This window comes from Nonomuraea sp. NPDC001636, assembly GCF_040298265.1.
Classification (GTDB): Bacteria; Actinomycetota; Actinomycetes; order Streptosporangiales; family Streptosporangiaceae; genus Nonomuraea.
The window spans coordinates 1-55715 of the sequence record NZ_JBEOZT010000011.1; the positions used below are offsets into that span (position 1 = coordinate 1).

A 55715-nucleotide genomic window follows, 5' to 3' on the forward strand; every position below is an offset into this window, starting at 1 on the left:
AGCTCGCCAACCGGCTCGTCGGCATCCTGCATGGATGCCTCAAAACCGGCACCCTCTACGACGAGACGACCGCCTGGTCGCATCACGCAGAATCGGTTGCAGCTTGACATCTAAGCTCCTGGGATGTCTTTCGGGCAGGCTCGCGCCGCCGCCCGGCTCGGACGGCGTACGCGGGGAGAGAGGGATCAGGCCACCGTGCGGAAACGGCGGCGGTAGGTGCCGGGGCCGGTGCCCAGACGGCGGCGGAAGGCCCGGTGCAGGGTCTCCACCGAGCCGAGCCCGCTGTCGGCGGCCACCCGGGGCAGCGGCAGGTCGGTGGTCTCCAGCAGCCGGCGCGCCACCTCCACGCGCGCCGACTCGACGTACGCGGCCGGGGTGAAGCCGGTCTGCTGCCGGAACACCCGGGTGAACTGACGCTGACTCAGCCCCATCCGCGCCGCCAGCTCGACCGTGGTCAGCTCCTCGGCGAGGTGCTCGGCGATCCACAGGCGCAGGTCGTCGATGTCGCGGCGGCCCGAGGCGGCCCGGGTCAGCGGGACGCTGAACTGGCTCTGGCCGCCCTGACGCTTGAGGTAGACGACCAGTTCGCGGGCCACCGCGAGGGCCGTCTCCTCGCCGTGGTCCTCGGCCACCAGCGCGAGGGTCAGGTCGAGGCAGGCGCTGATGCCCGCGCCCGTCCAGATCCGGCCGCTGGATCGCAGGAAGATCGGGTCGGGGTCGACGGTGACCCGGGGGTGGTCGGCGGCCAGTTGCCCGGCGGTGGACCAGTGGGTGGTGGCGGTCAGGCCGTCCAGGAGGCCGGCCTCGGCCAGGATGTGCGCGCCGACGCACACCGAGGCCACCCGGCGGGCGCCTGGCGCGGTCCGCCGTACCCAGGCGACCACCTCGGCGTCCGTCAGGGCGCGGGGCCCGGCGGGCGTGACGGTCACCGCGCCGGGCACCACCAGGGTGTCCACCTGGTCGCCGACCTGGTCGAACGTCAGGTCGGCGACCAGCCGCACCCCGGCGGACGTGGTGACCTGACCACCCTGGGGCCCGGCCAGCCGCACGTCGTACAGAGCGCGACCGGCGACCCGGTTGGCCAGGGCGAACACCTCGGCCGGGCCGGTGACGTCGAGCAGGTCGACGTCCGGGAAGAGCGCGATGACGACGCGGTGAGCAGCGGGCATGACCCGATTCTCACCGAACTGGCGGAATGTCTGCAACGACAGTTATCTGGCACATCTGGCCATCGAGCAGGCGACGGAACCGGTCAGCCGGCGTGCAGCCCGGCCGGTTCGCCGAGCCGCAGGGCCAGCAGCGCGACGTCGTCGGTGAAGCGGTCGCCCCGGTGGACGAGCAGCAGCTCGCACATCTCCTCCAGGGGCAGGTGGCGCAGCCGGGAGGCGGTGCGGATCAGGCTCTCCATGCCCCGGTCGAGGCCGTGCGCGGGGTCCTCGACCAGCCCGTCGGTGTAGAGCAGCAGCGTGGACCCGGCCGGGATGACCTGCTCGTGGTCGGGCCGGGGCAGGTCGGGGGTGACACCCAGGGGGTGGCCGCCCTCGGCCCGCAGGTAGCGGGCGGGGCCGTCGACGGGGAGCAGCAGCGGGGGCAGGTGCCCGGCGGTGGCCCACCTCAGCCGCCAGTCGGTGCCGCCGTACTCCTCCAGGCGGGCCAGCAGCACCGTCGCCATCGGGCCGCCGTGCAGGGCGTGCAGGATCTCGTCGAGGCGGCGCAGGATGCGGGACGGCGGCTCGCAGTGCTCGTAGGCGAGCACCCGCAGCATGTTGCTGATCTGGCTCATGACGGTGGCCGAGCGCAGGTCGTGGCCCATCACGTCGCCGACCATCAGGCAGGGCACGCCGTCGGGCAGGACGATCGCGTCGTACCAGTCGCCGCCGATGCGCGGGACGGTGCTGGAGGGCAGGTAGCGGGCGCAGGCCCACAGGCCGTTCAGGTCGGGCAGCGACGGGAGCAGGCTGCGCTGGAACTCCTCGGTGTTGCGGCGGATGCGCTCGTAGAGGCGGGCGTTCTCGATGGCGACGCCGGCCGCGCTGGCCAGCGCCGCGACGATCCGCTCGTCGTCGCCGGTGAACGGCAGGCCCGACCGTTTGTCGGCGAAGTACAGGTTGCCGTACACGGTGCCGCGGACCAGGATCGGCGTGCCCAGCAGGGTGTGCATCACCGGATGGCCGTCAGGGTATTCGCGGAAGCTGGGGTGGGCGAGCACGTCGTCCACGCGCAGCGGCCTCGGCCGGGCCATCAGCTCCTGGAGCAGGCCGTGGCTGGTCGGCAGGCGGCCGATGGTCTCGTACACGTCTTCGGAGACGCCGTAGGTGAACAGGTCGGCGAACTCGCCCTCGTCGTTGAGCACGCCGAGGGCGCCGTACCGGGCGTCCACCAGGTCGGCCGAGACCTCCACGATGGTGCGGAGCGCGGCGTTCAGCTCCAGCTCGGAACTGATCGCGAGGACCGCCTCCAGCAGGCGCGCCATCCGGCCGTGCAGATCCTCGATCTGCGTCAGGCTCGCCTGCAGCCGCAGGAGCTTCTCGGCGCCGAACGGCCCCAGGTCCCCGCCGTACGCGCCGCCCTCCGGCCGCTGTCCGCCCACCCCACCCCCCGAGATGCCCTTGCCCAGGTCATGCCCTCGGTCACCGGCATGACACCTGGTCACGGGCCCTGCGGGGGGCGGCTCAGAGCACCTTGGAGGAGGCAGCCGCCCAGGTGTTGCAGGAGGCCGGGTCGCCGGTGGCGAAGCCGCGCCTGATCCAGGACCGCACGGCGGCGGTCGTGCCGTACGAGCTGTACTTGCCCTCCTTGCTCCCTACGGGGAGGGTGAGGAAATAGTCCCAGTCCTTCTTCGACCTGCCCTCCAGGGGCCAGACGCTCTTGACGAAGGCGCCGCCCAGGCACTCGGTCTGGAGGTTCCTGCGCCGGTCCTGCTCACGCCCCTCCGCCTTGGTGGGGTACGGGATCACGTCGTAGGCGTCGGAGATCCCGACGAGGCTCTGCACGTGGAACGCGTACATTCCGGCGGTCGTGTGGAACAGCCACAGGTCGCTCGGGTCGTCGGTCCAGTCCTTGCCGATCTGGAAGACCAGCGTGCGGGTCTTCTCGCAGTACCACGTCTGCGACTCGTCGTCGTCCACGGCCAGGCCGCAGTACTTCTTGGGGATGCGGTTCATGTGCCGCACCTTCACCGGCTCGTACGGCAGCCCGGCCGCGGTCAGGTGCTGCTGCCAGGTGGTCTCCAGGCAGGCGACGACCGCGTCCACGTAGGCGCGGGCCTGCTTGAGGTTGTGGCGCTTGACCTGCGGCTCGGCGCAGGTGGTCGTGGGCAGCGGGCCCGCCTCGTAGAGGGGGTTGGCGATCAGCTTGGGGTGCTTGACCGGGTAGGCCGCGCTCTCGGCGGCGGCCGTGCCGGCCAGGGAGGCCGTGAGCACGCCCGCCATCGTCAAGATCATGAGCGGTTTCACGAAGGGTGACAATAAGGGCAGAACCCGGCCTCCACAAGCCGGTCAGCCGCTCACGGTGGTGACGTTCGGTTGCGGGGCGCTGCGGATCTCGGCGTCGGTGAAACGTTCCGTGACCCAGCCTCCCCGGGAGAACAGGGCGGTCTGGTCGGCGTGGTGGGGCGAGTTCGGGTTGGCGGACAGGGAGTAGGTCAGGACGGTGCGGGTGCGCGGCCCGTCCGGGGTGAGCTCGACGGCCATCATGAAGCTGGAGCCGGTGTTCACGTCCGGGTAGCGCCCGTCCTTGCCGAGCGGGCCGGAGTTGCGGACGCGGTCGAAGCAGCCCTCCCCCTCGGTGCAGCCGGGGATCGGGACCGACCCGTAGTGCTGGGCCTGGCCGGTGGTCAGGGTCAGGGGCAGGCGGTTGTCGCGGAAGAACAGCACGGCGTCGGCCAGGGCGCGTCGCACGCCGAGGTCGTCCCGCCTGAGGCCGCGCGGCGTGGTGAGCGGCTCAGCGGGGTCGAACGGCACCCGCCACCAGCTCTGCGGCGGCTCCCCTGGCTTGACGGGGGCCTGGAGCCCGTCGAAGAACCGCCGCCACAGCACGGCCCCCTCGCCGTCCAGGGTGGCGCGCCCGTCCCAGCGGGTCAGGGTCCGGCAGGCGTCCCGTACGTCGACCCGCTCCCCCGAGGAGGCCCGCAGCTCGCGGTGCTCCCGGCACAACGCCTTCAGGTCCGCACGCATGAGCTCGAAGCCGTGATTGCGCTTGCTCCGCGCGGTGGCCTGCAGCGTCTCCAGCGTGAAGCCGGGCGCGCCGAGCCCGTCGGTGCCCTTGAGCCGCCGGTCGATCATGTCCAGGCCGACCCGGGGCCGCAGCTCCACGTCGGTCCGTACGGCGCCCCAGACCTGGTCGTAACCGGTCAGCGGCGCGGCCGGGTTCGTCATCCACGGGCTGTTGTTGGCATTGGCGACGTAGTCGGCGCGGGTCAGGCCGGGCTGGTTGCCGGGGCCGAAGATGCCCGGCACGACCGCGTCGGCGTCCCTGCCCCACAGGCACGCCGACGTCGAGCCGTCCAGGACGAACGCGTCGATCGACGGGTCGGGCGACGGCTTGGCGCACCGGCGGGCCTGGGCGTCGGTGACGTGCGGCACGACGGAGGCGTCGGCGAAGGACGCCGTCCCGCCGACGTCCGTGGCCAGCGTGTAGACGAACGGCAGGCCCTGGTGGGCGTCCTGGGCGGCGCGCAGTCCGCGCAGGTCGCCGGCCTTGGCCATCGCCAGCCACTCGTCGGCCGCCCGCAGGTTGGCGGCGTTGACGTCGGCCAGCGCGTACGCGTACTCCTCGCCGCGCCCGGCGGCCAGCACCGGGCCGTAGCGGGAGGTGAACAGGGTGCGCGAGACGAGGGTGCCGTCCTGGAGCGGCACCACGATCTCCTGGCGGCCCATCGGCTCGGGCCGGCCGTCGACCAGGTAGGTGGTGGGGTCGCCCTGCGCCAGTTCGAGCCGGTAGAGGGTGAACCGCTGGGCGTGGGAGACGGTGTGGGTCCAGGCGAGGGTCCTGTTGTGGCCGATCTGCACGACGGGGGTGCCGTACAGGCTGCCGCCGGCGACGTCCAGCACGCCGGGGATGGTGAGCTGCACCTGGTAGAAGCGGCGGACGCCGTTCCACGGGAAGTGCGGGTCGGCCAGCAGCATGCCGTGGCCGTCGCGGGTGGCCTCGCGGCCCAGCGCCCAGCCGTTGCTGCCGGGGGCGCGGCGCGGGCCGTCGTCCCCGTCGCCGCCGCCGACGATGGCCTCCTTGAGCGCCGAGCTGCCCGACATGCGGCCGAGGTCGAGGAGGTTGGCCCAGACGTCCTCGGCGGTGATCGGGCCGACCCACGACTTGCCGCGGCAGGTGGGGTCGGGCAGGTTGGCCACGCCGGTGTCGTCGAGGTAGCGGTTGTAGCCGGCCACGTACCCGTCGACCAGCTGGCGCAGCTCGGCGCTCGGCCCGATGGGGGCGGGCCGGGCCAGCAGCCGCCGGACGACGCCGGAGTCGGCGACGCTGCGGTGGTAGAGGTCGCTGGTGAGGTTGGCGACGGGGCGCACCGGATCGTCGGAGCGGGCCTGCGGGCCGAAGTGGCGGGACCGTTCGCCGCGCAGCGTCACCACCCACGAGGCCAGCACGCACAGGTTGTCCTGGGCGAAGGCGTACCCGTAGCCGAAGCCGAGGCCGCCGTGGTCCTTGGCGGACACGTGCGGGATGCCGTACTCGGTGCGCCGGATCTCGGCCGAGTAGCGGCCGTCGGCGGCCACGGCCGGAGGGGCCGTGAGCAGGCCGGCGACCAGCGCGAGCACGATCGCCGCGCAGGGCTTTCGCAGCTTCATGTGGCTCCTATTCGAAACGCGCGTCGTCGGGCGAGGTCATGCGCCGCAGCAGCGGCAGGACGGTCGAGATCACCAGCAGGGAGGCGACCAGCCCGCCGCCGACGCCGGCGAAGTAGGCGGGCCCCGGCATCGCCAGGGAGGTCCCCTTCATGGCGAGGGCGTCGATGAACGGCGCCGCCACCCCGAACCCGGCCCCGGCCGCCACGACGGCCGCCAGGACGAGCGGCAACGCCGACTCCAGCAGCACGACCGCGCCCAGGGTGCGGCCGGGCGTGCCGGCCAGCCGCAGCAGCGTGAACGGCTGCCGGCGTTCCACCAGCCCGCCGCCGACCGCCACCAGCAGGCTGCAGCCGCCGGCGAGCAGGGTCAGCGCGACCATGGCCAGCGCGATGTTCTCGGCCTGCGTGTAGAGCGCCGCCCGGACCTGGGCGACCTCGTCGAACGTCATCGGCGGGCCGGTGCTCTGCCCGGCCAGCAGGGTGCGGATCTCCTCCAGGGTCGCCGGGTCGGCCATGGAGACCAGCACGGAGGACAGGTTGAGCCCGTCGGCGGAGACCGGCTCGCTGTCCGGCCCGGCGAGGGGGATCAGCCTGTCGATGGTGAGCGGGTTGTCGGCCTCCACCACCCGGTCGAACCGTCCGGCGACCGCCCGCGCGCCCGCCGGGCACTGCCCGAGCGCCGGGAAGCGGGCCAGGTCGGCGCACTCGACGACCGCCCGGGGCGGCGGCGGCCGCTCGGGGTCGATCACCCGGTTCTCCTCCTCCTTCGCGGCGTGGATCGGCAGCACGCCGACGCCGGGGTAGGCGCGCAGCCGGGCCACCAGCTCGGCCCCGGCCCGCGGCGTCAGCCCGCCGCCGCCGAGGTCGCCGAGCGGGGCGCGCAGCACGCCGGACAGCGTGCCGCCGGCCACCGCCCGCTGGCCGTCCACCACGGCGGGCACGATCCCGGCGATCGCCGTCCCGATGAACACCGCGAGGACGAGCCCGCTCACCGACCTGAAGGCGGCCTTCGGGTCGGCGGCCAGCCGCCGGGCGGCCAGCAGCGTCGCCGCTCCGCCGGTCAGCCGCGCGGCCAGGCGGGCGGCCAGCATCGTCAGCCAGGGGCCGGCCAGGATCAGCCCGATCATGATCAGCGTCAGGCCCGCCGAGGCCGGCCCGGCGTTCGGTTTGCGGTCGTCGGTCTGGAACATCGGCACCGCGAACAGCGCCAGCCCGGCCAGCAGCGGGATCGCCCGCCAGGCGCGCGGCGGCCGTGGGGCGCCCTTCCTGAGCGCGCCCAGCGGCGAGATCCGGACCCGGCGCAGCGCCCACAGCGCGCTCACCCCGGCCAGCAGCGGGACGCCGGCGAGCACGGCCGCGTACTGCCAGGCGGCCGGGGTCACCGTGTCGGGGAAGAACCGGGAGCCGGTGACGCGGACGGTGGCGACGGCCGGGCGTACCAGGAGGAAGAGCACGATCCCGGCGAGCGTGCCGGTCAGCGCGCCGAGCGCGGAGTCCACCGCGGCGAACAGGTTGACCTGCCGGGACGTGCCGCCCACCAGCCGGATCGCGGCGAAGCGGGCCTCGCGGCGGGCGGCGGCCAGCCGGGTGGCGGTGTTGACCAGCACCAGCAGCGGCAGCAGCAGCCCGACGGCCGCGATCGCGAACCCGAAGTGGTAGATGTCGGCGTCGCCGTCGAGGGCGGGCTCGTCGGCCGTCGTGTCGACCTGCCGGGTGCCGAGCAGGGCGGCGACCTGCTCGGGCGTGCGGCCGATCACGATGGTCAGGTCGTCGGGGCCGGTGAGCGCGGCGCGGCCGATCGTCCCGGCCCTCGTGCCGGGGAACCGGTCGGCGAGCTGGGCGCGCGGCGCCGAGTCCAGCAGTTCGGCCAGCGCCGGGGAGACGTAGTACTGGCCGGGCGCGGGCATGCGGGACAGCCCGGGGACGACGGGAGCCCGGCCGCCGAGCGCGGCGGCGTCGAGCCGCCTGATCGGGCGGCCGGCGTAGTAGTCCTCGTGGTAGTTCCACAGGGCGCCGGTGGCGGTGGCGTCGAGGGCCCAGCCGCTGGGCGCGGTGCCGCGGGTGCACTCCCAGCAGGTGCGCCCGCCGGCCGTCTGGAAGGCGTTGAACAGGGAGAGCGTGGCCAGCAGCACCGCCACGCCGACCGCCACGCCGGCGACGATCAGCGCGAGCCGGGCGGCCGCCTCCCTGCCTCCGGCCAGCGACAGCCGCAGGCCGAGGGCGATCACCGTGCGACCTGACCGGCGAAGGGGTCGGTGAGCCGGCCGTCGCGGACGATGACCTCCCGGTCGGCGCAGGAGGCGACGCGGGCGTCGTGGGTGACCACGAGCACCGTCGTGCCCTCCTCGCGCGCCAGGCCGACCAGCAGTTCCATGACGTGCTCGCCGGTCAGCGAGTCGAGCGAGCCGGTCGGCTCGTCGGCGAACAGCACCCGCGGCCCGATCACCAGCGCCCTGGCGATCGCCACCCGCTGCGCCTGCCCGCCGGACAGCTCGCCGATGCGCCGCCCGCCCAACTCGGCCAGCTCCAGCCGCTCCAGCCAGCCCGCCGCCCGCCGGTACGCCTCCTTGCGCCCGGTACGCGCCAGCAGCAGCGGCAGGGCGACGTTGTCGGCCGCGGTGAGCTCCGGCACGAGCTGCCCGAACTGGAACACGAAGCCGAACGCGGTGCGCCGCAGCCGGGTGCGCCGGTCGTCGCTCATGGTGTCCAGGCGGCTGCCGTCGAACCACACCTCGCCGGTGTCGGGGGTGAAGATCCCGGCCAGGCAGTGCAGCAGCGTCGACTTGCCCGAGCCGCTGGGGCCCATGACCGCCACGATCTCCCCGGCCGCCACCTCCAGGCTCGCCTCCCGCAGCGCCGGGGTGCGGCCGAAGGAGCGGCTGACCCCGCGGGCCTCCAGGATCACGACGACCCCCGCACCAGCTCGGCCAGCGCGTCCAGCCGCGCCTGGGTGACGTCGATCCAGCGCAGGTCGGCTTCCAGGTGGAACATGCCGTGGTCGGCCAGCAGCGCGTCGGCCAGCGAGTCCCCCCGCTTGATCTGCGCGAACTCGCGCATGCGCCGCAGGTGGGTGGCGCGCTGGAGGTCGAGGTAGGCCGCCGCGTCGCGGCCCAGCATCAGCGCCAGCACGACCTTGGTGAACAGCACGGTCTGCAGGTACGGCTCGGCCGCGACCGGTTCGCTCAGCCACGCCTCGACCTCACGCGCGCCGATGGGGGTGATCGCGTAGCGCTTGCGCTCGGGGCCGTCGCCGGGCTCGCTCTCCCCGGCGGTGACCTTGCCGTCCCTGGCCAGCCGGCCGAGGGTGGAGTACACCTGGCCGAAGGGCAGCGACTTGCCGCGGCCGAAGTAGGTGTCGTAGTCGCGCTTCAGGTCGTAGCCGTGGCTCGGCTCCCGCTCAAGGAGGCCGAGCAGCGCAAGAGGAACGCTCATGCCCCCGCACTATATACCGAGGGTATATACGGGGGGCATAACCGCGTGAACTCCGCCGGTCGTCCCTCAGGAGGTGGCGCTGGGTGACGGCGTCGGCTGGTGGTCGCCGTGCCGCGGGCCGCCCGTTCCGCCGTCCCTGTCGCCGTGGGGGTGCCGGCCGCGGCCGTCGCGGGCGGTCACGTCGTGGACGGTGACGGCGGTGGCCGTGCCGCCGGTGACCTTGGCGCTGACCATGACCTTCCGGCCGGCCTTGATCGCGTCGATGCCCTGGTCGCGGTTGACCCGGGTGTCGGCGTTGACGGCGTACTCCTTGGTGTAGCCGTCCGCGCTCTTGACCGTGAGGGAGTTCTGGCCGACGGCGGTGACGTCGCCGTACTGGGTGGCCACCGTCACGTACGCGCCCTGCCCGTCGGGGACGACGAACTCGCCGTGGACGGGCGGGCCGCCGAACCCGCGTCCCCACCCGCGTCCCTTGTCGGACGGCGAGCCCGACGGGGCGACCGACGGGCTCGCGGCGGACGGGGGCGTTCCGGTGGGCGACGGCGCCGGCGAGAGCGCCGAGGCGGCGGCCACGCCGGCGCCGGTGGCCAGGACGACCGCGGTGGTCGCGGCGAGCAGTACGGAGCGGGGGAATCGGCGCCTGGGCGGTTCGTTCTCCAGGGTCTCCGCCTTGCCGAATCCGTCAGGCCCAGAGGTCATGATCTTTCCTCTCTATGGGATACAACACCACAACCCTGCCCGAAACTACCTAAAACGGTCGTAAACGCCCATCGACCTGCGGCCCGCGCCCCCGCACGCGGGCCGCAGCCGCCGCTAGGAGGCGGAGACGCGCACCAGCGCGCGGTCCCCGTCACGCAGGACGGCGATCCGGGTGCCGGTGTCCGGCACCTTCACGCCGAGCTGCGGCAGGTCGGGGTGCCAGTAGACGCCCCGGTGGTCGTCGAACACCGGCACGCCCGGACGCGCCGGGAACACGGCGGGCACGCCCGCCGAGTGCAGCCGCAGCCGGTCCGTGCGCGCGTTGCCGAACGGCGCGTCGAACACCTGCAGCCGCGCCCCGGCCGCCGCCCCACTGGCCCAGCGCAGCGGCTCGGGCCGGGCGTCGACGGGCAGGATCATGCCCTCGCCGGGGTGGTCGCGGGTGGTGTTGTCGCCGTACCAGGCGTCCCAGAGCCAGATGAGCACGCCCTGCTGGTACGGGTAGTGCTCGACCCGCTGGCTGCCGGTCCACCCGAAGTTGTACGGCCCGGTCCGCAGATAGGCGTTGTACCCGGTGTGACGCCGGTTCTCGGCCAGGTAGGCCCGGGAGAAGCGCTGCACGCCCACCTCGCCGCTGCGGGCGAAGCCCACCGCCGTCCACTCGCCCTCGCCCTGCTCGACGTCGTCGGCGAACACGCCGGGCACCTGGACGTCGTCCAGCCGGAAGCCGGACTCGGAGGTGTTGGAGTCGGTCGAGTAGCGGAAGCGGAACCAGATCCTGCCGCCCGCGTACGGGCTCAGGTCGTAGGCGATCTCCCGCCAGTCCGAGCTTCCGGTGAGCGGCTGCGCGACCGGCGTCCAGGCCGCGCCGTCGCGGGAGACCTCGGCGTACAGGAAGTCGTAGCCCTGCTCGATCGCGTAGGCCGCGTGCGCCTTGAGCGTCGGCTCCGTGGCCCGGGAGAGGTCGATCTGCCGGGTGAGCGTCTGTTCGAGGTTGTCGCCCTTGCCGCTCCACCACTGCCACTCCCCCTGGTACGGCCTGCCCAGCGGAGTGCTGATCTCGCGCGCCGGCAGGTCCACCACGAGCGCCTGCGGGTCGCGGGTGTTGTAGGAGCCGACGCCGAGGGTGTGCGTGGAGGGGGTGGCCGCGCGGGCCCGGTCGTAGGCCAGCCAGCCGAGCTGGAGCTTGCTCCAGGCGTCCAGGTCGCCGGCGTACTCGCCGAGCGGGCCGGTCCGCGAGCTCAGGTAGGAGCCGGACGACATCAGCGACCAGAAGTTGACCGAGTTGTCGCCGCCGCCCGCGTACAGGTCGGGCAGGCCGAGGTCGTGGCCGAACTCGTGGGCGGTCAGGCCGACGCCGCTGTTCTCGCCGACCGTCAGGTAGTCGCCGACCCAGATGCCGGTGTCGCCGATCTGGGTGCCGCCGTTGCGGTTGCCCTCGGGGCCCGCCTGGCCGCGCTCGGGCCAGTAGGCGAAGTAGCGGTGGGCCCAGACGGCGTCCGCGCCCTGCGCGCCGCCGCCCCAGGTCTCGTCCACGCCGGCGTGCACGACCTGGTAGTGGTCCAGGTAGCCGTCGGGCTCGTCGAAGTCGCCGTCGTTGTCGTGGTCGTAGCGGTCCCAGACGTCGTACTCGGCCAGCTCGGCGCGGATCTGCTCCACCGTCATGCCCTTGGCCTTCTCGGCCTCGTACCAGGCGTTGGCCGAGTCGCGCACCAGGTCCCAGTTGTTCCAGCAGATGCCGCCTTCCTCGGGGGCGCACCGGTCGCTGCCGTAGCGGGCCTCGTTGTACGGCACGCGCACCCAGTCGCTGACGTAGCCGTCGAGGTCGTAGCGGCCGGAGGACTGGAGGCGGTAGTAGTCGCGCAGGGAGTTGCCGCCGGTCGCGAAGTAGGACTTCGCGTAGGAGGCGCGGTCGAAGTCCGGGCGCCAGAGGGTGTGGTTGTCGTCGGTGCCGCGCGGGTCGGGGATGGCGTTGTGGCGGGGGCCCGGCCGGCCGCCGTACTTGATCTGGCCGTCGATCTTCGTCTCGTTGTCCACCTTGTCGCCGAACTCGGCCAGGACGACGAAGACCTGGTCCTTGCGCTCCTGGGCGAGCTCGACGTAGCGGTGGCCGACCTTGGCGGAGCGGCCGGGCCGCGCCTTGGCCGCCGCCGCGTCCGGGGATAAGACGCCTTCGACGGCCTGCCTGCGCAGTGCCGCCTGCTCGCGTTGCTGCGGGCTGAGCGGGGAGATCTCCCTGCTCACCTTTTTCACGGGCGGCGCCGCGGTCTCCGCCGCCGCGGCGGAGACGGAAGGGACGCCGAGCGCGGCGATCGCCAGGAGGGCGGCCGCCGCGGAGAGAGTGATTCGCATGGCATGTAACATGTCACACTTCAAGTCTTTCGTCTCCACCTCCGGCCGATCTTCCGGGACGCGGACCCCGTCACTCGACGATCAGGTTGACCGGGATGTTGCCGCGGGTGGCGTTGGAGTAGGGGCAGACCTGGTGGGTGGCCTCGACCAGCTCGCGGGCGACGTCGGGGGCCAGGTCGTCGGGCAGCTCGACGCGGAGCGTGGCGTCCAGCTGGAACCCGCCCGCGCCGTTGGGCGACAGGCCGATCTCCGCCGTGACGGAGGCGTCGGAGACGTCGATCCGCCTCTGCCCGGCCACCAGCCGCATGGCCGAGGCGAAGCAGGCGGCGTAGCCGGCGGCGAAGAGCTGCTCGGGGTTGGCGCCCTCGCCATCGCCGCCCAGCTCCTTCTGCAGGGCCAGCTTGACGTCCAGTTTGCCGTCGGAGGAGACCGCGCGCCCGTCGCGGCCCGCCGAGGTGGCGATGGCGGTGTACATGCTCATGACCGGTTGCCCTTCGTTTCGCCTTACTAGACAGACCTGTCTGTCTGGTTTGTTGAGCCTGAGACTAGACAGGTCTGTCTGGTAGCGTCAAGGGGTGAGCGCAGAGACGGCGAAGGACCCCCGCCCGAGCCCGGCCCGCACCCGGGTCCTGGAGACGGCGGCGCGGCTGTTCTACGCCGAGGGCGTGCACTCGGTGGGGATCGACCGGATCATCGCGGCGGCGGGCGTCGCGAAGGCGACCTTCTACCACCACTTCCCGAGCAAGGACGAGCTGGTCCGGGCGTACATCGCCGAGCAGGGCGCGGCGCAGCGGGCCATGGTCGGCACGCTGCGCGCCGACTCGCCCCGCGAGACGCTGGCGGCCGTCTTCGCGTTCATGTGCGAGTTCGGGTCCGGCTCCGGTTACCGCGGCTGCCCGTTCGTCAACACGGCGGCCGAGTACCCGGATCCGGCGCATCCCGTACGGCAGGCCATCGCCGAGCACCGGCGCTGGCACCGCGACCTGTACCGCGACCTGCTGGCCGCCGACGGCCACGCCGACGCCGAACGCACCGCCGACATCCTCCTCCTGGTCAGGGACGGCCTGGTGGTGGGCTTCGACCTGGACGACCCGGCCACCGTCCGCGCCACCGTCCAGGAAACCCTGACCCGCGTCCTCACCCGCTGACCCGCCCCTTCACCCCCTCGGCACGGTGACCGCGGGCCCTCGCCCCCCTCCGCCGCCCTCACCTTCCGCGCCCTTCACACCCATCCGACGCCAGGCGCCCTTCACCCCCGCGCCTTCACCTGCTGCGCCGTCACACCTTGCAACCCCCTGCGCCCTCACACTCCGCGCCCCCACACACAGCGCCGCCACACCCTGCGCCCCCACATACAGCGCCGCCACACCCTGCGCCCCCACATACAGCGCCGCCCACCCCCTCCGTCCCTCACACCCTCCGCCCCTTCGAGGCCGATGGCGCCTGGGCTGGGTGATGAGGGTGGGGGAGGTGTGGGAGGTTTTGTGCTTTGTGGGTAGTTTGTCTGATATTAGTGGGCAGCGCCGTTGCTCCCCTACCACCGCATACGAGGCAGTCATGTCATTGTCCCGAAATATCAGGAGAAGCTTGGCTGCGGCGGTGGCCGCGATCCTCGCTCTGCTCATCGCCTCCCCCGCGCCCCCGGCGTCCGCCGACACCCCCACCCCGCCGAACATCATCTTCTTCCTGGTGGACGACCTGTCCGCCGACCTGCTGCCCTACATGGACACGGTCCGCGGCCTGGCCGAGGGCGGCACCACGTTCACCGACTACTACGTGTCCGACTCGCTCTGCTGCCCCTCCCGCGCCTCGATGTTCACCGGCCAGTTCCCCCACAACACCGGCGTACGGACCAACCAGGGCTACGACCGCGGCGGCTACGAGGCGTTCGCCCGGCACGAGGGCCGCACCTACGCCGTCCCGCTCCACCAGGCCGGCTACCGCACGGGCTACCTGGGCAAATACATCAACGAGTACCCCGCCCGCCCCGGCTACCAGGTGCCGGACGGCTGGGACGAGTGGCACGTCTCCGCGGGCGGCGGCTACAACGAGTTCAGGTACCAGCTCACCCGCTACGTCAGGGAGGAGTCGGGCGACCGGCGACCGATCGCCCCCTCCAGAGGCGACTACCTGGTCGACGAGCTGGCCCGGCGGGCGACCGGCTTCATCGAGCGCTCCCGCGAGCACGCTCCCGGCCGGCCGTTCTTCCTCCAGGTCGCGCCCTTCTCCCCGCACAACCGGGTGGACGTCCGGCCCGGCGACACCGAGCCGCGTTTCCCGCCCGCGCCGCGCGACCGTCCGAAGGACCGCTTCCCGGACGGCGAGTTCCCGCACGGCGACTGCGGCGGCCCCGACTGCGCCGGCATCGACGTGACCACCCTGCCCTCCTACGACGAGGACACCGCCGACAAGCCCTCCTGGGTGCGCCGGGCCCCGATCGAGCCGAAGCGCGCCGAGGAGCTGCGCGAGGACTTCCGTGACCGGATCCGCATGGTCCAGTCGGTCGACGACATGGTGGGACGGGTGCTGTCCACGCTCACCGAGCCGGAGCGCCGCAACACCTACGTCGTGTTCGCCAGCGACAACGGCTTCCACCTCGGCCAGCACCGCCTGCTCCGCGGCAAGTCCACCGCCTACGACCACGACGTACGGGTCCCGCTGCTGGTCAGGCGGCCGGTCACCGGAGAGCGCAACCGGGTGGTGACCGGTGCCATCGCGCAGAACGTGGACCTGTTCGCGACCTTCCTCGACATGGCCGGCGTCGCCCCGGCGATCCGCGACAGCCGGGACGGCCGCAGCCTGCTCCCCCTCGTCCAGGGCCGGCAGGTCACGGACTGGCGGCAGGCGGCGCTGGTCGAGCACGTCAGGCCCAACCCGTGGACGCCCGGCAGGCCCGACCCCGACGCCGACCGGCTGAGGCACGGCAACGCGCAGCCGCCCACCTACAACGCCATACGGACCGCGGGAGAGCTGTACGTCGAGTACGAGAACGACCCGAAGCCCGAGTACTACAACACCGTCACCGACCCCCGCCAGGAGTCCAACGACCCCGGCAACGCCCGGACGGCGTCCCTGGCCGGGGTGCTGCGCGAGCTGACGACGTGCGGAAAACCCGGCGCGCCCGACTGCTGGACGGCCGCGCACCTGCGCTGAGCCGTACGGCAGAAGTTGACCTCCTTCGGTCCGGCGGTTGACGCCCCGGCGGCCGGTCCCCCCGTACATTGGGGCAGTCGGGAGCCCGAACCGAAGGAGAGCGATGCGGTTCACGTCCACCCTTGCCGGATTACTGATCTTCACAGGCACGTTCACAGGCCCGGGGGTGGCGCAGGCGGCCACCGAGACGGCCACTGAGACGGCCACTGAGACGGTCACCGAGACGACGGGGTGCGCGGCCGTGCTGCCCCGGCCCGACGGTCACGGCATCACCTGCGTCGAGGTACGTCGTCGCCCCCAGAGCGACGGCTCGGAGCTGCGGGACGTCACGATGACCTCGACGGCGATCTTCCAGGCGTCCGGCGGCACGCCGGTCATCGACCCGCTGTCGCGCCCGATCACCGTCCGCGTCTACCTGCCGAAGGACTACGACCCCTCGCGGGCCACCCCCTACCATGCGCTCTACCTGCTCAACGGCGGCGGCGACAACTACGACGCGTGGACCACCAAGGCCGGCCTCGTCTCCCTCGTCCATGACGCGGGCTCCTTCGACGGCATCGTGGTGATGCCGACCGGCGGGATGACCGGCTGGTACGCGGACTGGGCCGGCCGTACGGACGGATATTTCGCACCGAAGTGGGAGACGTACCACATCGAGCAGCTCATCCCGTGGATCGACAGCAACTTCAACACCGTCGCCGACCGGTCGGGACGCGGCCTGGCGGGCCTGTCCATGGGCGGCTACGGCACCCTGCGGTACGCGGCCGCGCACCCCGGCGTCTTCTCGGTGATCGGCGCGTTCTCGCCCGGCATCGACCTGCGGGCCAGGCCCGCCCAGCGCACGATCTCCGACTCCATGTGGCAGTCGGGCGCGGCGATCGAGCTGACCGACCTGGGCGAGTTCCGCGTCAACAAGTACGACAACGGCAGCCCGCTGCCCGTCCTCGACCAGGAGGTGCAGCGCCGCTACCGCCTGGACACCCTGTTCGGCCCGCACACCACCACGGTCTTCCACGGCCGCACGGTCGACGACTGGCCCGCCGCCAACCCCGCCGACCTGGTCACTCAGGGCAGGTACGCCCCCTATGACGGACGGCTGGCCCTGTACGCCGGCGGCTGCGCGAGCCTCCCGAGCGCCCCGGACGGCACCGAGCCCGCCCCCGCCGCGTGCGGCTACGACACCAGGGCGAGCGACGACGCCCCGGGCGTCAGCGAGCCGATCCTCGGCGCGTACGCGAGCGAGTTCGACGCCACGCTGACCGGCCTCGGCGTCGGCCACCGCTACTGCTACAGCAGGGGCGGCCACGACTGGAACGCCTGGTCGGCCTACCTGGTCGACTTCCTCCGGTACGCCTACGGCACCGCCCCCGCCCACTGCCCCGCACCCTGACGCCTCAGCCCGCTTCCAAGTCGGCCACAAGTACCGGCCGGTAGTCCTGGACCGGTGACGAACCATCTTCCGACCCGCGTCCTGACCGCCCTGGGCGTCGCCGTCCTCACGCTGACCGCGCTGAGCACGGCGGCCGCCGCCGACACCGCCGCCGATCCGGCGAGCTGGAGGTGGGGCGCCCTGCACTCCACCGACGGCCTGGCGACCGCCCGGGGCAAGGTCGTGGCCGGCCAGTCGGGGCTGGCCGTGACCGGCACCCTCGACGACGACCGCGGCAAGGGCTGCTCGTGGCTCCTGATCAGGTACCAGAGCGCGAGCAACGGCCGCTGGCGCACGCACGGCGTCTACAACTGCCTGCCGGGCACCGGCTCCTTCCGCAAGAACGTCGGCGGCGCGCTGCAGATCCGGGCGCAGGTGTGCCGCGGCAACGGCGCGCGGCCCGTCGGCCGGTGCTCGCGGTGGCGGACGATCTACACTCAGGGCGGCTGACGCCCGTCCCGCCGTCCCCGGGCGTCAATCGGCGCGCTTCTTGCCGGCGATGATGTAGAGCACCAGCTCGCCGCAGGCGCGGCAGACCGTCCTGTCCCCGTCGGCGCCCAGGTGGGCGGGCACGGCCCGCGCGCCGCAGAACGCGCACGGCCGCTCCACCGGCTCCCGCTCGCACCGCACCGCCCCGGCCGTCGCCAGCAGCGCGCATCCCAGGCAGATCGAGACCGACTTGCCGACGACGAGATCGGCGGGGTCGGGCACCGAGCCGCAGAAGCCGCACTGGAACACCGCCGTCACGCCGATCCAGTCGCTCGGGCGCGCGTGCTCGCCGGACAGCACCATCCGCAGGACGCGCAGGCAGCGGCCGGCGACCTCGCCCGTGACGCCCGCCCGTTCGAGTTCGGCCCGGAGCTCCGCCCGCGCGCCGGGGTCCTCGGGCGGGAGCGCCTTCAGCAGACCGAGCAGCGCCTCGTCGAGCGCGCGCAGGGCGTCCGCGGCGGAGGCGACGAGATCGCTCATGCCGCGCCGCCGGTGAGCGGCGGGCCCGGAATGCCACGCGCTTCCTCGTACGCCCACTCGGCGCGGCCGGGCCATTTGCACTCGCGGCTTATGCGTAATATCGCGATCCGCATCCGCCGCGCGTTATCACCGGAATCGCTTCCCGGCGATGACCGTTCTAGAATTCCGCAGCGCCCCCCGAAGGGCATGAATTCATGCGCCCGGAAATCGGCGGCGAACTCGGGCCGGCCGGCGCGCAGCGGCGCCGTGGCGCCGGGCACGGGCTTCATCTGCTCAGCCCCTGCCACCACCCGCCAAGAACCCGCAGCTCACGGCCGCGTTCCGGCGCTCGGCGGGCACGCCGGCAGACGCCCCGGGGTGTCGAGTATTCGCATCCTTAAGCAAGGTCACGCATTCCCTCATTTCCGGCGAAGGCGCGGGCGCCCCTTTCGCGGCCATCATCGCCCCGGCCCAATAAAGCGTCAACGGGCGACGGGCCTACATTTTCCCTATATTGCGGCGTGGCGCCGTCTTGCGCGCCCCGGGTTGTCCCGGCACGCTGGCAGACGTGGCGGATAACCGTACTGGAAAGGGCCGCGCGCGAGCGGCGCGCAGATGGTCGGCCGCGCCGCGCAGCCAAATGTTCAGCCTTCCGGAAATCCTCGCCAAGCTCGCCGACCCCGACCGCGAGGCGCCCGGCGATCCGGAGCTGCGTGACCTGTTCGAGCGCGACCAGGACGACCGGCGCGACGGCGTGCCCGGCGACGGCGGCGAGCGCGGCCTGGCCCGGCGGGCGCGCTGCATGGAGAAGTTCGCGGCCGGAGAGGTGCGCTCGCCGGGCGACTACTACCACCTGGCCGCGGTGATGCGGCACGGCGGGCTGGCCGAGCACTACCACCTGGCCTTCGAGCTGGCGCGGCGGGCGGCCGACGCCGGTTTCCGGCCCGCCCGCAGGCTGGCGGCCTCGGCCCTCGACCGGTGGCTGCTGCAGATGGGCCTGCCCCAGCGGTACGGCACCCAGTACGTCGACATCGGCGGCCGCTGGTCCCTCTACCGCGTCGACCCCGTCACCACGGACGCCGAACGCACGGTCTGGGACGTCCCGCCCCTGGCCGAGGCGCTGGCCCGGGCCGAGGAGATGAACCAGGCCGACGGCCTGGGCTGACGCCCGCGCCGGAACACCGAACGGCTGACCGCGGCGTCTCCCGTCGGAAACCGGACACGACCTTTGCCGCGGGTTTTCCCGCAATTCCCAGGTCGCGGCGGGCCGGCGGGCGAACCTGACCATGACATGTTCCCGTCCCGGTCGAAACAGGCAGGTTCCCATGGTCAGACGGGCTCTCGGGGCGCCGGTCCCGCTCGCTCTCTCGCTGGTCGCCGTTCTCGCGGTCGCGCCGCCGGCCCAGGCGGTGACGCTGGAGGAGAAGCTGGCCGCGCTCTCGGAGTTGACGCAACCCACGGCGTCCAGCGCCTCGGCCTGGCGGGACGCCTGGGCCGACCAGGGGTCGTGGTCCGACTTCGACTTCGACTGGTCGAGCGACGGCTGCACGAGCAGCCCCGACCAGCCGCTCGGCTTCGACTTCTCGATCCCGTGCCGGCGACACGACTTCGGCTACCGGAACTACCAGGCCGTCGGCGACTTCCCGGCGAACAAGGAGCACATCGACAAGGCGTTCTTCTTCGACCTCAAGCAGGTGTGCACCCAGTACTCGATCTTCCGTCAGCCGAGCTGCAACGCGCTGGCCAAGCTGTACTACCAGGCGGTCCGCCACTACGGCACCCCTCGCGGCACCGGCGGGGAGATCGTGCGCGTACCGGACAGGGACTCTCTAAGGCAGCAGAGCCCCGCTGAGTCCGCAGACGGCGGTGACAAGATGTTCGCCCAGAGCCCGCCAGGATTCTTCGACTGAACCGGCGGCGGCGTGGCCGGCCGCCAGGTCGGCCTCCAGCTCGGCGCTCATGTGCACGACGAGCAGCCGGATCATCGCCGCCTGCCGCTCGGACAGCTCGTGCTCCCGGTCGCGCATCGACGGCGGGCGCAGCAGCTCCAGCCGGCGGAACGCGGGCGTGCTCAGCGTCGCCCGCGCCGCGTACTCGCGCAGGGACGGCTCCACGACGGCCTGGGCCAGGAACCGCCCGTACCAGGACGGGGTGCCCAGCTCGATGTGGTGCTCGATGCTCGGCGCGATCGCGCACGTGATCCAGTCGCGCAGCGACACCTCGCCCGACGCCTCCAGCGCGGCCACCATCGGCAGGCGGTGCCGGTCGATGGCGGCCGCGTGACGGGACAGGATCGCGTGGATCAGCTCGTCACGGGTGCTGAAGTGGTATTGGACGGCGGACTTGTTCCGCTGGCCGGCGGCCTCGCGGATCATCCTGATCGACACGTGCGCGAAGCCGTGCTCGGCGTAGAGCCGCTCCGCGGTCTGCATGATCCTGTCCTTGGCCCGGATCGAGCGGGGAGACGGCGCGGCGACCGCCGTACTGACGTCCATGACCGGTCCTCGATCTCGTTTCCACCACCGTCCCCGAACGCTATCCCATGCCGCCGGCCAGGGTCAGCGCGTCACCAGGTGACCCACACGTCCTGGAGGCCGCCGGACAGGCCGCCCGTGCGCAGCCGCAGCTCGGCGGGGTCGTCGCGGAGCCGCAGGCCGGGCAGCCGCTGCGCCAGCAGGCCCAGCACGACCTGCAGCTCCACCCTGGCCAGCGGCTGGCCGAGGCAGTAGTGGCGGCCGGCGCCGAAGGTGAGGTGCTGGCTGCTGTTCTCCCGGCGCGGGTCGAACCGGTCGGGGTCGGCGAACTTGGCCGGGTCGCGGTTGGCCGCCGGGATGTTGGGGATCAGCGTGCTGCCGGCGGGCACGGTGATGTCGCTCAGCTCGACGTCCTCGGTGATGAAGCGGGGCACGCCGCCGATGGCCGACAGCGTGCTGTCCAGCCGCAGGACCTCCTCCACGGTGCCCGGGATCAGGTCGGGGTCGTCGATCACGGCCTCGTAGCGCCGCCGGTCGGACAGCAGCATCGCCGTCATGATGGCGATCATGTTGGACGTGGTCTCGTGGCCGGCCAGCAGCAGCCCGCGCACGGTGGCGATGAGCTCGTCCTGGCTGAGCCTGCCGTCCTCGGCGTCGGTGATCTGGGTCAGCTCGCTGAGCAGGTCGTCGCCGGGGTCGGCGCGGTTGCGGTCGATCAGGTCCGACACGTACGCGTTGAACTCCCGGTAGGCCGTGTCGACCTCCTCCTGCGTGTTGCGCGTCAGGGTCAGCATCGTGCGCGACCAGTGGGCGAACTTGTCCTGGTCCGAGCTCGGCGCGCCGACCAGCGCGCAGATGACCCGTACCGGCAGGGGCAGGGCCAGGCCGGACGACAGGTTGCCCGGAGAGCCCTTGGCCAGCATGGAGTCGAGGAGGTCCTCGGCCATGGCCTGGACCCGGGGGCGCCAGACCTCCATCTTCCGGGCCGTGAACCAGCGGCTCAGCAGGCGTCGCCAGCGCATGTGGCCCTCGCCCTCGCCGATGTCGCCGGCGTCCTTGCGCCGGTTGAACAGGCCGCCGTCCTCGGTGGTGGACAGCCGGGCGGCGCCCTCGCGGGCGAGGTTGCGGCTGAAGCGCGGGTCGGCCAGGACGGCGCGGGCGTCGTCGTACCGGGTCACCAGGGCCGCGACGTCGCCGCTGGGCAGGCGTACGTGGGCCACGGGGCATTTCTCCCGCAGGTCGGCGAGTTGTGGGGGCGGTTCCAGCGCCGTGGGGCGGTCGAAGGGGAAATCGGGGATCGCGTCAGCGGTCATGCGTCCTCCAGCTTGAAAGCCCGACACTTCGGAATATAAGGCGATCGACTTATTTGAGGCAATCGTCTTGACTGGATGGATTACTTCGGGTGCGGGAAATCTACCGAGGCGTTGCCTCCCGTTGAGGAACCACGCGGGCGCCGAGCTGGTACGCATCGGATTACCGCGATACGTCGATGGCTCACTATGCTCGCGTCCATGGCGGAGGCTCCACTGATGACCGATTCCGAACTGTCCGACGCGTTGCGGGCGCTGGCGAACCCGACCCGGCTGCAACTGCTGACGTGGTTGCGGGAGCCGGAGCGCCACTTCTCGCTGGAGGGGGCGATCGCCGACCCGGTGGAGGTCGGGGTGTGCGTGACGCACATCCAGGCCAGAGTGGGGCTGGCGCAGTCGACGGTGTCGGCGTACCTGAGCGAGCTGCAGCGCGCGGGGCTGGTGCGCGCCACCCGCGTGGGCAAGTGGACGCACTACAAGCGCGACGAGCAGCGCATCGCCCAGCTCGTCGCCACCCTCGGCCGCACGCTGTAGAAGGCAGCACCCTCCCGCAAAGGAGGCCGGCCGGTTTCCATATATCGACATTTTGCGATATGTCTATTCTTCTGAGGATCGACACACGATGAGGGGACGTCCCATGGGCAGCATCGACGGCCTGGATCTCGGCACGTTCGGGATCTACACGTTCGACTTCGAGCACGTCCCGGCCGCGCGGATGCGCGAGTCGATCCAGGAGCTGGAGGAGCAGGGGTGGCGGGCGTTCTGGATGCCCGAGCTGCTCGGCCGCGAGGCGCTCACGCACGCCGGCTTCCTGCTGTCCAGCACGCGGCGGATGCATATCGTGAACGGCATCGCCCAGATCTGGGCCCGCGAGGCCAGGTGGACGTACGGCGCCGCCCTGCTGCTGGCCGACGCCTACCCCGACCGGCACGTCCTCGGCCTGGGCTTCGGTGGCGACCCCCGCCCCGGCACGACCCCGCTGACCGCCATGCGGACCTACCTTGACGAACTGGACGAGCTGCAGACCGTCAACCCGGCTCCGAAGTCAGGCGTGCGCCGCCTGCTGGCCGCGTACGGGCCCAAGATGCTCGAACTGGCCCGCGACCGCGCCGCGGGCGCTCAGACCTACCACGTCAACGTCGCGCACACCGCCGAGTCGCGGCAGCTCCTCGGCCCGGACGCGTTCCTGGCCGTCGAGCATCCGGTGCTGTTCGAGACCGACCCCGCCAGGGCCCGCGCCGCCGCCCGCGAGCACCTGCGCCCCTACCTGAGCACGCCGTACAACGTGGCCAAGTTCCGGCGGCTCGGGTACGCGGAGGACGAGATCACCGGCGGCGGCAGCGACCGCCTGGTGGACGACTTCGTCTTCTGGGGCGATCTGGACACCGTCGTCGGCAAGCTGCGCGCCCACGTGGACGCAGGCGCGGACCACGTCGCCGTGCAGGTGATCGGGATCGAGCCGGGCCGGACGGCGATGTCCCACTGGCGCGAGCTGGCCGCCGCCCTCTCCCCCGGCCGCGCCTGACCGCCACTCCCAAGATATGCAAACGATCGGTCGTTAATATAGTTTGGCGGCATGACCTCCGAGTCCGGCCGGTGCGCCGCATGCTGACCTCACGCTGGATCCCCGGCCCCGAGAGCGACCGGCCGGGGCCGCTGGTCGCCGCCCTGACGGACTTCCGCCTGCGGCGGCTGCTCGACCTGCCCGGCATCGCCCGGCACGGCCGGTCCCTCAGCCGCCACTGGCCCGGCCTGCCGGGCGCGGTGGGCATGTGGCTCTGGGCGGATCTCACCGGCCGCCGGGTCGGCTCGCTGTCGGTGTGGCGGAGCGAGGAGGATCTGCGGGGGTTCGTCCGGTTGCCGGAACACGTCGCGATCATGCGTGCCTACCGCGACCGGGGCACCCTGCGCTCCCGTACGTGGCCCGTGGACGCCCTCGACCGCGGCGCCCTGCTGCGGTCGCTGCGCTGACCCGCCGGTCGGTCCGGCCGACCGGCCGCTCATGGCGGACCCTTCCGCGGGCGCGCTAGGGTCGGGCGGGAACGGCAGCCGGAAGGCGGGGACGGATGGCGTGGGCAGCCCGGGCGGTCGCCGTCGTCATGGCCGTGGTCTCGCCGGTGCTGGTGCTCGCCGCGGTCCTGATGTACGCGGCGCTGCCGCCGGAGTGGCGGCTGCCGCAGATCTTCACGCCGCTCGCGGCGGCGGGGGTCACGTTCCCGGCGTTCAGCGCGTTCCTCATCATGCACCGGCCGCGGCTCAGGCTGGCGTGGCTGATGTGCGCGGGCGGTCTCGGCGGCGCGGTCAACACCTTCTGCCAGTCGGCGATGCTGGCCGCCGCCGCGGGCGGGGACCTCGCGCTGGCCGGGTGGCTGCGGTTCCCCGCACATGTCGGCTGGGCGGTGTCCGGGCTGCTGCTGGAGATGTTGCTGCCGCTGTACTCGCCCGACAGCAGGCTGCCGTCGCGGCGCTGGCGTCTGGTGGTGCTGCTCGGCGCGGTGTCGACCGCGGTGGAGCTGACGCACATGTTCCTGCGTCCCGACCCGCCGGCCGCGGGTTATCCGCTGCCCGCGGTCATCCCCAACCCGTTACAGGTCCCGGAGCTGGCGCCGATCTGGCCGGTGGTCACGGTGGTGGCCTGGACCGGGATCCTCTCGACGCTGCCGCTGGCGGCGTGGTCGATGCTGCTGCGCTTCCGCCGGGCGGGCCCGATGGTCCGGCGGCAGATCGGCTGGCCGTTGTTCTCCTTCGCCGGGTACATCGTGTTCATGCTCGTGGCCATCGTCGTGCCGGGGCTGGAGTGGCTGTCGATCGCGTGGGCGACGGTCATCCCCGTGTCGATGGTGATCTCGGTGACCCGCTACCGGCTCTACGGCATCGACACCGTCGTCAGCCGGACGTTCGTCGCCGCCGGGCTGCTGGCCGTGGTCGGCGGGGTCTACTTCGGGGTGGCCACGCTGTCGAGCCTGCTGGTGTCGGGGTACCACCAGGTCGCCGGGCTCGCCTCCGCGCTGCTCACGGGCGCGTTCTTCCAGCCGTTGCGGCGGGCGCTGCAACGCGCGGTCGACCGCCTGCTCTACGGGCCGGTGGGCGATCCGCGCGTCCTGGCCGAGCGGCTGGCCCAGGAGGTGCGCCGGGGCGATCCGGCGCAGGCGCTGGCGGCGGTGATCGGCGTGCTGCGCGAGGGCCTGGCGGTACGCGGCGTCGCCGTCGAGGTGACCAGCGGCGAGCCCGGCCACCCGGTCAGCGTGGCGAGCACGGACCGCGGTGAGGTCGGCGACTCCCCGCGCGAGGTGCCCCTGATCTGGCACGGCGAATGGGTGGGCCGGCTCCTGGTCGGCCCACCCGCCGCGCGCCGCTTCCCCGCCGCGCACGACGAGCGGGTGCTGGACACGCTGGTCCCGTACGCGGCCGACGTGGCCCACGCGGTCCGTCTGGCCGCCGACCTGCAACGTTCTCGCGAGCGCATGCTGGCCGCGCGCGAGGAGGAGCGCCGCCGGCTGCGCCGGGACCTGCACGACGGCCTCGGCCAGACGCTCAGCGGGCTGGCGATGACCGTCAACATGGCCCGCCTCAGCCTGAAGAGCTCGCCGGAGGCGGCCGACGGGCTGCTGCGCGAGCTGCGTACCGGCATGGACGCCGTCACGGGCGACCTGCGGCAGCTGGTCTACGGCCTGCGCCCGCCCGCCCTGGACGACCTGGGCCTGGCCGCCGCCGTGCGGGCGCTGGCCGCGCCGGACGGCCCGGCCGCGGAGGTGATCGCCGAAGGCGACCTGACCGGCCTGCCCGCCGCCGTCGAGGTGGCCGTCTACCGGATCGCGCAGGAGGCGCTGACGAACGTGCGGCGGCACGCGCGGGCCACCCGCGTCCGGGTCGAGCTGCGCCGCGAGCCCGGCGCGCTGCGCCTGCTGGTCGCCGACGACGGCCGGGGCCTGCCGCCCGAGCACCGTTCCGGCATCGGCCTGACCTCGATGCGCGAGCGCACGGCCGAACTGGGCGGAATCTGCCTGGTCAGCGGCGCGCCGGGGACGGGCACCACGGTGGAGGTCATGCTCCCCGTCCAGCCCTGACCGTGCGCCTTACCGGCCGGACACCCTCCCGTCACGTAGAGTGCTGGACGATCACTTTCGGTAACTCCCATGGAGGTGTCCATGAAGCTCATGGGCCGTATCACCTGCGCCGTGGCCGGTGGCGCGCTGCTGACCGTCGCGCTCACCACTCCGGCCGCGGCCGACTCGCTGGCCGCCGGCGGGCCCGTCGGCGCGCTGCTCCAGCCGGTGCTGGACGTGTTCAACATGGTCAACGACACGTCCACCCTCGGCGCCCTGCTGCCCGGCGGCATCATCTCCGCCCGCTGACGCTCGCCCTCCCCCCGGGGCGACCGCGCACTGCCCTGCGGGCCCGGCCGGGGCGTACCGTGGTTCGCGGCGGTCACGGCGGTCACGGCGGTCGTGTTCCACGGGCCGCTGCGGGTCGGCGAGACCGTACGCAGGCAGAGCACGGTGGAGTCGGTCACCGAGAAGTCCGGGCGGTCGGGACGCCTGGTCGTGGTGGTCGTGCGCACCCGGCTGACCGGCCAGGACGGCAGCCCCGGGCTGGAAGAACGACAGGACCTGATCTACCGGGAGGCCGTGGCCCCCACCGGCCCGGCGGCGGCGGCCGAGGAGGCCGTGGCGGCGCGGGCCGCCGGTTCCCCGCTCCGCAGGGCGGGCGCCTGGGAGTGGCACTTCGACACCGACCCGACCCTGCTCATGCGTTTCTCGGCGGCCACCGCCAACGCCCACCGCATCCACTACGACTGGCCGTACGCCACCCGCGTGGAGGGCTATCCCGGCCTGGTGGTGCACGGGCCGCTGATGACGCTCGCCCTGGCCGAGACGCTGCGGCTGGAGGGGCGTCCCGAGCGGGTGACGCGCATCGCACACCGCAACAACCGGCCCCTGTTCTGCGGGCAGCGGGCCCGGCTGCTCGGCCGCCGGACCGCGGACGGTTTCGCCCTCGACCTGACCGGCCCGGCGGGCGCGACGACCGTCCCGCACACCACCCTGACCGCGACGGCCCGATAGGCGCCGCTCGGGGCTACGCCGTGACGGCCTGTCAGGCGCCGCCCCCAGGCCTCCGGGCACCGGCCCGCGCAGGGCCCGTCAGAGGGTGATGACGTGTTCGGCGAGCTCGCGGGCGGCGGCGGCCGGGTTCGTGCCGGGGCGGGTCGCGCCGACGGCGAGGGTGCCGTCGATGAGGATGAGGAGCTGGTCGGCGGCGTGGTCGGGGTGCGGGTGGCCGAGCGCGGTCAGCTCGCGCGCCAGCAGCTCGTGCACCTGCCGGCGGTAGTCGCGGGTGATCTCGTGCGCGGGATGGCCGGGGTCGGTCAGGCCGAGGTCGGCGGCCAGGTAGCGGCAGCCGTGGAAGCCGGGCATGGCGACGATCTCGCCGATGCGGTCGAAGACGGCCAGCAGGCGCTCGCGCGGATCGTGGCCGGCGGCGTCCATCGTGCGGCGGTAGTCGGCGGCGTCGGCGTCGGCGGCCGACCTGAGCACCTCGACGATCAGGCCGTCCTTGCCGCCGAAGTGCTCGTACAACGAGCGCCGGGCCACGTTGGCCGCCTTGAGCAGGGCATCGACGCCGACGTTGACGCCCTGGCTGTAGATCAGCTGGTCAGCGGCCGTCAGCAGGCGCTCCCGGGGGCCCGGTCCCGTACGAACAGTCATGGATTCAGGTTGCCATGGGTTGACGAGTAGATCAACCGGTCGATATACATAGATAGACCGATCGATCTACCCGCTTCCTTCTGGAGGAACCGTGTCCTTCCCGTCCACCGCCGACGTCATGGAGCGCTTCAACCGCGCCTTCGTCGAGCGTGACCGCCACCTGCTCGACGACCTGGTCGCCGAGGACTGCGTGATGGAGTCCGTGCAGCCGGCCCCCACCGGCGAACGCGTCACCGGCCGCCAGGCGTGCCTGGACTGGTGGGGCGCGCTCGTGGACGACCTGACCAGCGCGTTCGAGCCGCAGGAGGTCATCGTCGCCGGCGACCGCGCCACCATCCACTGGCACTACCGCTACGGCACCGGCCCCTCCGACTGGGTCAGCGGCGTCAACCTCATGCGCGTCCGCGACGGGCGGATCGTCGAGGCGCTCGGCTTCAGCAAGACCGCCGGCGAAGTTCCCCTGGCGACCGCCTGATGAACGTCATGCGCAGCTACCACGTCGACAGCGGGGCCGGCATCGAGGGCCTGTCGATCAAGGAACACCCCGTCCCCGCTCCCGGTCCCGGGCAGGTGGTGGTCGCGGTACGGGCCACCTCCCTCAGCTTCCGCGAGCTGATGATCCTGCGCGGCGACTACGTGCTCCCCGTCAAGCCGGACGTGGTGCCGGTCTCCGACGGCGCCGGCGAGGTCGTCGCGACCGGCCCAGGCGTCGAGTCGGTCGGCGTCGGCGACCGGGTCACCGCCACCCTGTTCCCGAGCTGGCAGGACGGCCCGTTCGCGCTGCGGCACCTGCCGCAGCTCGGCGGCTCGCTGGACGGCATGCTCACCGAGTACGCGCTGCTCGACGAGCACGCGCTCGTGCCGATCCCGGCCCACCTGTCCTACGAGGAGGCAGCGACGCTGCCCTGCGCCGCGGTCACCGCCTGGAACGCCCTGACCGGCGACGGCACCGGCCCGCTGCCCGGCCGGACCGTCGTCACCCAGGGCACCGGCGGGGTGTCGCTGTTCGCGCTGCAGTTCGCCAAGGCGCTGGGCGCCCGGGTGATCGCCACGACCAGCAGCCCGGCCAAGGCCGAACGCCTGTACGCGCTGGGCGCCGACGAGGTCGTCGACTACCGGGCCACCCCCGACTGGCCGGTCAGGGTGCGCGAGCTGACCGGGGGCGAGGGCGCGGAACACGTCATCGACGTCGCCGGCGACCTCGGGCGGTCGCTGGCGGCCACCGCGATCGGGGGCCAGGTGGCCAGTGTCGGGTTCGTCCTCGGCGACCCGCCGCCCCTCGACGCGCGGGCGGTCTTCAATGCCGGAGCCACGCTGCGGGGCATCGCCGTCGGCAGCCGCGCGCAGTTCCTGGCCATGAACCGGCTCATCGAGGACCACCGGCTGCGTCCGGTCATCGACCGCGTCTTCCCCTTCGACCAGGCGCCCGACGCCTACCGCCACTACGCGTCGGGCGGCTCCTTCGGCAAGGTCGTGATCACCGTGTGAGCCGGTCGGCCCAGGGCGCCGGCCGGACGCGGCGGGCGAGGCGTGCCCACGGAACACCTCGCCGAGCCGGCCCTCCTAGCAGGGGGTCTCGTAGAACTCCGGGTACGAGCCGCGGGTGCCCACCCACGTCACGTCGCCCACGCAGTTCTCGTACTTGACGCCGACCAGCGTGGTCCGGGTGGAGTCGCTGTAGTAGTACGTCTCGCAGTGGTAGTCGATCTGGCAGGCGCGGGCCTGGGCGGGCGAGCCGACGACGGTGAGCGTGCCGATGGCGAGCAGGACGGCGAGCGATGCGCGACGAATCATGGAGATCCTCTCTGACGCGAGGAAGCGCTACTGCCCCTGATGATCGATCGCCGGAGCGAACAGTTCAATACGGTTCATCACAGTTCAATGCCCCCGATGCCGGGTACCCCGTCGCGAAGGCGAAATGATCGCCCCCGTCACCGACATAGGATCTTTTCATCTGGTAGACGGCCGATTGTCGAAAGGCTTCCATGACCCACCCCCTCAGCCGCCGGTCCGCCCTGCTGGGGGCCGCGGCCGTGGCCGGAATCGCTCTGTGGGAGAAGCCGGCCGAGGCGACCGGCGCCGCCGCGTTCGACGCGGCCCGGGAGCGATGGGTGAGCCTGCTGGCCGGCGCCACGTACGACCCGGCGTACCTGGACAAGACGCAGGCCGTCGAGGGTTCGGCCAACGCGGTGCTGCGCAAGATGGACCCCGCTCCCGGCCGGCCGAGCCTGTGGCCCGACCTGCCGCTCGACGACCCCCGTACGGGCAACTTCAACCGCGCCTACAACCGCATGCGCACGCTGGCGCTCGGCTGGGCCACGCCGGGCACCGACATGCACCGGGACCAGCGGGTCGCCGAGACCGCGGCCAGGGCCCTGGACTTCCTGTACGAGCACGCCTACCACGAGGGCCTCGACCGCCGCGGCAGCAACTGGTACTGGTGGGAGATCGGCGTCCCGCGCGCGCTGACCGACACCTGTGCCCTGCTCTACGACGGCCTGCCCAAGGACGACCTGCGCCGCTGGCTGCGCCCGCTGCGCCACTGGTGCCCCGACCCCGAACGCCGCGTCAGCCACCCCGGCGTGGTCGAGACCGGCGCCAACCGGGCGAGCAAGGCCATGGCGGTGGCGATGCGCGGGCTGCTCACCCACGACGCCCGCCTGCTCAAGCGGGCCAGGAAGGCCGTCTCCGACCTGCTGCGCCGCACCGGCGGGCCGGGCGACGGCTTCTACCGCGACGGCTCCTTCATCCAGCACGGCGTGTTCCCCTACAACGGCAGCTACGGCGTGGACTACCTGGAGAGCGTGGCCAAGCTGATCGCCATGCTCGCCAGGTCACCGTGGGAGATCCGCGACATCGGGAACGTCTACGACATCGTCGACCGCTCGTTCACGCCGTTCATCTTCGACGGGCTGATGATGGACTGCGTGCGCGGCCGGCAGATCTCGGTGCAGGGCCACCGCGACCACCACTCCGGGCAGAAGGCGGTCGAGGCCATCCTGACGCTGCTGGAGGCGGCGCCCGAGCGCCACGCCCGGCGCTGGCGGCCGATGGTGAAGGGCTGGCTCACCCGCAACCAGGCCGTCCCGTACGCCGCGGTCGCCCCGCTGGCGAGCGTCGCGCGGGCGCAGGCGCTGCTGGCGGACGCGTCCGTGCCGGTCGGCCCCCGCACCACCGGCACGTACGTCTTCGCCGACATGGACCGGGTCGTGCACCGGCGTCCCACCTGGGCGTACGCGATCGCGATGAGCTCGGAGCGGATCGGCGCGGCCGAGGGCATGAACCAGGAGAACCTGCACGGCTGGTACACCGGCGACGGCATGACGTACCTCTACACCGCCGACCTGACCCACTGGAACGACGACCTGTGGCCGACGATCGACCCGTACCGGCTGCCGGGCACCACGGTCGACACCCGCGGGCGCGCCGACCTCCCGCACGGCGCGCGCCGCCTGCCGCCCACCCCGTGGGCGGGCGGCGCGGCGCTCGACGGCGAGTACGGCGTGGCGGCGATGAGGCTGATCGCCGACGGCTCCTCGCTGCGGGCCAGGAAGGCGTGGTTCCTGCTCGACGACGGCGTGATCGCCCTCGGGGCCGGCATCACCGCCTCCGACGGCCGCCGCGTCGAGACCGTCGTGGAGAACCGCAACACCCACGGCGCCCATCCCCCGCTGACCCGCGGCGACGGCTGGATCCACCTGTCCGGCGTGGCCGGGTACGCGCTGCTCGACGGCGCCGAGGCGAAGGTGATCCGCGAGCGGCGCACCGGCCGCTGGCGCGACATCGACACCGGCGCCACCACCGGCGGCGACGGAACCCCCGTCACCAGGCACTACACGACGATCCTGGTGGACCACGGCGTCGATCCGCGCCGGGCCCGCTACGCCTACGCCGTGCTGCCCGACGCCACCCCCGAGCAGACCGCGGCCTACCGCGGGCGGGTCGAGATCCTGGCCAACTCCCGCACCGTGCAGGCCGTCAGCCGGGACGACCTGATCGCCGCCGTGTTCTGGCGCGCGGGGGCCGTCGAGACCCCGCACGGGCCGCTGGCCGCCGACGGGCCGTGCGCCGTGCTGCTGCGCCACGACCGCCACCGGGTCCGGCTGGCCGTCTCGGACCCGTCCAGGACCGCCGACGAGGTGCGGATCAAGCTGCCGTGGCCGGTCCGGTCGGTCAAGGAGGGCGACCGGGGGGTGCGCCGGTCCAAGCGGGCGGTCAAGGTCGAGGTCGGCGGCAGCCGCGGGCACACCCGTCAGGCGGTCCTGCGCGTCTGAGCCGGGGCGCCGCCGTTCACGAGACGCCGGTGGGGGTGTGCGGCAGGAGCTGCGCCATCGGGACGCCGGGGTCGGCCAGCCGGCGCGGATCGGCGGTGTGCCCGGCGGCGACCAGGGCCCGGAGGTGGCCGGCGGCGTCCTGGCCGTCCATCTGGCCGTCCATGGTCAGGGCGGCCACCGGGACGCCGCGGTCGAGCCAGAAGGCGGTGAACCCGGGCTCCCCCGGCTCGCCCCTGGTGACGACGCGGTCGGAGGTGGTGGGCAGGCCGACGTATTCGAGCGTGGACCCGTACTGCGTGGAGAAGAAGTACGGGACGTGGTCGATGACGACCGGCTCGCCCACCAGCGTGGCCGCGGCGGCGGTCCCGTGGACGACGGCGTTGTCCCAATGCTCGATCCGGACCGGTTTGAGGTAGCGCGGGTGCCGGTGGCGGGCGACGTCGCCGGCGGCCAGCGCGGCCGGGTGCGAGGTGCGCAGGTGGCCGTCGGTGACGATGCCGCCGTCCACGCGCAGCCCCGCCGCCTCGGCCAGCTCGGTGCGCGGGACGGCGCCCACGGCGACCACGACGAGGTCGGCCGGGACGCGCCGCCCGGCGACCGTGCGCACCGCCTCGACCGAGCGCGTCCCGAGCACGGCCTCGACGCCGTCGCCGGTGAGCAGCTCCACGCCGTGGTCGAGGTGCCGGCGGGCGACGGCGCCGCCGATCCGGTCGCCCAGCACGTGGTAGAGCGGCGTGGGCAGCGGGTCCACGACGGTCGTGCGCACGCCGAGCGCGCGGGCGGCCGCGGCGACCTCGCAGCCGAGCCAGCCGGCGCCGACCACGACGACGGCGGAGGCCGCGCGCAGGGCCGCGCCGAGACGTTCGCTGTCCTCGCGGTCGCGCAGGTGGTGGACGCCGTCGAGGTCGGCGCCCGGCACCCGCAGGCGGCGCGGGCGGGCGCCGGTGGCGATCAGCACCTGCCCGAACGGCAGCTCCACGTTGCGCCCCAGCTTCACCCGCCGGCCGTCGAGGTCGAGCAGGGTGGCGGGGGCGCCCAGGGCGAGGGCGACGTCCTGGGCGGCGTAGAACCGCGGGTCCAGGACGTCGAGCTCGGCGGCCTCGGTGGTGCCCAGCAGGTAGCCCTTGGACAGCGCGGGGCGCTGGTAGGGCAGGTGGTGCTCGTCGCCGACGAGCGTGAGCGGCCCGTCGTAGCCGTGGTCGAGCCGCAGGGCCCGCGCGGCCTGGGCGCCGGCGAGGCTGGCGCCGATGATGACGATGCCGGGATCGGCGGGCATGGGGACGCTCCTTGTGAACGGGACCGGGGTGGCACGAGGGCATCTGGAGGTTGACGCGGGGTGTCAGACCACCTGGAGGTTGGCCATCATGGCCATGTCCTCGTGCTCGGCGTTGTGGCAGTGGAAGAGGTAGCGGCCGCGGTAGCCGTCGAACCGGGTGATGATCTCCACCGACTCGCCCGGACGCAGGGAGACGGTGTCCTTCAGCCCCGCGTCATGGGGCAACGGCGGCCGGCCGCTGCGCGCGAGCACCCGGAAGCCGACCAGGTGCAGGTGGACCGGGTGGTGGACGTCGGCGACCATCCGCCACACCTCGACGTCGCCGAGGCCCACGGTGACGTCGGAGCGGGCGGGGTCGAACGGCAGCCCGCCGATCAGCCAGCCGCGGCCGTCGTGCATCCGGCCGGCGCGGAAGGACAGCTCGCGCACCCGTACGGCGTCCGCCCGCCGCCACTCCGGCAGGTCGGTGGACAACACGCGCGGGACCCGGCTGTCGTCGGCCGCGGCGCGCGCGACCCGGAAGGCCATCACGTCCCGGGTACGGCCTGAGCCGAGCCGGTTGACGATCCGGACGCGCCCGCCGACCGGGACGCGGGCGAAGTCCACGATCACGTCGTAGCGCTCGGCCGGCGCGATCGGCAGGACCTGGTGGGTGACGGGGGACGCGAGCAGACCCTGGTCCGCGCCGATCTGCACGAGGTCGAGCCGCCGCCCGTCGTCGAGCACGGCTTCGAGCTCGTAGTGGCGGGCGTTGGAGGCGTTCAGCAGGCGCAGCCGGTAGCGGGCCGCGTCCACCTCGTGGACGGGCCAGGGGGCGCCGTTGACCAGGATCACGTCGCCGAGCACCCCGGCCAGGTACGGTTCGAGCACGCCCGGCCGCTCCCGCAGGGTGGGGTCGAGGGCGGGGTAGGCGAGCTCGCCCTCGGCGGTGAACGCCCGGTCGGCGATCATGAGCGGCAGCTCGCGCGGCCCGGCGGGCAGGCCGAGCGCCTGCTCGGCGTCGTCGCGGACGATCTGCATCCCGGCCAGGCCGCGCCAGATCGCGGGGGCGGTGAAGTCCATCCGGTGGTCGTGGTACCACAGCAGCGTCGGCCGCTGGTCAAGCGGGAAGGTGTAGTCCCTGGTCCGCCTGCTCAGCACGGCCCGGGGGTCGCGCATGTTCCCCATGCCGGAGCCGTGCGCCATGTGCATGGTGGGCTCCGTCCAGCCCTCGGGCAGCACGAGGTCGGTCGGGTAGCCGTCGGAGGCGGCCGGGGTGCGTCCCCCGTGCAGGTGGACGACGGTCGGCACGGGCAGGTCGTTGCGGTGCGTCACGGTGATCGGCCGGCCCCGGCGCGCCTCGATGGTCGGCCCGGGGAAGGTGCCCCCGTACGTCCAGGCCCGGGTCCGCACGCCGGGCAGGATCTCCAGGGTCGTCTCGCGCTGGACGATCTCGTAACGGTCGGCGCCGCCCGAGGTGCCCGACGGCGCCAGCACGGCGGGGATCGGCAGCGGCACCTGGAACGGCGGCGGCAGCGGCAGCTCGCTGCGCAGCTCGGCGCCGGTGATCGAGGGCCGCCGGGCCATCGCGGCCGAGGCGCCGAGCCCGGTGGCCGCCATCAGCCCGAGCGCGCCGCCGATGCCGAGCGCCTGCCGCCTGGTCACGCCGCGCGCCGGCCGGTCGAGCTCAGGCATCGCGGGCCGCCCGACGCGGGAAGGGGCGGCGCCAGACGTCGATGAACTGCACCGTGAGCGCGGCGACGGTCGCCACCCCCAGCGGGATGTGCAGCCACAGCGCGCCGTCGAGCCCGGCGAAGTACTGCGCCGTCTCGGCCGCCACCACCGCCGCCGTGGCCAGGAACGGCCCGCTGCGGCGCAGGCGCGCCCACACCACGATCGTCACGATCAGCTGCAGGTAGCCGATGGAGGTGACCACGTCGGCGCCGAGGGAGTGCCAGCGCAGGCTGTCGTAGTCGCCGGTCAGGTAGACGCCGGCGAACACCGGCTGCCCGGCGATCGCCACCATGTGGGCGCTGACCGTCGCCCGCAACGTCCAGCCCACGGGTGCCGTGCGGCGCGCGGCATCGGCTCGCGGTCCGTCGACCACGCTGAGCATCGAGGGTCCTCCTCATGTCCGTCCTGATGGAACGCCTCCGACGCTATGGCTCCTGAGTTATCTTGTCCAAGATCTATATTGCTATGGTGTTATGCGTTGGGAGGCATGATGGATCTGAACGCACTCCGCCAGTTCCTGGTGGTGGCCCGGCTCGAACACCTCAGCGCCGCCGCCGAGGAGCTGCGCGTCGCGCAGCCGTCCCTGAGCCGGACGATCGCCCGCCTGGAGAGCGAGCTGGGCACGCCGCTGTTCGACCGCGGCGGCCGGCTCCGCCTGAACGGCGCCGGCGCGCTGTTCCGCGGCTTCGTCGAACGGGCGCTCGGCGAGCTCGACGCCGGACGGCGAGCCGTCGCCGAGGCCGCCGAGGGGTTCGGCACCGTACGCCTGGCCTCGGAGACCTTCCTGACCCTCACCGGGCCGCTCGCGGCCTACAAGCGCGCCCACCCCGCCGCCGAGATCGAGCTCCACTGGGCCCCCGCCGACGACATGACCCGCCGCCTGCGCGCCCAGGAGTTCGACCTGTGCGTCGCCTCCCAGCCGATCCACGCCGACGGGCTGGAGGCGGCCGAACTGCTGGACGAGCCGGTCGGGCTGGCCACCGCGCTCGACCACCCGCTGGCCGGCCGTACGTCGGTGACCATCGACGACCTGGCCGACCAGCCCTTCGTCACCGCCCGCAAGGGACACTGGCAACGCCGGCTGCTCGACCGGCTCTTCGCCGCCAGGGGCCGCACGCCGCGGATCGTCTGCGAGGGCGACGAGCCCAGCGCCATCGCCGACCTGATCAGCACGGGGCTCGGCATCGGGCTCGTCCCGTCCCTCGCCCGCCGCTCCACCACCCGCGCCCCGCTGGCCTGGGTGGACGTCGACGACCCCGACTGCCGCCGCACGCTCACCCTGTTCTGGGGCGCCGACAGCCACCTGTCCACCGCCGCCCGCCTGATGCGCACCACCATCACCAGCTGGGACTGGCTGGCCGGCGAACCCCAGGAGAAACGCTGAGCGGTCGTGGTCTACGGCGGGGGTGCGCCGATCCAGCGGCGGTAGGCGTCCATGTCGACGTTGGCGCCGCAGACGATGGTGACCACGTGCCGGCCGGCGAAGCGGTCGCGGTCTTCGAGGATCGCCGCGACGCCCAGCGCGGCCGACGGCTCCACGACCAGGCCGGCGTGGTCGAGGAGCAGCCGCATGCCGGCCACGATCGACTCCTCCCGCACCAGGACGGCGTCGTCGGCGACCACGAGGAGGTCGTCCAGGACGGCCGGGATCGGACGCCGCCCCGCGACGCCGTCGGCGATGGTGCGGGTCGGGCCGGTGGTGACGACGCGCCGCCGCCGCCACGAGCGGGTCATCGCGGGCGCGCCCAGCGGCTGGACGCAGATCACCTCGACGCCGGGCGCGAGCTCCTTCAGGACGTGCCCCACCCCGGTGGCCAGCGCCCCGCCGCCGAGAGCGATCAGCACGGCGTCGTACGGCGACACGGCCCCGGCCCCAGCCCTGGCCACAGCCCCGGCCAGTTCCAGGCCGATGGTCGCCGCGCCCTCGCAGGTCTCGACGTCGAGGCTGTCCTCGACCAGCCGGATGCCGTGGTGCCCGGCCATGGCCGCCGCCCGCTCGCGGGCCAGGTCGAAGTCGCCGTCCACGAGCTCCAGCCCGGCGTCCAGGGCGCGGATGCGGTCGAGCTTGGCGGCGGGGGCGGAGCGCGGGGCCACGACGGTGACGTCGAGCCCCCGGCGGCGGCCGGACCAGGCGAGGGCCTGGCCGAGGTTGCCCGCGCTGGCGCACACCACGGCCCGCGCGCCGCCGTCGGCGAGCAGGCTCGCGACCAGCTCCGTGCCGCGGGCCTTGAAGCTGCGCACCGGGTTCGCCGTCTCCAGCTTGACGCTCACCGCGCACCCGAGGTGGGGCTCCAGCCCCGGGCAGGGGAACAGCGGCGTGTCGAGGAACATAGGGTCGATCATCGGGCGTGCCGCCCGGATCCGAGCAGTGTCGAGCCGCGTCTCCCGCACGGCACAGGAGCGTAGCAACAGCCGGGCCATGAGAACCCGGACACGCGGCGCGACCGTCCGTACACTTTCTGTCGCTGGTCTGCGTGGCCTTACGGCCCGGTCAAGAGAGGGCGGGGTGGGGAGCGATGAGCGAGGTCCACGGCGGCGGGCCGCCGCCGGGCGCCGCGGAGGCCACCGGGCCGGAGTCGGTGACCTGTCACGAGGACCTGGTGAGGCTGCTGGCCGAGCAGTTCGCCCGGGCCGACGTGTCGCTGCGGGAGTTGCAGGCGCGGGCCGACAGGTCGGGCGGCGCCCGGTTGCCGCGCAGCACGTGCGCGGACATGCTGGCCGGTCGGCGCTTTCCCAAGAAGGCGGTCATGGTGGCGTTCCTGCGGGGGTGCCGCGTGCCCGAGCAGCAGCTGCCCGCGTGGGAGCGGGCCTGGGACCGGGTGCGGATCAGCCGGCTGCCCGCCGGTTCCTGGGACGATCGCGGCCCGGCGGCGTCCGACGACCCACAGGGGTCCGGCGGCATGCACGCGTCTGGCAGGCCGCGGGCGGCCTGCGGCCCGCAGGCGGCTGGCGGCGGGCCGCGGCGGGCTGTCCTGCTCGCCGGGATCGCCGTGCCGGTGGCCGCCGCGCTGGCCCTGGCCGTCGTCGTCGCCCTGCGGCTGACGGGACGGCCCGAGCCGCGACCCGAAGGCGCGTCCGGCCAGACCGTGGACTCCGGCCAGACCGTGGACTCCGGCCAGATCGTCACCGACGACGGTCGCGCGTTCCCCCGCGGCGGGTCGAGCCGGTTCACCGTGAGCGTCAGCCCGGCCAACACCGGCGTACGGCTGATCCGCCGGCTCGACGCCGGCGTCGGCCTGCAGGACGCGACCATCACCCTGGACGGCGTGCCCGCGGCGCGGTGGCGGCCGTTGCTGGAGGACGCCGTCCACAAGTGGCGGAACCAGATCGTCGATCTCCCGCCGGGGCTGACGGCGGGCCGGCGGGCGCTCACGGTCGTCAACACGTGCGTGTCCGACTCGGGGTTCAACGAGTTCCTCTACACCGTGGAGCACCGGATCAACGGCGTCTGGTCGGTCGCCGACCGGGTCGACGTGGGCCCCGACCACCCCGCCAGCGAGGCGGCGCACGACTACCGCGTCGTGCGCGGCGACTGGGCCCACCACCAGACCTTCGCCTACCCACCACGAAGGGAGGACTGGGACGTTCGCTAACATAGCGAAGTACTTCATAATGAAGTACGTAAACAAAAGGATTACCCCCATGGCCTCCATCCGGCACGAAGTCGTCATCGACGCCGCCCCCGACCACATCTGGGATGTCCTGCGTGACGTCGGAGCCGTGCACGAACGGCTGCTCCCGGGCCGTGTCGAGGACACCAGGCTGGACGGCGACCAGCGGTTCCTGACGTTCCCCGACGGGCACGTGATCCGCGAGCTGATCGTGGCGATCGACGACGACGCCCGCCGCCTGGCCTACGCGGTCGTCGAGGGCGCGCGGCCGCCGCTGGCCCACCATCACGCCTCCTTCGAGGTCCGTCCGGAGGGTGAGGAGGCCGGTCGGCTGATCTGGATCACCGACGTGCTGCCCGACGCGCGAGCCGCCGAGGTCGGCCAGCGGATGCGGTACGGCGCGGCCGAGATGAAACAGGCAATCGAAGCCACGTCCCCCCACTGACCCACCACCGACCCACCGCTGCCCCGCACGGGGCCGGGCACGGCGCCCGGCACAGAACCCCCCGGCGTGGGGCCCGGCGAAGGGCCCGGCACAAGGCACTGTGGCGGGGTCACTAGGATGACCGGCGCCGGATGCCCCCGTCCCTCCAGCCCGGCTCTCCCGTACCACCCCGAGAGGCGCACACCACGATGGCGGACCGCGACGCCACCCCGCTCGACGACCCGGTAGGCGCGTCACTGCGCGGCCGTCACGCGCACCTCGCCCGGCGGCTCGGCGCGGCGGCCACGTACCAGGCGGAGGTGGCGACCTTCTCCTCGGTCCCGGCCGAGCCGGACGAGCGGGCGTGGGCCGACCTGGCCCGGCTGCTCGGGCCGCGCGAGCTGGCCGACCTGTTCAGCTCCCCGGCGACCCCGCCGCCCGACTGGGAACCGGTGTTCGCCCTCGACGGCCGCCAGCTGGTCTGGGACGGCGGCGACCGCGTCCCCACCGCGCCCGGCGACGTCACCGAACTGGGCGCGGACGACGTCCCGCACATGCTCGACCTCGTCGCCAGGACGCGACCGGGGCCGTTCTGGGCGCGTACCCGCGAGATGGGCGCCTACCTCGGCGTCTTCGACGGCGGGAAGCTGGTGGCGATGGCGGGCGAGCGGCTGCGGCCGCCGGGCTGGACCGAGATCAGCGCCGTGTGCACCGCGCCCGAGGCGCGCGGCCGGGGGCACGCGGGCCGCCTGGTCGGCGCACTCGTCTCGCGGATCACGGCCCGCGGCGAGCGTCCGTTCCTGCACGTGGCCGAGGCGAACACCGGCGCGATCGCCCTCTACGAGCGGCTCGGCTTCCGAACCCGCACAACCGTGACCTTCCGCGGCTTCCGCACCCCCTGACGACCCCGGTGACGTCCCCGAGTCCCGCACCCCCTGACGGCCCCCGTGACGCCCCCGGGTCCCGCACCCCGTGACCGCCCCAGGTCCCGCACCCCGTGACGGCCCCGGTGACGCCTCCGTCTCCCGCACGCCCGTGACGGCTTCGGGGCGGGCACGAAGCTTCCGGCCCCCGGCGCGGCCCGCGACGGCCCGGGGTGGCCCGGGGTGGCCCGGGGTGGCCCCCAGGGTGGCCCGGGGTCGGGGCGGCTCGGGGCGGACCGGGCGGCCCTGGGTGGGTGCTCCGGGCCTGGTGGAAAACGCGTTGCCCGGACGCTCGGCGAAACGTATGGTTTTGCGCTCGTGGTCACAGTCGTGGAACGGGTCCTGCCGGCCCGGTTGGGGACAGGGTTCCGATGGTTGCTGGCGTCGAGCTGGCTGACGAATCTCGGTGACGGGATCGCGGCCGCCGCCGGCCCGCTGCTGATCGCGACGCTCACCCGCGACCCGCTGATGATCTCGCTGTCCGCCCTGGTGAGCTGGGCGCCGCCGCTGGCGTTCAGCCTGTACGCCGGCGTCCTGTCCGACCGGTACGACCGCCGCAGGATCGTGCTGGTCGCGAACGCCGTGCGCGCCGTGGTGCTGGCGGCGCTCGTCGTGCTCATGGCGACCGGCACCGTGACCGTGGCGACGGCGCTGGCGGCGCTCACACTCCGGTCCATCGCCGAGGTGTTCGCCGACAACGCGACGTCCACGCTGACGCCGATGATGGTCTCCAGGGACGACCTGATCGTCGCCAACGCGCGCCTCGGCACCGGGTTCATCACGCTCAACCAGCTGGCCGGGCCGCCGATCGGCGCGGCGCTGTTCGGACTGGGCCTCACCTGGCCGTTCGCGAGCCAGCTGCTCCTGGTGCTGGCGGGGATGGTTCTGGTCTCCCGGATCGCGCTGCCGCCGCGGGCCCGGCCGGACGGCGCGCCGCGTCCGAACACCGTGCGCGAGCTCGTCGCCGGGTTCAGCTGGACCGTGCGGCACCCGGCGGTCCGCACGCTGGCGCTCACCATCCTGATCTTCAACTTCACCTTCGGCGCGGCCTGGTCGGTGCTCGTCCTCTACACCCAGGAACAGCTCGGCCTCGGCGCGATGGGGTTCGGCCTGATGACCACCATCGGCGGGATCGGCGGCCTGATCGGCACCGGCCTGTACGGGACGCTCACCCGCAGGGTCAGCCTCGGCGCGCTGATGCGGATCGGGCTCATCATCGAGACGTTCACCCACCTGGGCCTGGCCCTGACGCATTCGCCGTGGGTCGCCGGAGCCATCTTCCTGGTCTTCGGCGCGCACGCCTTCATCTGGGGCACCACCTCGGGCACCGTCCGTCAGCGCGCGGTCCCGCAGGAGCTGCAGGGACGGGTGGGCAGCGTCAACACCGTCTGCGTCTACGCCGGCCTGGTGGTCGGCTCGCTGATCGGCGGCGTGCTGGCCACCCGGTTCGGCGTCGCGGCGCCCTTCTGGTTCGCCTTCGCCGGTTCGGCGGTGTTCGTGGTGCTGCTGTGGCGGCAGCTCATGCTCATCGCCCACGACGACTGAGCAGCGAACGCCGCTCACTTGAGCGGGTCGTGCCCCCAGTTCATCAGCGAGTGGCGCCACCGGGTCTCCCGGACGTCACCGGACGGGCGTTGCGCCAGGTGCCGGTGGATGTAGCCGATCACCTTGGTCATGTGCTCGTAGTCGTGGCCGGTCCAGGAGGACCTGCCCTTGCGCAGGAGCCGGACGATCTCGCGGCCGGAGGCGTGGCCGGTCGACTCGCCGCCGCCGTCCTGCTTCTGGCCGACCTCCTTCGACTCCTCGGTGTCCAGCCAGCGTTCCAGCTCGTGCGCGGTCATGTTGACGGCCTGGCCGAACTCGGCCGCCACGTCCCGGTCGTCGCTCACTCGGCGTCCTTGCCCTTGCCCTTGCGCAGGGCGGACGGCTTGTGCACGGCCTCGCGCCCGCTCTTGTCGCTGCGCACGACGTACTGCGGGTCGTCGGGCGAGGCCGCCACGGTACGGCCGGCCTCCTTCGTCCTCTTGGTGATCTTCTTCTCCACCTTGCCGCGGGCCGTGGACCCGTGGCTCTTCCAGGAGACCTCGTCACCCACGGACGGATCGTCCTTGCGCTTGCCGGTCATAGGATCCGCGCTACCCCACCGCCCTCCCGCACTCGGCCGGGCGGGCAAACCTTCCTTTACCGGCGCCGTCCCGGGGCCGGGGCCGGCGTCCTCGGGGCGGGGCGGCTGCTGCTCACGCGTGGCCGAATCGTAAAGTGAGCAGGATCGCACCAGTGATGTAGGGAGCCCTTGTTGCACGAGAAACTGTCGTCGACCTACGACAACGTCCTGCGCCGGAACCCCGGCGAGGTCGAGTTCCACCAGGCCGTGCGCGAGGTGCTCGAAAGCATCGGCCCAGTTCTCGGCAAGCATCCCGAGTACGCCGAATCGAAGATCATAGAGCGGATCTGCGAGCCCGAGCGGCAGATCATCTTCCGCGTGCCGTGGCTGGACGACCGGGGCGAGGTGCAGATCAACCGCGGCTTCCGGGTGGAGTTCAACAGCGCGCTCGGGCCGTACAAGGGCGGCCTGCGCTTCCACCCGTCGGTCTACCTGGGCATCGTGAAGTTCCTCGGGTTCGAGCAGATCTTCAAGAACGGCCTGACCGGCCTGCCCATCGGCGGCGGCAAGGGCGGCTCGGACTTCGATCCCAAGGGCCGCTCCGACCGCGAGGTGATGAGCTTCTGCCAGAGCTTCATGACCGAGCTCTACCGGCACATCGGCGAGTACACCGACGTCCCGGCCGGTGACATCGGCGTCGGCGGGCGTGAGATCGGCTACCTGTTCGGCCAGTACAAGCGCATCACCAACCGCTACGAATCCGGCGTGATCACCGGCAAGGGCCTGGTCTACGGCGGCGCCCAGGTACGCACCGAGGCCACCGGCTACGGCTGCACGTTCTTCGTGGAGGAGATGCTCAAGGCCCGCGGCACGTCGTTCGACGGCAAGCGGGTCGTCGTGTCGGGCTCCGGCAACGTGGCCGTCTACACGATCGAGAAGATCGAGCAGCTCGGCGGCGTCGTGGTGGCCTGCTCCGACTCCTCCGGCTACGTGCTCGACGAGAAGGGCATCGACCTCGACCTGCTCAAGCAGGTCAAGCAGGTCGAGCGGGGCCGCCTGGAGACGTACGCCGAGCGCCGGGGCGAGCAGGCCGTCTTCGTCCCGGACCGCAGCGTGTGGGAGGTGCCCTGCGAGGTGGCGATGCCGTCCGCCACGCAGAACGAGATCACCGGCCGGGACGCCGCGTTCCTGGTGGACAACGGCCTGGTCGCGGTCGGCGAGGGGGCCAACATGCCGACCACGCCGGAGGGCATCAAGGTGTTCCTGGAGGCGGGCGTCGCGTTCGGGCCGGGCAAGGCGGCCAACGCGGGCGGGGTGGCCACCAGCGCGCTGGAGATGCAGCAGAACGCCAGCCGCGACTCCTGGACGTTCGAGTTCTCCGAGCTCCGCCTCCAGGAGATCATGCAGGACATCCACGGCCGCTGCCTGCAGACCGCCGACGAGTACGGCATGCCGGGCAACTACGTGGCCGGCGCCAACATCGACGGCTTCCGCCGGGTCGCCGACGCCATGCTCGCGCTGGGCCTCATCTGACCACGCCGGCACCCCGGCCTGCCCCCTCCGGCGCGGCATGCGCGAGAGGTCAGGCCGGGGTACTGGGAGGCAGCTGGTGGTCGGCCCAGACGTAGGTCTCGGGCAGCAGGTCGGTGACGGGGACCGTACGGAGGTGGTCGCCGTCGCCCACGATGACCTGGAGGGCCGGGAAGTAGTCCAGCAGGACCTGACGGCAACGGCCGCACGGCGGGACGACCCCGCGCTCCCGGTCCCCCACCGCGACGATCGTGTCCAGCTCGTACGCGCCCTGGGCGGCCGCCGCGCCGATGATGACCAGCTCGGCGCAGGGCCCGCCGGTGAAGTGGTAGGCGTTCACCGCCGTGACGATCCGCCCGTCGCGGGCGCGCGCGGCGGCCGCCATGGTGTGGTTGTCACCCCGGCAGCGGGTGCGGGCGACCTCCGCGGCGGCCTGGACGAGTTCGCTGTCGACGTGCCGGCTCATTGCCCCTCCTCGTGGTCTGGCGCGTCAGGCGCGGGTCTGCTCGCGCAGGAACCCGACGATCAGCTCGGTGACCTCGGCCGGCCGTTCCATGCTCGCCAGGTGGGCCGCCCAGGGCAGCTCGACGTTGCGGACGGCGGGCAGGTCGGCCTCGGTGTGCCGGAAGTCGGCGACGTCGTGAGCGCCCGACACGGCCAGGCACGGCATCGTCACGGCCGCCGGGTCCACCTGGACCTTGACCGGGCCGACGACGCCCTCGGCGAGCTGGAGCTCGTAGGCGCGCAGCTGCATCTCGTGCACGGCCCGCCCGGCCTTCTCGTCGGCGTCGGGGCCCAGCCAGCGGTCGACCATCAGCTGCGCGGCGCCCGCCAGGTCGCCCGCCTCGACCAGCGCGTCCTCGCGCTCGCCGACCGCGCGCAGCTCGGCGCTCGGCTCCCGCCAGGGCAGGGCGGCCGAGAGCAGGACCAGCGCCTCCACCTGCTCGGGGCTGCTCGCGGCGACCTCCAGCGCCACCTTCCCGCCGTAGGAGCAGCCGACCAGGAAGAACCGGTCGATGCCCAGGCTGTCGAGCAGGCTCAGCACGTCGCCGGAGTTGCTGTACGGCTCGGTGGGCAGCGGGCTCTGCCCGAAGCCGCGCAGGTCGCACCGGACCACCCGGAACCCGGCGGCGATCAGGGCCTCCCACTGGGGGTCCCACATGCGCCGGTCGCAGACCCCCGCGTGCAGGAGGAGCAGTGCCGGTCCGTCGCCTGCCACGTCATGAGAAATCGTCATCGCGCAGACGTTACCAGTCATTCACTGACCGGTTTGTCCCACGCGAGACGGCGCCGGGGCTTTTCCGGCGACCCTGGCCATCCAGGCCGTCACGCCCAGCACCACGGCCGCCAGCGCCCCCAGCACCACCGCGTTCAGCAGGTGGCCGGCCCCGGGCAGCCCGCCCACGTAGACGCCGACCATCGGCAGCAGCACGACCAGCGCGCGGCGCCCGACCGGCGACCGCAGCGCCACCCCCGCGGCCACCACGGCCAGCGCCCACACGGGCGGATAGGCCCACCGGGACGAGATCGCCGCCCCGGCGACCGCGCCGCCGAAGAGCACGGCCATCCACCACAGCAGCCGCCGGCCGCCCAGCGGACCGGGCCCGGGAGACGGCGCGAGGAGCAGCATCGCCCCGCACAGGACCAGCGGCAGCGCCGACATCGCCATCCCGCCGACGTCGACCGGCACGCCCCCGATCAGCAGCACCCCGTCGCCGACCACGGTGTAGGTGACCGACGCGGACACGCTGCCCCACACGTGCTCCCCGAGGATCACCAGCGCGTACGCCCACGCGCAGGCCGCCGCCGCACCGGCCCGCCCGCGCCAGGCCAGCAGCACCACGACCGCGTACGGCAGGGCGAAGGTGAGGATGCGCAGGAACTGCCGGAGCTCGTCGTCCGCGAAGGGCGGCTGCCAGGCCGCCGCTCCGAACGTGACGGCTCGCGCGAGCGCGCCGAGCAGCAGCGCGACGGGCACGAGGAGGGCGGCGACGTCGACCGCCGCCCGCCACTGGGCGCCCGCCCCGCGCCGCACCCGGATCGTCAGGCCGCCCCGCACCAGGTCGAAGGTGTCGCGCACGCCGGGCCGTGCCTGGCCGGGCCGCGCGCCCGCCAGCAGCACCGCGACCATCTCCTCCTCGTGCAGGGCGCGGTGCTCGGCCGGGTACCACCGGGCGAGCAGCCGCCGGCAACGCCGTTCCAGGGACGTCACGACGACCTCCCCGGCCCGCCGAACGCCACGGACGGCCCGCCGAACGCCCCCGGCAGGCCGCGCAGCCGGGCCGTGGCCGTGTCGGCGTTGCGCCGCAACTGCTCCGCCTCGGCCGCGAGCCGGAGCTCGCCGTCGGACGTCAGCCGGTAGTAGCGCCGCGCCCGCCCGTCGACGACCTCCTCCCCCTCGGCCGCCACCAGCCCTTCGGCCTGGAGCCGGTCGAGGGCGGCGTAGAGGGTGCCGGCCCGCAGCCGCACCCGCTCGCCGGAGATCCGCACGACGTCGGTGATGATGCCGTAGCCGTGCTGCGGCCCGGCCGCGAGCGCGGTCAGGATGAGGAACGTCGGTTCCTGCATCGCTCTGGAAGTCATACCGACGATATATACCGATGATCGGAGCATGCCGCAACTCCAGGGCGCGGGGAGCCGCGCGGCCGCCCGCGCCCCGGAGCACTACGGCAGGGCCACCGCGCGGTCCAGGGCGGGCGGGGTCAGCGGGCCCTGTCGCAGGTAGGCCCGCATGGCCTCGTAGTCGCGGCTGCCGCGGACCGCGTCGGTGTACCCGGCGAAGGCGGTGTAGCCGTCGGCGCCGAGCAGCGTGTACGCCAGCGCCGCGAGCCGGTAGGTCCGGCCGGTGTCGAGCGGCCGGCCGTTGACGACCACGTCGGCGGGGTTGATCCGGTCGCCCACGGGCCGGTTCGGGGAGTAGGAGAAGCGCACGTTCTTCGACACGGCCAGCGGGGCGAACTTCACGGTGCCGTCGGCCTGCGTCTGCCACTGCTGCTCCAGGGCCTGCTCAAGCTGCGAGCCCTTGACCGACACGGTGACCACCGGGTTGGCGTAACCCCAGGCGGCCCACGACTCGCCCATGAGCACCTTGCCGTCGGCGTCGGCGGCGTTGGCGCCCTTGGCGAACCTCAGGTCGCCGCGCAGCGAGTTCGAGCCCTTGGTGGGCGCCACGGCCACCATGGCCAGGTCGGCCTTGCCGCCCTCGGTCTGCTGGGAGTCGAAGTACTCCACGTCGGCCACGGTGTTGCCGAGCGTGCTCTGCCCGGTCGCGTCGCGGGTCCTGGTGAGGTCGCCGGTGATGGTCCCGTACGGCTTGGCGTAGGTCTCCTTCTGCAGGGCGTTCCAGTGGTCGACCAGCTTCACCATGGCGGGGTCGGGGGCGATGTCGCGGGTCACCGGGTGGTTGGCCGCGGTGGTCGCGGTCCTGATGACGTCGCGGGTGCGGCGGTCGAGCCTGAGGTTGATCTCGCTGATGAGGCGGCCGTGGTTGGCGGCCTCGACGACCGGGCGGGGGTTGCCCGCGGGGTCGGGGATCGAGCAGTTGAAGAACCAGTGCCAGTGGCCCGTGACGATGGCGTCGATGTCGGGCGAGGCGTTCTTGGCGAAGTCCCAGATGGGCCCGGCCTTCTGGTCGCCGCAGCCGCTGTAGTCCTCGCCGGCCTTGCCGCCCTCGTGCACGTTGGCGACGATGGCCTTGACGCCGCGGCGCCTGAGGATCTCGGCGTACTTGTTGGCCGTCTCCACCAGCGGCAGGTTGTCCAGCGACGGCTGGTAGGAGGTGGAGCCGTCCACGGTGGTGGGCGTGGTCAGGTTGATGAACCCGACGGGGATGCCCTGGAACCGCTTGATCACGTACGGCGGGAGCACCGGGCGGGTGTCGCCCTTCATGGTGATGTTGGCCGTGGAGATGTCGAAGTCGGCGCCGTGGAAGGGCTGCCCGTCGGAGTCGGTGAAGCAGCTGTCGAGCCCGGCCTCGCCGAAGCACTCCCCCTTGCCCATGTGGTCGCGCAGGAACTCCAGGGACCGGTCCAGCTCGTGGTTCCCGACCGTGGTGAACTCCACCTTGATCTTGTTCAGGAACTCGATCGTGGGCTCGTCGGCGTGGTACGACACCTCGGTGGGCCAGCCGCTGAAGTTGTCGCCGCTGGAGAAGGTGACCGTGTTCTCGTGCCCTTGCCGGAGCCGGTCGAGATGCGCCGCCAGGTACGGCGCGCCGCCCACCACCAGCGTGTTCCCCTGCGGGTCCTTGATCGTGCCGTCGGCGGCGTTGCTCTGCGGGGTGATGTAGCCGTGGAAGTCGGTGAGCGACAGCAACTGCACGTCCACGGGCTTGGGCGCGGCCAGTGCCGGTGAGGCGGACGAGGCCAGAGTGACGCCTAAGGCGACAACGATCCACTTACGGAATGAAGACACGCATACTCCTAAATAAGGGGATATAGCGGGAGAAAAGACTTGCCGATCAGCCCTTCGAGCCGGTGAACGCGATCCCGGCGATCAGCTGCCGTTGCATGACCACGAAGAGAACGATCACCGGCAGCGAGGCCACGACGGACCCGGCGAAGAGGATGGGGTAGTTCGTCAGGTACTGACCGCGCAGCGAGGCCAGCCCGGCGGAGAGCGTCATCATCTCCGGATCGGTGTTGACCACCAGCGGCCAGAGCAGGCTGCTCCAGGACCACATGACGGTCAGCAGCCCGAGCGCCAGCAGGCCGGGCCGGACCAGCGGCAACATGATCCACCAGTAGATCTGCAGCGGGTTGGCGCCGTCCAGCCGCGCCGCCTCGTCCAGCTCCCTGGGCAGGGTCTTGAAGAACTGCCGCAGCAGGAACGTGCCGAAGGCGCCGAAGACGCCGGGGGCGATGAGCGCCTGGAGGGTGTTGAGCCAGCCGAGGCCCTGCATGATCTCGTACCTGGGCAGCAGGAACAGCTCCCCCGGCACCATCAGCACGGCCAGGAACAACATGAAGACCGGCCCGCGCCCGGGGAAGTCCAGCCGCGCGAAGGCGAAGGCCGCCAGCGAGCACAGCAGCAGCTGCCCGGCCGTCACCGCGGCCGTCACGACCACCGTGTTGAGGAACTGCCGTCCGAGCGGCACGGTCCGGAACACGTCGGCGAAGTTGTGCCACTGCCAGGAGGGGACCGCCGTGGGCGGCACCCGCATCGACTCGGTCATGGTCTGCAGCGAGACCACGAGCTGCCAGACGAACGGCATGACCATGACCAGGCCGCCGGTGAGCAGGACCGCGTGCACGATCCAGCGCCTACTCATAGTGGACCCACCGCCTCTGCAGCCGGAACTGGACGGCGGTCAGCATGAGGATCAGGGCCAGCAGCACGACCGCGATCGCGGCGGCGTAGCCGCGGCTGTTCTGCACGAAGCCCTGCTCGTAGAAGAGGTAGACGATCGTGCGGCTCCCCGCCAGCGCCGGGCTCTTGGTGTCGATCATGAGGTAGACCAGGTCGAAGACCTGCAACGTGTTGATCAGCGTGATCACCACGACGAAGAACGTGGTGGGCGTGAGCAGCGGCAGCGTGATGCGGAAGAACTGCCGCACCCGGCCCGCGCCGTCGATCGAGGCGGCCTCGTAGTAGTGCTTGGGGATGCCCTGCAACCCGGCCAGGAACAACACCGCGTTGTACCCGAGCGAGGTCCAGATCCCGACCACCGCGACCGCGTAGATCGCGAACTCGGGGTCGGACACCCAGTACGGCCCGTCGATCCCGACCAGGCCGAGCAGGTAGTTGATCGGCCCGAAGTCGCCGTTGTACAGGTAGCGCCAGGTCAGGCCGACGGCCGCGGGCATGGTGACCACCGGCAGGAAGTACAGCGTTCGGTAGAAGCCGAGCCCGCGCAGCCCCGGCACGTTCAGCAGCGCCGCGATCACGATCGACAGCGGCACCCCGACCAGCACGAGCACGGAGTAGAGCAGCGTGTTGCGCAGCGCGCCGGCCATCTCCTCGTCGCCGAGGAGTGCGGCGAAGTTGTCCAGGCCCACCCATGTCTGCCCGCCGAACACGCCCGACTCGGTGAAGCTGAGGTAGAGCGTCTGGGCGATCGGCCACAGGTAGAACACGGCCAGCCCGAGGGCCATGGGCGCGATCAGCCCGTAACCCCACAGCCAGTCGCGTCGCGACCGCCGCCCCGGCGGGGCCGACGCCTTGACGGCGGCGGCCCGTTCCTCGGTCAGCACCATCGGCTACTCCTTGGCCAGGATCTCGTTCATCTGCGCGGCGATCTCCTTGGCCGCCTCCGCGGTCGGCCGCTTGCCCGCCCACGCCTCGGCCAGGAGCTTGTTCTGCACGTCCTGCCACTTGGCGGTGTTGAGCGAGACGGGGTACGGCACGCCGTTCGGGAGCGAGGCGTCGAACGCCTCCTTCAGGTGGTAGTCCGGGAAGGCGGCGAACCAGCCGTCCTGGGTGCCGGCCCGCGAGGAGACCGAGGCGCCGCCGGAGTCGCTGAGGATCTTCTCGGCCTCGTCGGAGGACAGGAACGTGGCGAACTGCGCGGCCTCGGCCGGGTGCTCGCTCTTGGCCGAGACGGAGTTGGCCAGGCCGAGCAGGATGACGGCCTCCTGCGCCGGCCCCTTGGGCAGCGGCGCCACGTCGACCTTGCCGCCGCGCTCGGTGTTGGCCTTGAACGTGCTGGCCAGCCACGAGCCGCCGTAGTACATGGCGTACTTGCCGGTCATGAACAGCTGCACGGGGCTGGTGTCGGTGGTCGCCTGGGCGGGCGGGGCCACCTTGTCCTTGTTGATCATGTCGGTCCAGAACTCCAGGCCCTGGATGGAGCCGGGCTCGTCGAAGCCCGACTTCTTGCCGTCGGCGGAGATGACGTGGCCGCCGGCCTGGATCATCGTGGGGTAGAAGCCGCCCTGGTCCCACAGGGGGGCCAGCAGGCCGTACTGCTTCTTGGCCGGGTCGGTCAGCTTCTTGGCGGCGGCCTTGAGGTCGTCCCAGGTCCAGTCGGCGGTCGGGTACGCGACGCCGCCCTTGTCGAACAGCTCCTTGTCGTACCAGAGCACGGGGACGCCGACGTCGCGCGGCATGCCGTACAGCTTGCCGTCGTAGCGGTAGCCGTCCACGATGGCCTGCGGGAAGGCGTTGACGTCGGCGTTCTCGAAGGGGGCGATGACGCCGCCCTTGGCGTACATGCGCACGTTGAGGCTGTTCATCCAGAAGACGTCGGGGGCCGCGCCGCCGGTGGCCGCGGTCTGGAGCTTGGTCCAGTACTGGTCCCACGGGGTGATCTCAAGCTTGACGGTGACGTCGGGGTGCTGCTTCTGGAAGGCGTCGATGATCTTCTGGGTGCTGGGCTGGTCGTTCTTCTCCCAGATCGCGTAGCTGATCGTGACTTTTCCTGGCTTGGTGGCGGTGGTGTCGGAGCCGGAGCCACAACCGGCCAGTGTCATCGCCAGGGCGGCGGCGAGTGCCATACGCAGGCGCACGGGCAGTTCCTTTTCTCTAGAAGGCGTCGGGGGATGGTGGTCAGGGTCTCGATCGCGGCGGGCGGCGGGCTCAGAGTCCGGTGTTGGTGAACCCGGTCCTGGCCACGACGTCGCCGTATCCGTTGGCGTCGAAGTCCTCGACGTAGAAGAGGAGGAACCCGCTGCCGTCGGCGGCGACGGCGGTGCCCGACTGGTCGCCGGCGGTGTTCGGGTTCATGCGCTCGCAGGGGAAGCGGCCGGTCGTCGTCCCGTCGGCGTTGAACCCGCGGGCGTACACCTCGTGCGAGCGGCCGGCGTTCCACAGGTCGGACTCGGTCCAGCCGACCACGAACCGCCCGGTGTCCTCGACGGCCACGGACGGCGAGCCCTGGACGGCGCACCGGTAGGTCTGGTCCACCTTTCCGCAGAGCGGCGGGTACTCCTTGCCGCCGTCGGAGGGCGTGTTCGGCGCGTACCGGCCGAACGCGACGGGGATCTCCGCGAACCTCTGCCCCAGGCTGGGGGTCAGGCCGCGCGTCCGCACCCGCCAGACGGTCGTCACGTCGCCGCCGGTGACCGCCACGTTGTCGCTCCAGGCCACGACGCTGTCGCCGCCGGGGGTCGTCGCCACGGCGGGGGCCAGGTGCTGGGTGGCGGCGTTGGTGTTGATCCGGGTGGCGGGGGCGACGGTCGCGCCGGTCGCCGAGAGGCGCCTGCCGTACACGTCGGGCGCCTGCTGCCAGACCACGGTCGCGGTGCCCGCGCCGTCGACGGCCACGTCGGGCCGGTCGCCCGTGCCCACCTGGAGCGGCGCGAAGGAACGGGCGGTCAGCGAGGCGTAGCCGGCCGCGCGGACGGTCCCGGTCGGCCCGTCCTCCCAGGCCACCGTGAACCCGCCTGCGCCGCGGACCGCGATCCTCGGCCGGGTCTGGTCGCCGCTCCACTGCGGGTCGTTGGCCCAGATCGTCGCGCTCAGCGTGCCCGACGGCGAGAGCCTGCGCACCGCGATGTTGTGCTCGCCCCGGCAGTCGCCGTCCTCGGCCCAGGCGACGTAGGCGTTGCCCGCGTCGTCCACGCCGGCCGACGGCTGCACGTGGTTCCAGCCGGTGGCGCAGCCGACGCCGCCCATCGAGACCTTGACGGGGCCGGTCACCGGCTGCCCGTCGCGGTAGATGCGCGCGTAGACCTCGGCGCCCTCCACCGAGGCGCGGTCGCGGTCGTCCTCCCAGGCCACGGCCGTGTAGCCGGACCGCATGGCGGCGGCCCTGGGCGCGCGCTGGTCGTCGGGGCCGTTGGCGGTCATCTGGAGTCCGGCCCCGGGATAGGCCCCGGGGACGATCTTGACGACCTCGTCCTTCATCGAGGCGAAGTCGGCGTCGTACGCCGCGTAGACGGCCGGGTCGTCGACCCGGACGAAGGAGTCGTCCGAGGCGGTCAGGGAGCCGCCGTTGAGGTTGTGGGAGCCGGTGTAGACGTAGGCGCGCCGTGCGCCGCCCGCCGCCGCCGACGGCCCGTCCACCAGGATGATCTTGGAGTGGACGCTGTCCGGCGCGCAGGTGTCGCCGACCGGGTAGTGGCAGCCGCCGGGCCGGAAGGTGTGCACCACGATCCCGCCCTTGGCGAGCTCGGCGGCGGTCGCGGCGGTCTGGTTGCCCTCGGCCACGAGCACCTGGACGTCGCAGCCCTGCTGCTTCTTGGCCTTGAGCTCGGCGATGACCAGCGGCCGGTCCGTGGCGAACTGCGACTGCACCACGCGGATCGAGCCGGGGCAGCCCACGTCCCGGATCATGGCCGCGACCAGGTCGGCGCTGCCGTAGGCGCTCTGGTCGTAGGCGGTGTCGCGGGGCTCCATCCAGACCGTGACCCTGCCGCCGGCCGAGCTGAACGGCGCCCGCCAGGAGGTGCGCACCTGGGAGACCAGCGTGTCGAACACCTGCCGGTAGCCGTCGGCCAGCGCGGCGTCGCCCGAGCTGATCAGCATGTTCTGGTGCAGGCCGGTGTCGGGAGCGAGGTTCTGCGAGCTCTGCACGACCACGTCGGTCCTGCCGTCCGTGAGCCGGCCGAACACGAGGAACTTGTGGTGGCTGATGTCGGTGTCCGGCCCGTTGCAGCCCCTGTCGCAGAGCGTGACGGGCACGCCGGCCGCGGCCAGCTCGTCCAGGAGCGGGTTGTGCCCCGATCCCTCGGCCACCACCCGTACGTCCACCCGCCGGTCGTGCGCCGCCACCAGGGCGTCCTTGACGGCCTTGATCTCCAGCACGAAGGTCGCCACGCGCAGCGTGGAGTCCGGGGCGGCCAGCCCGATCAGCTCCAGCACCTTCGCGGGCAGCGGGTCGGCGAGCGTGCCGTCCACGCTCGGCCTGCTGAAGTACGCCGACAGCGCCGGAGCCGCCGCCTGGGCCGGGGTGACCAGGCCGAGCAGGCAGGACAGGCCGACGAGGACGACGGACAGACGCTTGATCATGCTCGCTTCCCTTCGCCGAGGTCGCGCCGCAGGCCGCGGGTCCAGGCCGCCACCTCGGCCTCGGTCTCCGCCCGCTCCCGGGGCCGGCCGCGGACGTCCGGCCGGGTCTGCCACGGCTCGGGGCCGGTCTCCTTGCGGTACTCCACGCCCAGCGCGGCGAGCCGGCCCTCGTGGTGGCGCAGCCGCGCCAGGAAGTCGTCGAAGCCGCCGCCGGCGGGGCTCCACACGACCTCGGCGAAGGCCGACAGCCGCGGGAAGGCCATGTAGTCGAGCCCGCGGGGCGAGTCGATGTGCTCGGTCCAGAGGTTGGCCTGCGCGCCGAGGACCCGGGCGGCCTCGGCCTCGGTCAGCTCCGGCGGCACCGGCTCGAAGCCGTGGACGTCGCGCAGCGAGATCACGTTGCCGATCGGGACCGGCTCGTCGGGCCGGTCGGACTGCCGGAAGTCCAGGTAGAGCTCGGTGAAGGGGCAGGTGACCACGTCGTGCCCGGCCCGCGCCGCCGCGACCGCGCCGTACGTCCCGCGCCAGGACGCCACCGTGGCCCCCGGCGGCAGGCCGCCCTCGATGATCTCGTCCCAGCCGAGCAGGCGCCGCCCGCGCGCCGCCAGGTGGTCGGCGAACCGGCCGATGAACCAGCTCTGCAGCTCCTCCTCGTCGCGCAGGCCCAGCTCGGCGATCCGGCGCTGGGCCGACGGGCTCTGCCGCCACTGCTCCTTGGGGCACTCGTCGCCGCCCACGCAGACGTACTCGCCGGGGAAGATGTCCATGACCTGGTCGAGCACGTCCCGGTAGAAGGCGAGCGTGGCGTCCTCGACGTTGAGCACGTGGGGCGAGACGCCCCAGCCGGTGGCGACCTCCAGCCGTTCGCCGAGGTTGCCCAGCTCCGGATAGGCCGCGATGGCCGCCTGCGAGTGGCCGGGCAGCTCGATCTCCGGCACCACGGTGACGAACCGGTCGGCCGCGTACGAGACGATCTCGCGCAGGTCGTCCTGGGTGTAGTAGCCGCCGTGCGGGCGGCCGTCGAACACGCCGTGCCGGCGGTCGCCGAGCGGGCTCTCCCTGCGCCAGGCGCCGACCTCGGTGAGCTTCGGATAGCCCTTGACCTCCAGCCGCCAGCCCTGGTCGTCGGTGAGGTGCAGATGCAGCACGTTCAGCTTGTGCGCGGCCAGCAGGTCGATGTACCTCAGCAGGTCGGGCTTCGGCAGGAAGTGCCTGGCCACGTCGATCAGGCAGCCGCGCCACCGGAAGCGCGGCCGGTCGGCGACGGTGACCGGGGCGAGCCGCCAGTCCTGCTCGCCGACCGCGCCCCTGCGGAAGGCCGCGGGCGGCAGGAGCTGGCGCAGGGTCTGCGCGCCGTAGAACGCCCCGGCCGCGTCGCCCGCCTCGACGCGCACCCCGTCGGGACGTACGGTCAGGCGGTAGCCCTCCGGGCCGAGCCCGGCGGTCAGGACGAACTCGATCGCCCCCGGCCCCGGCGCTCCGGCGGGCAGCGGCAGGCCGGTCGCGGGCGACAACGCGGCCCGCAGCCAGCCCTCCACCCGCGAGAGGCCGGGAGGGGCGGCGATCACTGTGGTCGCGGTGAGGGCGAAGGGTTCCCCGCCGTCTGGGGTCACGTGGACGGGTCGTGGCAGCAGCAAGACAGGTCCCTGGGGAGTCGGGGGGCGGGATCGTCGGTCGGTGACAGGGCGGGCGGCGGGTCGTAGCATGGCGCTCGGCTTCCGGTCGCCGCGAGCCGCCCGCGGCCATGCCCGTGATCTGGCCTCTTTTTCTCTGGGTGAGCGCCTCGATCAGGATTTATGATGGAGCTCACCATTAAGATTCGTCAAGAAGGGTCATCAGTGACGCTCTCCGTGACCGGCGGCGACCTTCAGCGGCTCCGGCGGCTCAACGCGCTCGCCGCGCTCTCGGCCCTGCGCGCCGGCGGGCCGGCGACGCTGACCCAGCTCGCCGAGCGCGCCGACCTGGCCAGGGCCACCATCAAGGTGGTGGTCAAGGACCTCATGGAGCTGGGCTGGGTGGTCCAGCTGGATCCGAGCGGCGGCGAGAAGGGCAGGCCCGCGCGCCGCTACCGGTTCCACGCGGAGGCGGGCCGGGTGCTCGGGCTCGACATAGGGGCGCACAAGGTGCTCGCGGTCGTGGCCGACCTCGACGGCAACGTCCTGCACACCACCCGCGAGCCGGTCACCCCCGAGCAGCCGCGCGCCGAGCGGCTGGCCGCCGTCGACCGGGCCATCGACGGCTGCCTGACCGGCTCGGGCACCGCCGCCGCCGACGTCTGGCTCGCGGTCGCGGGCAGCACGGGCTACGTCGACCTGCAGGGGCGCGTCGTGCTGTCGCGGGCCATCCAGGACTGGTCGGACGTGCCGCTGGCCGACCACCTCGGCGACCGGCTGCGCTGCCCCGTCCTGGTGGAGAACGACAGCAGGCTCGCCGCGCTGGCCGAGTGCCGCAGGGGCATCGCCCGCGACGCGCGCAACCTGATCTTCCTGCACGTCGGACGCCGGGCCGGCGCCGCCGTCGTGCTCGACGGGGTCCCCCTGCGCGGCAGCGGCGGCGCCGCCGGGGAGATCGGCGTGCATCCGCTGTTCAACCTCGGTCACGTGGGCGAGCTGCTGCAGGCCGTCCCGTCGGTCGAGCCCGGCACGCCGCCGGAGGCGGTCGCGGGGGCGGTGT

The 55715-nt window shown here is 72.9% G+C and carries 54 protein-coding genes (1 of these 54 running past the window's edge); 22 read left to right on the top strand and 32 right to left on the bottom strand.

The genetic code is table 11. From position 1 onward, the window contains the following. Positions 1 to 185 precede the first annotated feature (185 nt). The 10 genes from ABT158_RS21560 to ABT158_RS21605 form a co-directional block, all read right to left on the bottom strand. The gene (locus ABT158_RS21560; protein WP_352355874.1) at positions 186 to 1169 is read right to left on the bottom strand and encodes a GlxA family transcriptional regulator; all 984 of its coding nucleotides are present in this window, start codon (positions 1167 to 1169) and stop codon (positions 186 to 188) included. Between the two features lie 83 nt (positions 1170 to 1252). After that, a complete protein-coding gene (locus tag ABT158_RS21565; protein ID WP_352355876.1) occupies positions 1253 to 2590 on the bottom strand; it encodes a PP2C family protein-serine/threonine phosphatase in 1338 nt (445 codons plus the stop codon). Between the two features lie 82 nt (positions 2591 to 2672). Beyond that, positions 2673 to 3455, bottom strand: coding sequence for a neutral zinc metallopeptidase (locus ABT158_RS21570; RefSeq protein WP_352355878.1), 783 nt, complete (start codon positions 3453 to 3455; stop codon positions 2673 to 2675). Between the two features lie 42 nt (positions 3456 to 3497). Next, complete coding sequence (locus ABT158_RS21575; RefSeq protein WP_352355880.1) at positions 3498 to 5798, bottom strand: penicillin acylase family protein; 2301 nt, start codon at positions 5796 to 5798, stop codon at positions 3498 to 3500. Between the two features lie 7 nt (positions 5799 to 5805). Next, positions 5806 to 8025, bottom strand: coding sequence for an FtsX-like permease family protein (locus tag ABT158_RS21580; protein WP_352355882.1), 2220 nt, complete (start codon positions 8023 to 8025; stop codon positions 5806 to 5808). After that, the gene (locus ABT158_RS21585) at positions 8022 to 8702 is read right to left on the bottom strand and encodes an ABC transporter ATP-binding protein (RefSeq protein ID WP_352355884.1); all 681 of its coding nucleotides are present in this window, start codon (positions 8700 to 8702) and stop codon (positions 8022 to 8024) included. Before ABT158_RS21585 ends, ABT158_RS21580 begins: the two co-directional genes overlap by 4 nt. After that, on the bottom strand, positions 8699 to 9229 hold the full coding sequence (locus ABT158_RS21590; RefSeq protein ID WP_352355886.1) for a PadR family transcriptional regulator: 531 nt from the start codon (positions 9227 to 9229) through the stop codon (positions 8699 to 8701). The genes ABT158_RS21585 and ABT158_RS21590 overlap by 4 nt, the downstream gene beginning before the upstream one ends. Before the next feature lie 66 nt (positions 9230 to 9295). Then, the gene (locus ABT158_RS21595) at positions 9296 to 9928 is read right to left on the bottom strand and encodes a hypothetical protein (RefSeq protein WP_352355887.1); all 633 of its coding nucleotides are present in this window, start codon (positions 9926 to 9928) and stop codon (positions 9296 to 9298) included. A 114-nt stretch (positions 9929 to 10042) separates the two neighbouring features. Then, entirely contained in the window at positions 10043 to 12280 is a 2238-nt protein-coding gene (locus ABT158_RS21600; protein WP_352355889.1) for an immune inhibitor A domain-containing protein, read from the bottom strand. A 70-nt stretch (positions 12281 to 12350) separates the two neighbouring features. After that, positions 12351 to 12761 carry an organic hydroperoxide resistance protein gene (locus ABT158_RS21605; RefSeq protein WP_352355891.1) on the bottom strand — a complete coding sequence of 137 codons (411 nt, stop codon included), beginning with the start codon at positions 12759 to 12761 and terminating at the stop codon, positions 12351 to 12353. Positions 12762 to 12855: 94 nt separating this feature from the next. Between ABT158_RS21605 and ABT158_RS21610 the strand changes: the two genes are divergently transcribed. The 4 genes from ABT158_RS21610 (at position 12856) to ABT158_RS21625 (ending at position 17312) form a co-directional block, all read left to right on the top strand. Then, positions 12856 to 13428, top strand: coding sequence for a TetR/AcrR family transcriptional regulator (locus ABT158_RS21610; RefSeq protein WP_352355893.1), 573 nt, complete (start codon positions 12856 to 12858; stop codon positions 13426 to 13428). 439 nt (positions 13429 to 13867) lie between these two features. Continuing rightward, positions 13868 to 15433, top strand: coding sequence for a sulfatase family protein (locus ABT158_RS21615; protein ID WP_352355895.1), 1566 nt, complete (start codon positions 13868 to 13870; stop codon positions 15431 to 15433). Positions 15434 to 15536: 103 nt separating this feature from the next. Next, a complete protein-coding gene (locus ABT158_RS21620; RefSeq protein ID WP_352355897.1) occupies positions 15537 to 16823 on the top strand; it encodes an alpha/beta hydrolase in 1287 nt (428 codons plus the stop codon). A gap of 54 nt (positions 16824 to 16877) precedes the next feature. Continuing rightward, on the top strand, positions 16878 to 17312 hold the full coding sequence (locus tag ABT158_RS21625; RefSeq protein WP_352355899.1) for a hypothetical protein: 435 nt from the start codon (positions 16878 to 16880) through the stop codon (positions 17310 to 17312). A 24-nt stretch (positions 17313 to 17336) separates the two neighbouring features. Here ABT158_RS21625 and ABT158_RS21630 read toward each other — a convergent pair whose 3' ends face one another. Then, entirely contained in the window at positions 17337 to 17831 is a 495-nt protein-coding gene (locus ABT158_RS21630; RefSeq protein WP_352355901.1) for a hypothetical protein, read from the bottom strand. After that, on the bottom strand, positions 17828 to 18100 hold the full coding sequence (locus ABT158_RS21635; protein WP_352355903.1) for a hypothetical protein: 273 nt from the start codon (positions 18098 to 18100) through the stop codon (positions 17828 to 17830). The genes ABT158_RS21630 and ABT158_RS21635 overlap by 4 nt, the downstream gene beginning before the upstream one ends. Before the next feature lie 350 nt (positions 18101 to 18450). Here ABT158_RS21635 and ABT158_RS21640 point away from each other — a divergent pair, with 350 nt between their 5' ends. Together ABT158_RS21640 and ABT158_RS21645 are read left to right on the top strand one after the other, a co-directional pair. Then, on the top strand, positions 18451 to 18975 hold the full coding sequence (locus tag ABT158_RS21640; protein WP_352355905.1) for a hypothetical protein: 525 nt from the start codon (positions 18451 to 18453) through the stop codon (positions 18973 to 18975). 160 nt (positions 18976 to 19135) lie between these two features. Then, the gene (locus tag ABT158_RS21645) at positions 19136 to 19720 is read left to right on the top strand and encodes a phospholipase (RefSeq protein WP_352355907.1); all 585 of its coding nucleotides are present in this window, start codon (positions 19136 to 19138) and stop codon (positions 19718 to 19720) included. On the opposite strand, the gene ABT158_RS21650 is transcribed toward ABT158_RS21645, so the two are convergent. Then, positions 19640 to 20305, bottom strand: a complete 666-nt coding sequence (locus ABT158_RS21650) for a TetR/AcrR family transcriptional regulator (RefSeq protein WP_352355909.1) — start codon at positions 20303 to 20305, stop codon at positions 19640 to 19642. The genes ABT158_RS21645 and ABT158_RS21650 overlap by 81 nt on opposite strands. A gap of 71 nt (positions 20306 to 20376) precedes the next feature. Further along, positions 20377 to 21597, bottom strand: coding sequence for a cytochrome P450 (locus ABT158_RS21655; RefSeq protein ID WP_352355911.1), 1221 nt, complete (start codon positions 21595 to 21597; stop codon positions 20377 to 20379). Positions 21598 to 21813: 216 nt separating this feature from the next. Between ABT158_RS21655 and ABT158_RS21660 the strand changes: the two genes are divergently transcribed. From ABT158_RS21660 to ABT158_RS21685, 6 genes are all read left to right on the top strand, one after another. Then, positions 21814 to 22128, top strand: a complete 315-nt coding sequence (locus ABT158_RS21660; RefSeq protein ID WP_352355913.1) for an ArsR/SmtB family transcription factor — start codon at positions 21814 to 21816, stop codon at positions 22126 to 22128. An 88-nt stretch (positions 22129 to 22216) separates the two neighbouring features. Then, positions 22217 to 23119, top strand: coding sequence for a TIGR03620 family F420-dependent LLM class oxidoreductase (locus tag ABT158_RS21665; protein WP_352355915.1), 903 nt, complete (start codon positions 22217 to 22219; stop codon positions 23117 to 23119). A gap of 80 nt (positions 23120 to 23199) precedes the next feature. Then, on the top strand, positions 23200 to 23565 hold the full coding sequence (locus tag ABT158_RS21670) for an antibiotic biosynthesis monooxygenase family protein (protein WP_352355917.1): 366 nt from the start codon (positions 23200 to 23202) through the stop codon (positions 23563 to 23565). A 95-nt stretch (positions 23566 to 23660) separates the two neighbouring features. Further along, positions 23661 to 25661, top strand: coding sequence for a sensor histidine kinase (locus ABT158_RS21675; protein WP_352355919.1), 2001 nt, complete (start codon positions 23661 to 23663; stop codon positions 25659 to 25661). Positions 25662 to 25742: 81 nt separating this feature from the next. Next, positions 25743 to 25949 (top strand): hypothetical protein, encoded by a 207-nt coding sequence (locus ABT158_RS21680; protein WP_352355921.1) that lies wholly within the window; start codon positions 25743 to 25745, stop codon positions 25947 to 25949. Between the two features lie 30 nt (positions 25950 to 25979). Next, positions 25980 to 26657: an FAS1-like dehydratase domain-containing protein gene (locus ABT158_RS21685; protein WP_502911562.1), complete on the top strand. Its 678-nt coding sequence runs from the start codon at positions 25980 to 25982 to the stop codon at positions 26655 to 26657. Positions 26658 to 26735: 78 nt separating this feature from the next. On the opposite strand, the gene ABT158_RS21690 is transcribed toward ABT158_RS21685, so the two are convergent. Next, entirely contained in the window at positions 26736 to 27299 is a 564-nt protein-coding gene (locus tag ABT158_RS21690) for a TetR/AcrR family transcriptional regulator (RefSeq protein WP_352355925.1), read from the bottom strand. Positions 27300 to 27390: 91 nt separating this feature from the next. On the opposite strand from ABT158_RS21690, the gene ABT158_RS21695 reads away from it, so the two are divergent. Both ABT158_RS21695 and ABT158_RS21700 read left to right on the top strand, forming a co-directional pair. Further along, complete coding sequence (locus ABT158_RS21695; RefSeq protein ID WP_352355927.1) at positions 27391 to 27774, top strand: nuclear transport factor 2 family protein; 384 nt, start codon at positions 27391 to 27393, stop codon at positions 27772 to 27774. A gap of 8 nt (positions 27775 to 27782) precedes the next feature. Beyond that, positions 27783 to 28787: a zinc-dependent alcohol dehydrogenase family protein gene (locus ABT158_RS21700; protein ID WP_352355929.1), complete on the top strand. Its 1005-nt coding sequence runs from the start codon at positions 27783 to 27785 to the stop codon at positions 28785 to 28787. 75 nt (positions 28788 to 28862) lie between these two features. Here ABT158_RS21700 and ABT158_RS21705 read toward each other — a convergent pair whose 3' ends face one another. After that, the gene (locus tag ABT158_RS21705; RefSeq protein ID WP_352355931.1) at positions 28863 to 29093 is read right to left on the bottom strand and encodes a DUF6289 family protein; all 231 of its coding nucleotides are present in this window, start codon (positions 29091 to 29093) and stop codon (positions 28863 to 28865) included. A gap of 191 nt (positions 29094 to 29284) precedes the next feature. Here ABT158_RS21705 and ABT158_RS21710 point away from each other — a divergent pair, with 191 nt between their 5' ends. Further along, positions 29285 to 31573, top strand: coding sequence for a polysaccharide lyase 8 family protein (locus tag ABT158_RS21710; protein WP_352355933.1), 2289 nt, complete (start codon positions 29285 to 29287; stop codon positions 31571 to 31573). Between the two features lie 16 nt (positions 31574 to 31589). Here the strand turns inward: ABT158_RS21710 and ABT158_RS21715 are convergent, their stop codons facing one another. The 3 genes from ABT158_RS21715 to ABT158_RS21725 all read right to left on the bottom strand — a co-directional run bounded on the left by ABT158_RS21715 (position 31590) and on the right by ABT158_RS21725 (position 34944). Beyond that, a complete protein-coding gene (locus tag ABT158_RS21715) occupies positions 31590 to 32849 on the bottom strand; it encodes an NAD(P)/FAD-dependent oxidoreductase (protein ID WP_352355935.1) in 1260 nt (419 codons plus the stop codon). 63 nt (positions 32850 to 32912) lie between these two features. Next, on the bottom strand, positions 32913 to 34523 hold the full coding sequence (locus ABT158_RS21720; RefSeq protein WP_352355937.1) for a multicopper oxidase family protein: 1611 nt from the start codon (positions 34521 to 34523) through the stop codon (positions 32913 to 32915). Beyond that, positions 34516 to 34944 carry a hypothetical protein gene (locus ABT158_RS21725; RefSeq protein WP_352355939.1) on the bottom strand — a complete coding sequence of 143 codons (429 nt, stop codon included), beginning with the start codon at positions 34942 to 34944 and terminating at the stop codon, positions 34516 to 34518. The genes ABT158_RS21720 and ABT158_RS21725 overlap by 8 nt, the downstream gene beginning before the upstream one ends. A gap of 105 nt (positions 34945 to 35049) precedes the next feature. On the opposite strand from ABT158_RS21725, the gene ABT158_RS21730 reads away from it, so the two are divergent. Continuing rightward, positions 35050 to 35946, top strand: coding sequence for a LysR family transcriptional regulator (locus ABT158_RS21730; protein WP_352355941.1), 897 nt, complete (start codon positions 35050 to 35052; stop codon positions 35944 to 35946). 11 nt (positions 35947 to 35957) lie between these two features. Here ABT158_RS21730 and ABT158_RS21735 read toward each other — a convergent pair whose 3' ends face one another. Then, positions 35958 to 36893, bottom strand: coding sequence for a threonine ammonia-lyase (locus ABT158_RS21735; RefSeq protein WP_352355943.1), 936 nt, complete (start codon positions 36891 to 36893; stop codon positions 35958 to 35960). Between the two features lie 185 nt (positions 36894 to 37078). Here ABT158_RS21735 and ABT158_RS21740 point away from each other — a divergent pair, with 185 nt between their 5' ends. The 4 genes from ABT158_RS21740 (at position 37079) to ABT158_RS21755 (ending at position 41065) form a co-directional block, all read left to right on the top strand. Beyond that, positions 37079 to 38155, top strand: coding sequence for a hypothetical protein (locus ABT158_RS21740; protein WP_352355945.1), 1077 nt, complete (start codon positions 37079 to 37081; stop codon positions 38153 to 38155). A gap of 49 nt (positions 38156 to 38204) precedes the next feature. Next, entirely contained in the window at positions 38205 to 38618 is a 414-nt protein-coding gene (locus ABT158_RS21745) for an SRPBCC family protein (RefSeq protein WP_352355947.1), read from the top strand. A 188-nt stretch (positions 38619 to 38806) separates the two neighbouring features. After that, on the top strand, positions 38807 to 39499 hold the full coding sequence (locus ABT158_RS21750; RefSeq protein ID WP_352355949.1) for a GNAT family N-acetyltransferase: 693 nt from the start codon (positions 38807 to 38809) through the stop codon (positions 39497 to 39499). A 396-nt stretch (positions 39500 to 39895) separates the two neighbouring features. Then, entirely contained in the window at positions 39896 to 41065 is a 1170-nt protein-coding gene (locus ABT158_RS21755; protein WP_352355951.1) for an MFS transporter, read from the top strand. A 14-nt stretch (positions 41066 to 41079) separates the two neighbouring features. Here the strand turns inward: ABT158_RS21755 and ABT158_RS21760 are convergent, their stop codons facing one another. Both ABT158_RS21760 and ABT158_RS21765 read right to left on the bottom strand, forming a co-directional pair. Beyond that, entirely contained in the window at positions 41080 to 41409 is a 330-nt protein-coding gene (locus ABT158_RS21760) for a DUF3140 domain-containing protein (protein WP_352355953.1), read from the bottom strand. Beyond that, a complete protein-coding gene (locus ABT158_RS21765; protein WP_352355955.1) occupies positions 41406 to 41645 on the bottom strand; it encodes a hypervirulence associated TUDOR domain-containing protein in 240 nt (79 codons plus the stop codon). Before ABT158_RS21765 ends, ABT158_RS21760 begins: the two co-directional genes overlap by 4 nt. Before the next feature lie 168 nt (positions 41646 to 41813). On the opposite strand from ABT158_RS21765, the gene gdhA reads away from it, so the two are divergent. Next, complete coding sequence (gene gdhA, locus ABT158_RS21770) at positions 41814 to 43157, top strand: NADP-specific glutamate dehydrogenase (RefSeq protein ID WP_352355957.1); 1344 nt, start codon at positions 41814 to 41816, stop codon at positions 43155 to 43157. Positions 43158 to 43206: 49 nt separating this feature from the next. Here the strand turns inward: gdhA and ABT158_RS21775 are convergent, their stop codons facing one another. The 10 genes from ABT158_RS21775 to ABT158_RS21820 form a co-directional block, all read right to left on the bottom strand. Next, positions 43207 to 43620, bottom strand: a complete 414-nt coding sequence (locus tag ABT158_RS21775; protein ID WP_352355959.1) for a cytidine/deoxycytidylate deaminase family protein — start codon at positions 43618 to 43620, stop codon at positions 43207 to 43209. Between the two features lie 24 nt (positions 43621 to 43644). Beyond that, positions 43645 to 44391, bottom strand: coding sequence for an alpha/beta fold hydrolase (locus ABT158_RS21780; protein ID WP_352355961.1), 747 nt, complete (start codon positions 44389 to 44391; stop codon positions 43645 to 43647). 21 nt (positions 44392 to 44412) lie between these two features. Beyond that, a complete protein-coding gene (locus tag ABT158_RS21785) occupies positions 44413 to 45366 on the bottom strand; it encodes a hypothetical protein (protein ID WP_352355963.1) in 954 nt (317 codons plus the stop codon). Continuing rightward, entirely contained in the window at positions 45363 to 45737 is a 375-nt protein-coding gene (locus tag ABT158_RS21790) for a PadR family transcriptional regulator (protein WP_352355965.1), read from the bottom strand. The genes ABT158_RS21785 and ABT158_RS21790 overlap by 4 nt, the downstream gene beginning before the upstream one ends. Positions 45738 to 45818: 81 nt before the next feature. Further along, a complete protein-coding gene (locus ABT158_RS21795) occupies positions 45819 to 47567 on the bottom strand; it encodes a bifunctional metallophosphatase/5'-nucleotidase (RefSeq protein WP_352355967.1) in 1749 nt (582 codons plus the stop codon). Positions 47568 to 47613: 46 nt separating this feature from the next. Next, positions 47614 to 48423 carry a carbohydrate ABC transporter permease gene (locus ABT158_RS21800; RefSeq protein ID WP_352355969.1) on the bottom strand — a complete coding sequence of 270 codons (810 nt, stop codon included), beginning with the start codon at positions 48421 to 48423 and terminating at the stop codon, positions 47614 to 47616. After that, positions 48416 to 49348, bottom strand: a complete 933-nt coding sequence (locus ABT158_RS21805; protein ID WP_352355971.1) for a carbohydrate ABC transporter permease — start codon at positions 49346 to 49348, stop codon at positions 48416 to 48418. The genes ABT158_RS21800 and ABT158_RS21805 overlap by 8 nt, the downstream gene beginning before the upstream one ends. A 3-nt stretch (positions 49349 to 49351) precedes the next feature. Beyond that, on the bottom strand, positions 49352 to 50599 hold the full coding sequence (locus ABT158_RS21810) for an ABC transporter substrate-binding protein (RefSeq protein ID WP_352355973.1): 1248 nt from the start codon (positions 50597 to 50599) through the stop codon (positions 49352 to 49354). Between the two features lie 70 nt (positions 50600 to 50669). After that, positions 50670 to 53042 (bottom strand): phospholipase D-like domain-containing protein, encoded by a 2373-nt coding sequence (locus ABT158_RS21815; RefSeq protein WP_352355975.1) that lies wholly within the window; start codon positions 53040 to 53042, stop codon positions 50670 to 50672. Continuing rightward, positions 53039 to 54748, bottom strand: coding sequence for a beta-N-acetylhexosaminidase (locus tag ABT158_RS21820; protein WP_502911559.1), 1710 nt, complete (start codon positions 54746 to 54748; stop codon positions 53039 to 53041). The genes ABT158_RS21815 and ABT158_RS21820 overlap by 4 nt, the downstream gene beginning before the upstream one ends. A 132-nt stretch (positions 54749 to 54880) precedes the next feature. On the opposite strand from ABT158_RS21820, the gene ABT158_RS21825 reads away from it, so the two are divergent. After that, positions 54881 to 55715, top strand: the 5' portion of a protein-coding gene (locus ABT158_RS21825; RefSeq protein WP_352355979.1) for an ROK family protein. 341 nt of this gene lie beyond the right edge of the window; only the first 835 of its 1176 coding nucleotides appear in the window; the start codon lies at positions 54881 to 54883; the stop codon falls past the right edge of the window.

What these genes read in the sequence shown, in the direction of transcription:
- ABT158_RS21560 (WP_352355874.1), bottom strand. Translation starts at nt 1,169, where the DNA reads ATGCCCGCTGCTCACCGCGTCGTCATCGCGCTCTTCCCGGACGTCGAC.
- ABT158_RS21575 (WP_352355880.1), bottom strand. Translation starts at nt 5,798, where the DNA reads ATGAAGCTGCGAAAGCCCTGCGCGGCGATCGTGCTCGCGCTGGTCGCC.
- ABT158_RS21590 (WP_352355886.1), bottom strand. Translation starts at nt 9,229, where the DNA reads ATGAGCGTTCCTCTTGCGCTGCTCGGCCTCCTTGAGCGGGAGCCGAGC.
- ABT158_RS21595 (WP_352355887.1), bottom strand. Translation starts at nt 9,928, where the DNA reads ATGACCTCTGGGCCTGACGGATTCGGCAAGGCGGAGACCCTGGAGAAC.
- ABT158_RS21600 (WP_352355889.1), bottom strand. Translation starts at nt 12,280, where the DNA reads ATGCGAATCACTCTCTCCGCGGCGGCCGCCCTCCTGGCGATCGCCGCG.
- ABT158_RS21605 (WP_352355891.1), bottom strand. Translation starts at nt 12,761, where the DNA reads ATGAGCATGTACACCGCCATCGCCACCTCGGCGGGCCGCGACGGGCGC.
- ABT158_RS21620 (WP_352355897.1), top strand. Translation starts at nt 15,537, where the DNA reads ATGCGGTTCACGTCCACCCTTGCCGGATTACTGATCTTCACAGGCACG.
- ABT158_RS21630 (WP_352355901.1), bottom strand. Translation starts at nt 17,831, where the DNA reads ATGAGCGATCTCGTCGCCTCCGCCGCGGACGCCCTGCGCGCGCTCGAC.
- ABT158_RS21635 (WP_352355903.1), bottom strand. Translation starts at nt 18,100, where the DNA reads ATGAAGCCCGTGCCCGGCGCCACGGCGCCGCTGCGCGCCGGCCGGCCC.
- ABT158_RS21640 (WP_352355905.1), top strand. Translation starts at nt 18,451, where the DNA reads ATGTTCAGCCTTCCGGAAATCCTCGCCAAGCTCGCCGACCCCGACCGC.
- ABT158_RS21645 (WP_352355907.1), top strand. Translation starts at nt 19,136, where the DNA reads ATGGTCAGACGGGCTCTCGGGGCGCCGGTCCCGCTCGCTCTCTCGCTG.
- ABT158_RS21650 (WP_352355909.1), bottom strand. Translation starts at nt 20,305, where the DNA reads ATGGACGTCAGTACGGCGGTCGCCGCGCCGTCTCCCCGCTCGATCCGG.
- ABT158_RS21655 (WP_352355911.1), bottom strand. Translation starts at nt 21,597, where the DNA reads ATGACCGCTGACGCGATCCCCGATTTCCCCTTCGACCGCCCCACGGCG.
- ABT158_RS21660 (WP_352355913.1), top strand. Translation starts at nt 21,814, where the DNA reads ATGACCGATTCCGAACTGTCCGACGCGTTGCGGGCGCTGGCGAACCCG.
- ABT158_RS21665 (WP_352355915.1), top strand. Translation starts at nt 22,217, where the DNA reads ATGAGGGGACGTCCCATGGGCAGCATCGACGGCCTGGATCTCGGCACG.
- ABT158_RS21670 (WP_352355917.1), top strand. Translation starts at nt 23,200, where the DNA reads ATGCTGACCTCACGCTGGATCCCCGGCCCCGAGAGCGACCGGCCGGGG.
- ABT158_RS21675 (WP_352355919.1), top strand. Translation starts at nt 23,661, where the DNA reads ATGGCGTGGGCAGCCCGGGCGGTCGCCGTCGTCATGGCCGTGGTCTCG.
- ABT158_RS21680 (WP_352355921.1), top strand. Translation starts at nt 25,743, where the DNA reads ATGAAGCTCATGGGCCGTATCACCTGCGCCGTGGCCGGTGGCGCGCTG.
- ABT158_RS21690 (WP_352355925.1), bottom strand. Translation starts at nt 27,299, where the DNA reads ATGACTGTTCGTACGGGACCGGGCCCCCGGGAGCGCCTGCTGACGGCC.
- ABT158_RS21700 (WP_352355929.1), top strand. Translation starts at nt 27,783, where the DNA reads ATGCGCAGCTACCACGTCGACAGCGGGGCCGGCATCGAGGGCCTGTCG.
- ABT158_RS21705 (WP_352355931.1), bottom strand. Translation starts at nt 29,093, where the DNA reads ATGATTCGTCGCGCATCGCTCGCCGTCCTGCTCGCCATCGGCACGCTC.
- ABT158_RS21710 (WP_352355933.1), top strand. Translation starts at nt 29,285, where the DNA reads ATGACCCACCCCCTCAGCCGCCGGTCCGCCCTGCTGGGGGCCGCGGCC.
- ABT158_RS21715 (WP_352355935.1), bottom strand. Translation starts at nt 32,849, where the DNA reads ATGCCCGCCGATCCCGGCATCGTCATCATCGGCGCCAGCCTCGCCGGC.
- ABT158_RS21720 (WP_352355937.1), bottom strand. Translation starts at nt 34,523, where the DNA reads ATGCCTGAGCTCGACCGGCCGGCGCGCGGCGTGACCAGGCGGCAGGCG.
- ABT158_RS21725 (WP_352355939.1), bottom strand. Translation starts at nt 34,944, where the DNA reads ATGCTCAGCGTGGTCGACGGACCGCGAGCCGATGCCGCGCGCCGCACG.
- ABT158_RS21730 (WP_352355941.1), top strand. Translation starts at nt 35,050, where the DNA reads ATGATGGATCTGAACGCACTCCGCCAGTTCCTGGTGGTGGCCCGGCTC.
- ABT158_RS21735 (WP_352355943.1), bottom strand. Translation starts at nt 36,893, where the DNA reads ATGTTCCTCGACACGCCGCTGTTCCCCTGCCCGGGGCTGGAGCCCCAC.
- ABT158_RS21740 (WP_352355945.1), top strand. Translation starts at nt 37,079, where the DNA reads ATGAGCGAGGTCCACGGCGGCGGGCCGCCGCCGGGCGCCGCGGAGGCC.
- ABT158_RS21745 (WP_352355947.1), top strand. Translation starts at nt 38,205, where the DNA reads ATGGCCTCCATCCGGCACGAAGTCGTCATCGACGCCGCCCCCGACCAC.
- ABT158_RS21750 (WP_352355949.1), top strand. Translation starts at nt 38,807, where the DNA reads ATGGCGGACCGCGACGCCACCCCGCTCGACGACCCGGTAGGCGCGTCA.
- ABT158_RS21765 (WP_352355955.1), bottom strand. Translation starts at nt 41,645, where the DNA reads ATGACCGGCAAGCGCAAGGACGATCCGTCCGTGGGTGACGAGGTCTCC.
- ABT158_RS21775 (WP_352355959.1), bottom strand. Translation starts at nt 43,620, where the DNA reads ATGAGCCGGCACGTCGACAGCGAACTCGTCCAGGCCGCCGCGGAGGTC.
- ABT158_RS21780 (WP_352355961.1), bottom strand. Translation starts at nt 44,391, where the DNA reads ATGACGATTTCTCATGACGTGGCAGGCGACGGACCGGCACTGCTCCTC.
- ABT158_RS21790 (WP_352355965.1), bottom strand. Translation starts at nt 45,737, where the DNA reads ATGACTTCCAGAGCGATGCAGGAACCGACGTTCCTCATCCTGACCGCG.
- ABT158_RS21800 (WP_352355969.1), bottom strand. Translation starts at nt 48,423, where the DNA reads ATGAGTAGGCGCTGGATCGTGCACGCGGTCCTGCTCACCGGCGGCCTG.
- ABT158_RS21805 (WP_352355971.1), bottom strand. Translation starts at nt 49,348, where the DNA reads ATGGTGCTGACCGAGGAACGGGCCGCCGCCGTCAAGGCGTCGGCCCCG.
- ABT158_RS21815 (WP_352355975.1), bottom strand. Translation starts at nt 53,042, where the DNA reads ATGATCAAGCGTCTGTCCGTCGTCCTCGTCGGCCTGTCCTGCCTGCTC.
- ABT158_RS21820 (WP_502911559.1), bottom strand. Translation starts at nt 54,748, where the DNA reads ATGCTACGACCCGCCGCCCGCCCTGTCACCGACCGACGATCCCGCCCC.